Annotated in this window: 46 protein-coding genes and 3 riboswitches (2 of these 49 cut by a window edge); of the genes, 19 read left to right on the top strand and 27 right to left on the bottom strand. The window is 75.5% G+C overall.

The window, feature by feature from the left end; all coding sequences use genetic code 11:
* The 4 genes in view from HCN08_RS09090 to HCN08_RS09075 are tightly spaced (each overlapping or abutting the next) and all read right to left on the bottom strand, a layout consistent with a single transcriptional unit that may run on beyond the window.
* Window positions 1-466, bottom strand: the beginning of a protein-coding gene (locus HCN08_RS09090; protein ID WP_167982420.1) for an ABC transporter ATP-binding protein. 974 nt of this gene lie to the left of the window's left edge; the window shows 466 of its 1440 coding nt (coding positions 1-466); the start codon lies at window positions 464-466; the stop codon falls past the left edge of the window.
* Window positions 463-1332, bottom strand: coding sequence for an ABC transporter permease (locus HCN08_RS09085; protein WP_167982419.1), 870 nt, complete (start codon window positions 1330-1332; stop codon window positions 463-465). The genes HCN08_RS09090 and HCN08_RS09085 overlap by 4 nt, the downstream gene beginning before the upstream one ends.
* Window positions 1329-2381, bottom strand: coding sequence for an ABC transporter permease (locus HCN08_RS09080; protein WP_206318561.1), 1053 nt, complete (start codon window positions 2379-2381; stop codon window positions 1329-1331). Before HCN08_RS09080 ends, HCN08_RS09085 begins: the two co-directional genes overlap by 4 nt.
* On the bottom strand, window positions 2378-3937 hold the full coding sequence (locus HCN08_RS09075) for an ABC transporter substrate-binding protein (RefSeq protein WP_167982418.1): 1560 nt from the start codon (window positions 3935-3937) through the stop codon (window positions 2378-2380). Before HCN08_RS09075 ends, HCN08_RS09080 begins: the two co-directional genes overlap by 4 nt.
* Before the next feature lie 278 nt (window positions 3938-4215).
* Between HCN08_RS09075 and HCN08_RS09070 the strand changes: the two genes are divergently transcribed.
* Window positions 4216-4410, top strand: coding sequence for a hypothetical protein (locus HCN08_RS09070; protein WP_167982417.1), 195 nt, complete (start codon window positions 4216-4218; stop codon window positions 4408-4410).
* Between the two features lie 4 nt (window positions 4411-4414).
* Here HCN08_RS09070 and HCN08_RS09065 read toward each other — a convergent pair whose 3' ends face one another.
* Together HCN08_RS09065 and HCN08_RS09060 are read right to left on the bottom strand one after the other, a co-directional pair.
* Window positions 4415-5005 (bottom strand): TetR/AcrR family transcriptional regulator, encoded by a 591-nt coding sequence (locus HCN08_RS09065; RefSeq protein ID WP_167982416.1) that lies wholly within the window; start codon window positions 5003-5005, stop codon window positions 4415-4417.
* Window positions 4909-6354 carry an MFS transporter gene (locus HCN08_RS09060; protein WP_167982415.1) on the bottom strand — a complete coding sequence of 482 codons (1446 nt, stop codon included), beginning with the start codon at window positions 6352-6354 and terminating at the stop codon, window positions 4909-4911. Before HCN08_RS09060 ends, HCN08_RS09065 begins: the two co-directional genes overlap by 97 nt.
* A 134-nt stretch (window positions 6355-6488) precedes the next feature.
* Between HCN08_RS09060 and HCN08_RS09055 the strand changes: the two genes are divergently transcribed.
* A complete protein-coding gene (locus HCN08_RS09055; protein ID WP_167982414.1) occupies window positions 6489-7418 on the top strand; it encodes a LysR family transcriptional regulator in 930 nt (309 codons plus the stop codon).
* A 45-nt stretch (window positions 7419-7463) separates the two neighbouring features.
* On the opposite strand, the gene HCN08_RS09050 is transcribed toward HCN08_RS09055, so the two are convergent.
* The 4 genes from HCN08_RS09050 to HCN08_RS09035 are packed head-to-tail and all read right to left on the bottom strand — an operon-like array spanning window position 7464 to window position 9413.
* The gene (locus HCN08_RS09050; RefSeq protein WP_206318560.1) at window positions 7464-7886 is read right to left on the bottom strand and encodes a hypothetical protein; all 423 of its coding nucleotides are present in this window, start codon (window positions 7884-7886) and stop codon (window positions 7464-7466) included.
* Window positions 7870-8367 (bottom strand): RNA polymerase sigma factor, encoded by a 498-nt coding sequence (locus tag HCN08_RS09045; protein ID WP_167982413.1) that lies wholly within the window; start codon window positions 8365-8367, stop codon window positions 7870-7872. The genes HCN08_RS09050 and HCN08_RS09045 overlap by 17 nt, the downstream gene beginning before the upstream one ends.
* A complete protein-coding gene (locus tag HCN08_RS09040) occupies window positions 8364-9029 on the bottom strand; it encodes a class F sortase (protein WP_240969923.1) in 666 nt (221 codons plus the stop codon). The genes HCN08_RS09045 and HCN08_RS09040 overlap by 4 nt, the downstream gene beginning before the upstream one ends.
* A 3-nt stretch (window positions 9030-9032) precedes the next feature.
* Window positions 9033-9413, bottom strand: coding sequence for a hypothetical protein (locus tag HCN08_RS09035; RefSeq protein WP_167982412.1), 381 nt, complete (start codon window positions 9411-9413; stop codon window positions 9033-9035).
* 234 nt (window positions 9414-9647) lie between these two features.
* Between HCN08_RS09035 and glgX the strand changes: the two genes are divergently transcribed.
* A complete protein-coding gene (glgX, locus tag HCN08_RS09030) occupies window positions 9648-11801 on the top strand; it encodes a glycogen debranching protein GlgX (RefSeq protein WP_167982411.1) in 2154 nt (717 codons plus the stop codon).
* Window positions 11802-11832: 31 nt separating this feature from the next.
* On the opposite strand, the gene HCN08_RS09025 is transcribed toward glgX, so the two are convergent.
* The 3 genes from HCN08_RS09025 to HCN08_RS09015 all read right to left on the bottom strand — a co-directional run bounded on the left by HCN08_RS09025 (window position 11833) and on the right by HCN08_RS09015 (window position 17663).
* Window positions 11833-14784, bottom strand: coding sequence for a poly(A) polymerase (locus HCN08_RS09025; RefSeq protein WP_167982410.1), 2952 nt, complete (start codon window positions 14782-14784; stop codon window positions 11833-11835).
* Window positions 14784-16595, bottom strand: a complete 1812-nt coding sequence (locus HCN08_RS09020; RefSeq protein WP_167982409.1) for an RNA ligase family protein — start codon at window positions 16593-16595, stop codon at window positions 14784-14786. The genes HCN08_RS09025 and HCN08_RS09020 overlap by 1 nt, the downstream gene beginning before the upstream one ends.
* Window positions 16596-16718: 123 nt before the next feature.
* The gene (locus HCN08_RS09015; protein ID WP_206318559.1) at window positions 16719-17663 is read right to left on the bottom strand and encodes an alpha/beta hydrolase family protein; all 945 of its coding nucleotides are present in this window, start codon (window positions 17661-17663) and stop codon (window positions 16719-16721) included.
* A 170-nt stretch (window positions 17664-17833) separates the two neighbouring features.
* Between HCN08_RS09015 and HCN08_RS09010 the strand changes: the two genes are divergently transcribed.
* From HCN08_RS09010 to HCN08_RS09000, 3 genes are all read left to right on the top strand, one after another.
* The gene (locus tag HCN08_RS09010) at window positions 17834-18526 is read left to right on the top strand and encodes a TetR/AcrR family transcriptional regulator (RefSeq protein ID WP_167982407.1); all 693 of its coding nucleotides are present in this window, start codon (window positions 17834-17836) and stop codon (window positions 18524-18526) included.
* Between the two features lie 140 nt (window positions 18527-18666).
* Window positions 18667-19317: a dihydrofolate reductase family protein gene (locus HCN08_RS09005; protein WP_167982406.1), complete on the top strand. Its 651-nt coding sequence runs from the start codon at window positions 18667-18669 to the stop codon at window positions 19315-19317.
* Between the two features lie 132 nt (window positions 19318-19449).
* A complete protein-coding gene (locus tag HCN08_RS09000) occupies window positions 19450-20400 on the top strand; it encodes a hypothetical protein (protein ID WP_322974334.1) in 951 nt (316 codons plus the stop codon).
* Between the two features lie 210 nt (window positions 20401-20610).
* Here HCN08_RS09000 and HCN08_RS08995 read toward each other — a convergent pair whose 3' ends face one another.
* A complete protein-coding gene (locus HCN08_RS08995) occupies window positions 20611-21435 on the bottom strand; it encodes an alpha/beta fold hydrolase (protein ID WP_167982405.1) in 825 nt (274 codons plus the stop codon).
* A gap of 102 nt (window positions 21436-21537) precedes the next feature.
* Complete coding sequence (locus HCN08_RS08990; protein WP_167982585.1) at window positions 21538-22299, bottom strand: MerR family transcriptional regulator; 762 nt, start codon at window positions 22297-22299, stop codon at window positions 21538-21540.
* Between the two features lie 148 nt (window positions 22300-22447).
* On the opposite strand from HCN08_RS08990, the gene HCN08_RS08985 reads away from it, so the two are divergent.
* Window positions 22448-23272 carry a helix-turn-helix domain-containing protein gene (locus HCN08_RS08985; RefSeq protein WP_167982404.1) on the top strand — a complete coding sequence of 275 codons (825 nt, stop codon included), beginning with the start codon at window positions 22448-22450 and terminating at the stop codon, window positions 23270-23272.
* Window positions 23273-23376: 104 nt separating this feature from the next.
* Entirely contained in the window at window positions 23377-23595 is a 219-nt protein-coding gene (locus tag HCN08_RS08980; protein WP_167982403.1) for a tautomerase family protein, read from the top strand.
* A 50-nt stretch (window positions 23596-23645) separates the two neighbouring features.
* On the opposite strand, the gene HCN08_RS36095 is transcribed toward HCN08_RS08980, so the two are convergent.
* On the bottom strand, window positions 23646-24209 hold the full coding sequence (locus HCN08_RS36095; protein WP_167982402.1) for a helix-turn-helix domain-containing protein: 564 nt from the start codon (window positions 24207-24209) through the stop codon (window positions 23646-23648).
* Window positions 24210-24356: 147 nt separating this feature from the next.
* Here HCN08_RS36095 and HCN08_RS08970 point away from each other — a divergent pair, with 147 nt between their 5' ends.
* Window positions 24357-24806 carry a DUF6196 family protein gene (locus HCN08_RS08970; RefSeq protein ID WP_167982401.1) on the top strand — a complete coding sequence of 150 codons (450 nt, stop codon included), beginning with the start codon at window positions 24357-24359 and terminating at the stop codon, window positions 24804-24806.
* Between the two features lie 27 nt (window positions 24807-24833).
* Entirely contained in the window at window positions 24834-25295 is a 462-nt protein-coding gene (locus tag HCN08_RS08965; protein ID WP_167982400.1) for a GNAT family N-acetyltransferase, read from the top strand.
* Between the two features lie 68 nt (window positions 25296-25363).
* Here HCN08_RS08965 and HCN08_RS08955 read toward each other — a convergent pair whose 3' ends face one another.
* Together HCN08_RS08955 and HCN08_RS08950 are read right to left on the bottom strand one after the other, a co-directional pair.
* The gene (locus HCN08_RS08955; protein ID WP_206318558.1) at window positions 25364-28717 is read right to left on the bottom strand and encodes a glycoside hydrolase family 3 C-terminal domain-containing protein; all 3354 of its coding nucleotides are present in this window, start codon (window positions 28715-28717) and stop codon (window positions 25364-25366) included.
* Between the two features lie 509 nt (window positions 28718-29226).
* Window positions 29227-30957: a ricin-type beta-trefoil lectin domain protein gene (locus tag HCN08_RS08950; RefSeq protein ID WP_167982399.1), complete on the bottom strand. Its 1731-nt coding sequence runs from the start codon at window positions 30955-30957 to the stop codon at window positions 29227-29229.
* 300 nt (window positions 30958-31257) lie between these two features.
* On the opposite strand from HCN08_RS08950, the gene HCN08_RS08945 reads away from it, so the two are divergent.
* Window positions 31258-32268 carry an alcohol dehydrogenase catalytic domain-containing protein gene (locus tag HCN08_RS08945; RefSeq protein ID WP_167982398.1) on the top strand — a complete coding sequence of 337 codons (1011 nt, stop codon included), beginning with the start codon at window positions 31258-31260 and terminating at the stop codon, window positions 32266-32268.
* A gap of 89 nt (window positions 32269-32357) precedes the next feature.
* Here the strand turns inward: HCN08_RS08945 and HCN08_RS08940 are convergent, their stop codons facing one another.
* Window positions 32358-34472 (bottom strand): SpoIIE family protein phosphatase, encoded by a 2115-nt coding sequence (locus HCN08_RS08940; RefSeq protein WP_322974332.1) that lies wholly within the window; start codon window positions 34470-34472, stop codon window positions 32358-32360.
* A gap of 32 nt (window positions 34473-34504) precedes the next feature.
* Window positions 34505-36664, bottom strand: coding sequence for a SpoIIE family protein phosphatase (locus HCN08_RS08935; RefSeq protein ID WP_167982397.1), 2160 nt, complete (start codon window positions 36662-36664; stop codon window positions 34505-34507).
* Between the two features lie 254 nt (window positions 36665-36918).
* Window positions 36919-37035: riboswitch (cobalamin riboswitch) on the top strand.
* Window positions 37036-37180: 145 nt separating this feature from the next.
* On the opposite strand from HCN08_RS08935, the gene HCN08_RS08930 reads away from it, so the two are divergent.
* Both HCN08_RS08930 and HCN08_RS08925 read left to right on the top strand, forming a co-directional pair.
* The gene (locus tag HCN08_RS08930; RefSeq protein ID WP_322974331.1) at window positions 37181-37684 is read left to right on the top strand and encodes a DUF4430 domain-containing protein; all 504 of its coding nucleotides are present in this window, start codon (window positions 37181-37183) and stop codon (window positions 37682-37684) included.
* Between the two features lie 161 nt (window positions 37685-37845).
* Window positions 37846-39291: a hypothetical protein gene (locus HCN08_RS08925; protein ID WP_407648721.1), complete on the top strand. Its 1446-nt coding sequence runs from the start codon at window positions 37846-37848 to the stop codon at window positions 39289-39291.
* A gap of 77 nt (window positions 39292-39368) precedes the next feature.
* Here the strand turns inward: HCN08_RS08925 and HCN08_RS08920 are convergent, their stop codons facing one another.
* Window positions 39369-40835: a short-chain fatty acyl-CoA regulator family protein gene (locus tag HCN08_RS08920; RefSeq protein WP_167982395.1), complete on the bottom strand. Its 1467-nt coding sequence runs from the start codon at window positions 40833-40835 to the stop codon at window positions 39369-39371.
* 225 nt (window positions 40836-41060) lie between these two features.
* On the opposite strand from HCN08_RS08920, the gene HCN08_RS08915 reads away from it, so the two are divergent.
* The 3 genes from HCN08_RS08915 to HCN08_RS08905 are packed head-to-tail and all read left to right on the top strand — an operon-like array spanning window position 41061 to window position 44664.
* Window positions 41061-42581: an MmgE/PrpD family protein gene (locus tag HCN08_RS08915; RefSeq protein WP_167982394.1), complete on the top strand. Its 1521-nt coding sequence runs from the start codon at window positions 41061-41063 to the stop codon at window positions 42579-42581.
* Entirely contained in the window at window positions 42581-43486 is a 906-nt protein-coding gene (gene prpB / locus HCN08_RS08910; protein WP_167982393.1) for a methylisocitrate lyase, read from the top strand. Before HCN08_RS08915 ends, prpB begins: the two co-directional genes overlap by 1 nt.
* 32 nt (window positions 43487-43518) lie before the next feature.
* Window positions 43519-44664, top strand: coding sequence for a bifunctional 2-methylcitrate synthase/citrate synthase (locus HCN08_RS08905; protein WP_167982392.1), 1146 nt, complete (start codon window positions 43519-43521; stop codon window positions 44662-44664).
* A gap of 16 nt (window positions 44665-44680) precedes the next feature.
* Here the strand turns inward: HCN08_RS08905 and HCN08_RS08900 are convergent, their stop codons facing one another.
* Window positions 44681-46429, bottom strand: coding sequence for a homocitrate synthase/isopropylmalate synthase family protein (locus HCN08_RS08900; RefSeq protein ID WP_240969922.1), 1749 nt, complete (start codon window positions 46427-46429; stop codon window positions 44681-44683).
* Between the two features lie 292 nt (window positions 46430-46721).
* A riboswitch (adenosylcobalamin (AdoCbl) riboswitch) is annotated at window positions 46722-46867 on the bottom strand.
* Window positions 46868-46930: 63 nt separating this feature from the next.
* Window positions 46931-47410, bottom strand: a complete 480-nt coding sequence (locus HCN08_RS08895; RefSeq protein ID WP_167982390.1) for an Lrp/AsnC family transcriptional regulator — start codon at window positions 47408-47410, stop codon at window positions 46931-46933.
* Window positions 47411-47596: 186 nt separating this feature from the next.
* Between HCN08_RS08895 and HCN08_RS08890 the strand changes: the two genes are divergently transcribed.
* From HCN08_RS08890 to metE, 3 genes are all read left to right on the top strand, one after another.
* The gene (locus tag HCN08_RS08890) at window positions 47597-50023 is read left to right on the top strand and encodes a transketolase-like TK C-terminal-containing protein (protein ID WP_167982389.1); all 2427 of its coding nucleotides are present in this window, start codon (window positions 47597-47599) and stop codon (window positions 50021-50023) included.
* A gap of 52 nt (window positions 50024-50075) precedes the next feature.
* On the top strand, window positions 50076-51005 hold the full coding sequence (locus HCN08_RS08885; RefSeq protein ID WP_167982388.1) for an ABC transporter substrate-binding protein: 930 nt from the start codon (window positions 50076-50078) through the stop codon (window positions 51003-51005).
* 95 nt (window positions 51006-51100) lie between these two features.
* Window positions 51101-51321, top strand: a riboswitch (cobalamin riboswitch).
* A gap of 160 nt (window positions 51322-51481) precedes the next feature.
* Window positions 51482-53800 carry a 5-methyltetrahydropteroyltriglutamate--homocysteine S-methyltransferase gene (gene metE, locus HCN08_RS08880; protein WP_167982387.1) on the top strand — a complete coding sequence of 773 codons (2319 nt, stop codon included), beginning with the start codon at window positions 51482-51484 and terminating at the stop codon, window positions 53798-53800.
* Between the two features lie 62 nt (window positions 53801-53862).
* Here the strand turns inward: metE and HCN08_RS08875 are convergent, their stop codons facing one another.
* The 4 genes in view from HCN08_RS08875 to HCN08_RS08860 are tightly spaced (at most 47 nt apart) and all read right to left on the bottom strand, a layout consistent with a single transcriptional unit that may run on beyond the window.
* Window positions 53863-54672, bottom strand: coding sequence for an ECF transporter S component (locus HCN08_RS08875; RefSeq protein ID WP_167982581.1), 810 nt, complete (start codon window positions 54670-54672; stop codon window positions 53863-53865).
* Window positions 54673-54719: 47 nt separating this feature from the next.
* The gene (locus HCN08_RS08870) at window positions 54720-56417 is read right to left on the bottom strand and encodes an ABC transporter ATP-binding protein (protein ID WP_167982386.1); all 1698 of its coding nucleotides are present in this window, start codon (window positions 56415-56417) and stop codon (window positions 54720-54722) included.
* Window positions 56414-57649 (bottom strand): CbiQ family ECF transporter T component, encoded by a 1236-nt coding sequence (locus HCN08_RS08865; RefSeq protein WP_167982580.1) that lies wholly within the window; start codon window positions 57647-57649, stop codon window positions 56414-56416. The genes HCN08_RS08870 and HCN08_RS08865 overlap by 4 nt, the downstream gene beginning before the upstream one ends.
* A 2-nt stretch (window positions 57650-57651) precedes the next feature.
* A protein-coding gene (locus tag HCN08_RS08860) for a hypothetical protein (RefSeq protein WP_167982579.1) crosses the window boundary here: on the bottom strand, window positions 57652-57671 show its 3' portion. It continues 1066 nt past the right edge of the window; 20 of the gene's 1086 nt are visible here — the last part of the coding sequence; its start codon lies beyond the right edge, outside the window; it ends in the stop codon at window positions 57652-57654.

Here is a 57671-nt window from a genome sequence, read left to right as displayed (position 1 = left end):
CGACCCGCTGCTGCTGGCCCCCGGAGAGCTGGTGCGGGAAGCGCCGCAGGAAGCCGGGGTCGGCGGGCAGCCCGACCTCGTGCAGGCGCGCCGCGGGATCCCGGCCGTCCCGGGCCAGTTCGTCGAGCTGGGCGGCCACCCGCAGCGTCGGCGTGAGCGTCTGCGCCGGGTTCTGCGGCAGGTAGCCGACGACGGTACGCCGCAGGTGCCGCAGCGCGGTGCCGCCGGCGGCCAGCATGTCGTGCCCGCCGACGGTGACCCGGCCCCCGGTGACGTGCAGGCCCGGGCGGACCGCGCCCAGCAGCGTCAGGGCGAGGGTGGTCTTGCCGCTGCCGGAGGGGCCCAGCAGCGCCACCCGCTCCCCGGCCGCCACGCGCAGGGTGACGCCGTCCAGGACGGCCCTGCCGGCGCCGTCCACGGTCCGCAGCCCGGTCACCTCGACCGCGGCCCCGGCGGTGCCGGTCATGCCGCGGCCCCGCGGGTCAGCCGGTCCAGGCCCAGGTTCACGCAGACCACCAGCAGTGCCAGGGCTCCGGCCGGCGCCGCCACGCCCCAGGGCGCGAGGGTGACCCCGGACAGGTTCTCGCTCACCATGGCGCCCCAGTTGGGGCCCTGCGGCCCGAAGCCCAGGAAGGCGGCGGTCGCGGAGATCTCCATGGCCCCGGCCAGGCGTGCCCCGGCGTCCGCGAGCAGCGGCCGGGCCACCGCGGGCAGGACCTCGCGCAGCAGCACGGAGGCGGTGGACTCGCCGAGCGCCGGGGCCAGTTCGACGTATCCCGCGGTGACGGTCCGGCGGGCCGCGGCATGCGTCAGGCGGGCCACGAAGGGGGCGCCGGTGACCACGACCACCAGGCCGAGGGCGAGGGCCGAGCCGCCCCGCGCGTCGACGGCCACGAGCAGGACGAGCACCGGCGGGAAGACCAGCAGCAGCTTCGTCGCCGCGCCGAGGACCGTGCCGGCCCGGCCGCCCAGATACCCCGACACGGTGCCGGCCGCCGCGCCCAGCAGGCAGGCCGCCGCGGTCGCCGCGGCCGGCAGGAACACCAGCGGCCGGCCCCCGGCGAGCAGCCGCGACAGCACGTCACGGCCCAGCGCGTCGGTGCCCAGCGGGTGCCCCGGCCCCGGCGGGGCGTAGGAGGGCCCGGCGATCGCCGCCGGGTCGTGCGGCGCGAGCGCCGGCCCGGCGACGGCCACCGCGAGCAGCACCGTCACGACGGCCGCCGCGTACACCCGCCTGCGGCGGCCGGCCGCCACTGCCGGCCGGGTGCGGCCCCCCGGTGGCCGGCGGGCGGCGGGGGCCGGCGCGGGTTTTGTTCCGGCGGGCGCGGTCATGACCGCCTCCCGCGGCGCGGGTCGGCGAGCAGGCCGGAGAAGTCGGCCGCGGCGAAGCCGAGCGTGACGAGCGCGACGACCACCAGCGCGGCCCCTTCGGTGAGCGGGGTGTCGTGGTCGTGGACCGAGGCGACCAGCAGCTGCCCGAGGCCCGGGTAGCCGAAGGTCTGCTCGACCACCGCGGTGCCGCCGACGAGCAGCGCGGCCATGGACGCCAGCGCCTGCGCGCAGGGGGCCAGGGCGGACGGCAGCAGGTGGCGCACCAGCACGCGCCGCCGGGGCAGGCCGGCCAGGCGGGCCGCCTCGACGTGGGGGAGCCGGGCGGCGTCGGCGACGGCCGCGCGGATCAGCCGCCCGGCCCAGGCGCCGCCGAACAGCGCCAGGGTCCCGGCCGGGAGGACCAGGACGACCGGCCGGGCCAGCGGGGTGCCGCCGAACGGCGGCAGGGAGACCGCGGGCAGCCAGCCCAGCAGCCCGGCGAAGACCACGCACGCCCCGCTGGCCCATACGAGGACCGGCGTGGACAGGACCGCCACGGACGCGGTGCTCAGCGCGGTGTCGGTACGCGACCCGGGCCGCAGGCCGGTGACCAGGCCGGACGTCACGGCCAGCACCGCCCCGGCGGCGAAGGCCGCCGCCGCGAGGACGAGGCTGTTGAGCAGCGGCTGCGCGAGGACGGCGGCGACCGGCCGGCCCGACTGGAAGCTGGCGCCGAGGTCGCCGTGCACCGCGCCCTCGATCCAGCGCAGGTAGCGGACGGGCGCGGGCTCGTCCAGGCCCAGCCGGTGCCGGGTCGCGGCGAGTTCCGCGGGCGTGGCGTTCTGCCCGAGCAGCGTGGTGGCGGCGTCGCCCGGAACCGCTTGCAGGGCCGCGAACAGCAGCGCCGACTCGACGGCCAGCGAGGCGGCGAGCGCAGCCACCCACGCCAGGGCCCTGCGGGGCAGGCGCCGCCACCCGCGGGCGGCGAGCGCGCGGGCGGTGGCCGCCCGGGCGGCCGGCGCGCCGGCGGCAGGGCCGCCGGCGGGCAGCGGCTGCGCGCGGGCGCTCACACCGTCACCCGGTGGAAGAGGGGCGTGCCCTGGCTCCACGCCACGCCGGCCAGGCCGCTGCGGGAGGCGTCGGTCTGCTCGGCGAAGCCCCACACCAGGTCGCCGCCGTGGTCGTGGAAGTCCTGCTGGATCTCCTGGAAGCGCTGCGCGCGCCGCGCGTCGTCCACCGTGGCGAGCGCGGCGTCCAGCGCCGTGTAGAAGGAGGCGGGCGCCCCGGTGAAGTTGAACGGGGCGTTCTTGGCGTCCATCAGCGCGATGTGCACCGCGGCGGGCCGGTTGATGACGTAGAAGGTCTGGAAGGCGGTGCGCCGCAGGGCCGCGGGGTCGGCGAAGTAGGTGTCCGCCGAGACGGTGCGCAGCCGCACGTCCAGGCCGCACTGCCGGGCCTGCTGGACGAAGACCTGGGCCGACTCGGCCAGGCCCGGCACCAGTTCGGCGACCTGGAGGGTGACGCCGGTGACGCCGGCGCGGGTGAGCAGCGACCTGGCCTGGTCCGGGTCGTGGGCGCGCTGCGGCAGCCCGTCGGCGTATCCGGGCAGGCCGAGGCCGACGAGGTCGTTGCCCACCTGCCCCTGGCCGAGCAGCACATTGCGGACGAGCTGCGTACGGTCGGCCGCGAGCCGCACCGCCTGGCGCACCTCGGGGCGGTCGAAGGGCGGGACGCTCGCGTTCATCGCCAGCAGCAGGGCGTTGGAGGTGGCGGCACCGCCGCGGTGGATCGTCACCCCGGCGGTGTGCGCGTGGGCGCGCGCGGCGGCGGCGCTGATCCCCACGGCGTAGTCCAGTTGCCCGGCCACGACGGCGTTGACGCGTGCCGCGGGGTCGGTGAGGCGGCTGATCTCCAGTCCCGCGAGGCGGACCGGCCCGTCCCAGTAGTCCGCGTTGGCGGTCAGCCGGACGGCCTGCGACGCGCTCGCCGTCCACCGGAAGGGTCCTGAGCCGGTCGGCCTGGCGGCGAAGTCGGTGGTGCCCTCGGGGAAGACGGTGGACAGCGCGCCGAGGAAGGCGCCGACGAAGTCGCCGCGGGCGCGGGTGAGCGGTATGCGCAGGGTGCGGGCGTCCAGCGCGCGGATGCCGGCGGTGTCCACGTAGGCGGCGAGCCCGCCGGCCAGGGCGCTGCTCTTCGGGTCGTAGAGCAGGCGCAGGCTGTACGCGGCGTCCGCGGCGCGTACCGGCCGCCCGTCGTGGAAGGTCGCGCCGGTGCGCAGGGTGACGGTCCACACGGTCGCGTCGGCGTTGGGCTCGGCGGCGCTCGCCAGGCGCATCTCGTAGCTGCCGCCGCGCAGCCGCACCAGCGGGTCGTAGAGGTGGGCCAGGATCAGCGCGCCCGCCCCCGGGCTCGGCATGCGCGGGTCGAAGGTGATGCCCCCGGCCGGGGCCGCGGCCCCCACCCGCAGGTGCGCGTCGGCGGCACCCCCGCTCGCGCCGCACGCGCTGAGGGCGGGCTGGACCAGCAGGCCGGCGGCGACGGCCGCACCGCCGGCCAGGATCCGCCGGCGCCCGGGCCGTTCCCGGTGCGGGGCCGGGGCGGGGGACGGGGGCAGGGGAGAGCTCACGAGGGCTCCTCGGACGTACAGGTTTCTTAGGGCAGGCAAACCTTACCGTAATTACTGACCGCTGGTTAGAATCCCCGCATGCACACCACCGATCCACAGCCACTGCTGATCGACGCCGCCGATGCCGCCGCCGCGGACGCGCGGACGTCGTCGTCCGGGAACTGACCGAGGCCATCGCGGCGGCCGAGCGGACCGGCCGCCCCTTCGCCGCCGTCGTCCGCACCCCGGCCCCGGAGCCGCCCGGGCAGCGGCAGGGCGAGGCGCGGCGGCGGGTCGCCATGATCGAGCAGATGCGCCCGGGCCTGGAACGGCACTGCCGGGGGCTGGTGTTCGTGCTGCCGCCGCAGGCCGGCCAGGCGATCACCAGGCTCCAGCGCTCGGCGGAGCGGGTGTGGGGCTGCCGGGCGACGGCGACACCGGACCAGGGCGAGGCGCTGGCGCTCGCCGCCGCGTGGCTGGCCGGTGAGTCGTGAGGCGCTAGAGGCTCCTGGCCGGGGGAGCCGGCTCCCGGGCCGGCAGCCCGCGCAGCAGGACGTCGAGGAAGAGGTCGAACCGCGGCGGCTGTTCCCCCAGGTCGAGCGGGTTCTCCTGCACGGCCAGCCAGCTGATCACCGAGGTGGCGAAGATGTACCAGCTCTGCTCAGCGAGGTCCGGGTCCACGCCGGAGTGGGTGAAGGCGGCCACCGTCCGGGCGCGCAGCCGGCCGAACGACTCGGGGTTGTGGCGGTGCGGGCGGGCGGTACGGGTGGCGAAGCCCGGCACCGCGAGGAATTCGTCGTGCATCGCCCAGGCCAGGCGGGTCAGCCACGGCCGCCAGCCGCCGACCTGCTCCGGGTCCTCCTGCGGCAGGACGCGGTTCACCATCACCTCGCCGACCAGGTCGAACACGCCCTCCAGGCCGCCCACCCAGCCGTAGAGCGCGCCGTGGGTCACCCCGAGCCGCGCCGCGAGCTCCCGCATCGTCAGCGTGCTCAGGTCCCCTTCGAGGGCGGCGGCGACGATCTGCTCACGGCTGATCCGGGCCGGCCTCCCGGGGCGGGGGCGTCCCTGCGACGCGGGTCGGGCCATGAGCGCACTGTATCCGCCGCCCGGCAGCCGCCGCCCGGCCCCGCAGCCGCGCCCGCCGGCGCCGGCGCGGGCTCCTCGCGGCGGCGGGGCAGCAGCAGCGGGGTCGCCAGCAGCAGCACACCGGCCAGGCCGATCGCGGTACGCAGCCCCAGCAGCGCGCCCAGCCCGCCCCACACCGCCGTCAGCAGCGCGATCGAGGCCTTCGTCGACACGCTCCAGGCGGACAGCGTCCGGGTCACCCGGTCCGCCGCCGTACGCTCCAGGCGGTACGTGGCGCACAGCGGGTTGAACACCCCGCAGCAGAAGATGATCCCGAACTCCACGCCCATCACCAGCGCCAGCCCCCCGCCGCCCGGACCGGTGAACGCCAGGCCCACCGGCCACAGGGCCCGCCCCACCCCGGAGGCGACCAGCACCCGGCGCTGCCCGAACCGGGCGGCCAGCGGCCGGGCGAGCCGGGAGCCGACCAGCCCGCCGACCGCCGGCGCGGCGAAGGCGAGGCCGTACTGCCAGGGCGCGAAACCGAGCCGGCCCAGCATCAGCACCGTCAGCAGCGGCTCGCCGGCCATCAGCAGGCCGTTGTAGAAGGCGGTGTTGAGGAACAGCGGACGCAGCCCGGGGTCGGCGAGGATGTACCGCCAGCCGTCCAGCAGGTCCCCGGCCCGCAGCCGTACCGCCGCCCGCTGCCCGGGGTGCGGCTCGTGCCCGCCGCTCGCCCGCACGCCCAGCGCCGACAGCAGATAGCTGACCGCGTCGGCCACCACCGTCGCCACCGGGCCGAGCAGCCCGATCGCCGCGCCGCCCAGCGGCGGCCCGACGATCGTGGTCGTCCACGCGGTCGACTCGAAACGCGCGTTGGCGACCAGCAGGTCCCCGGCCGGCAGCAGCGACTTGAGATACGCGCCCGAGGCGGCGCGGAAGGTGATGTCGGCCGCCGCGACCACGACCGAGACCAGCAGCAGTTGCACGAAGGTGAGCACCCCCAGCGCGTACGCCGCCGGGATCGTCAGCAGCGCCGCGCACCGCGCCAGGTCCATTCCGACCAGCACCGGCCGCTTGCGGCGGAACTCCACCCACGGCCCGAGCGGCACCGCCACCGCCGCGCCCACCGCCGCCGCCACCGAGGACAGTCCGGCGACCTCGGCCGGTCCCGCGTGCAGCACCCGCACGGCGATCAGCGGGAACGCGCCGAAGGCGAGCCACGTCCCGAGCGCGCTCGTCGCGTACGCTCCCCACAGCCACCCGAAGGGCCGCCCCAGCCGCTGCCCGCGCACCCGCCCGCGCAGCCGCCCGCGCACCCGCTCCCGCAGCCGTCCCCCCGGCCGCCCCCGCACCCGCCCGCTCCGCATGCCCGACGCCCCTCACCGCTCGCCCGCACAACCGATCCGTGACCACCGGCATCCAAGCCAGAGCCGTGACCTGGGGTCAAACAACCGCGGAGCCGCCGGACACAACCGCCGGTTGTACCCCTAGGGTGCCGGGTGTGGACCTCGACACCATCAGGACCTTCGCCGCTGCCGCGGACGCCGGGCGGTTCCAGGACGCCGCGACCGAGCTCGCGGTCACCCAGCAGGCCGTCTCCAAGCGCATCGCCGCGCTGGAGCGCGAACTCGGGGTGCGGCTGTTCACCCGCACCCCGCGCGGCGCCGAACTCACCATCGACGGCCAGGCGTTCCTGCCGCACGCCCGCGAACTGCTACGGGTCGCCGAGCGCGCCGCCGCGTCCGTGCGCCCCGGCCACCGTCCGCTGCGCGTCGACGTGACCTCCTCGCGCAGTGCGCAGTCGGGCCTGATGCGCGGCTTCCACCGCGCGCACCCCGGCATCGACCTCGGCGTGCTGACGCTGTTCGACATCGATGCGGCCGTCGCCGCCATCCGCTCCGGCACCATCGACGCGTCCTTCCGCGCGGTCGGGATGCCCGGCCGGCCCCTGCCCGAGGACATCGAGTCCGTACGGGTCCTCGACGAGCCGCTGCAACTCCTCACCGGCCCCCGCCACGCGCTGGCCGGCGCCCGCTCGGTGACCCTCGCCGGGCTCACCGGGCACCGGATCTGGATGCCCGGCATCGTCCCCGGCACCGAATGGGCCGCCTACTACGACGACCTCACCGCCGAGTTCGGCCTCACGATCGAGGCGACCGGCCCCAACTTCGGCTCCGACGCGCTCCTCGACACCATCGCCGACACCCCGGCCCTGGCCACCTTCATGGGCGAGCCCGCCCGGCTCGTCTGGCCGGCCGGCCACGACCTGCGCCGCATCCCGGTCATCGACCCCGCGCCGGTCTACCCGCACTCCCTGCTCTGGCACCGCGACAACCCGCACCCGGCGCTGCCCACCCTGCGCGCCCACCTCGCCGCCACCACGGCCGGCCACGACCGCCCCGGCACCTGGGTCCCGCCCTGGGCCCGGTAGGTCAGGCGGGGGCCGCCCACCGGCCGGCCTCGGCCACCCGCGCCGTCACGGCCGGGCGGCGCGCCGGCCGCCGCCGCGTACGGCGCCGGTCTGGGCGCCCGGGGCGCGAGGGGAGTCGGCGGTCGGGGTGGCCGGGTCGTCGGTGGGGCGGGGCTCGGGCGAGGGAATGACGTCGCGGGTCGCGCGCGGCGGCGCGGGCGTGGACGTCGCGGCCGGCGGGGCGAGCGGGACCACGGGCGTGTGGCGGGCCGCCTCGGGGGCCGGCCACAGCAGCGCCGCGGCGGCGACCACCGCGGCGGTCGCGCCGGCCGCGCCGCCGGCCCGCAGCAGCCGGCGGCGGGCCGCCCGGCGCCGGATCCGCCGGAAGGCCCCCGGCGGCGGGGTGAGTTCGGCCGGGCCGCCGTCCAGCAGCAGCGCGGCCAGCTCCTCGTCGAAGGGCTCGTCCCAGGGCTCAACGGGTGTGATCAAGGCGTTCTCCCAGTCCGGCACGCAGGTATTCGCGGGCGGCGTGCAGGTCGGCCCTGATCGTGCCTTCCTTGCGCTTGGTCAACACGGCGATCTCCCGGATCGGCAGGTCGGCGTAGTAGTAGAGCAGCACGGCGGTCCGCAGCCGCTCCGGCAGCGACTGCACCAGCAGCCGCACCGGCACCGACGACTCCGCGCCCGCCTGCTGCCGGGCGAGCGCCGCCTCGGTGCCGGCCCGCCGGACCGCCCGCCGCTCGCGGTCCAGTTTGCGCCAGTGGTCGCGCACCAGGTTCGCCGCGGTGACGTAGACGAAGCCGCGCGGCTCCTCCACCGCCGACCAGTGCGCCCACAGGCGGGCGAAAGCCTCGGAGGCGATCTCGTGCGCGGTGCCGTCGTCGTCCACCAGACGGCGGCACCACCCGGCGAGACCGGGGTAGAGGGCGGCGAACAGCTCGGCAGCCGCCCGGTCCTTGGACGGGCTCAACTCTCTCCAGACGAGGGGGCGGTCAGCGACGCGAAGACGACCACGTTGTCGAGGTAGCCGCCGGCGGTGTGCGGCCCGCCGCAGGTGATCAGCCGCAGTTCGGGGCGGGCGGTGTCGCCGTAGACCTCCTGCGTCGGGAAGCGGTCCTTGGCGACGGTACGCACCGCGTAGACGGTGAAGACCGCCGAGGCACCGTCGTGCAGGCCCACCGTCACCCGGGCCCCCGGCCGCAGCAGGGACAGCCGGCGGAAGACCCCGTCGCCGTAACCGCCCACCGTCACATGGCCGAGCAGCACCGAGGGGCCCAGCTGCCCGGGGGTGGGCGAGCCGCGGTACCAGCCGGCGGGGGAGCCGGCCGCGATCGGCGGGACCTCCACCGTGCCGTCCGGCGCCAGGCCGAGCTGCGACACGGGTGTGTCGACCCCGATGTCCGGGATGCGCAGCCGCTCCGGCACCGACCGCGCGAGCGGCGCCGGGCTGCCGGCCGCGGGGGCGGACGGAGGCGCGGACAGGGGCGCGGACGGGGGGCGTACGGCCGCGGTGCTCCCGGCCGGCCCCACCGCGGCGGGCGCCGCCACGGGGGCCGGACCGCAGCCCGCGAGCAGGCACGTCAGGCAGAGCGCGGCGAGGACCGCCGGTGCGGCCGGCCGGGAGATACGCAAGGGTCAGCCCCGGGCCGCGGTCCGGCGGCGCAGGTAGACCGCGCCCGCGCCGATGACCAGCACGCCCGCGCCGGCCGCCGCGACCGTCACGGTGTCACCGGAACCGGCCGAGGGCGCCGGCACCCCGGTGTCGGGCGCGCCCGCGGGCACCGCCCGGACCTGCCCGCCGGTGGACCCGGTGCGGTCGCCGGCGCCGGCGGCCTGGCGGCCCGAGCCGGGCGACGGCACGGGACGGGGCGCCTGGGCGGTGTCGGAACCGCCCGCCGAACCGGCCGAGGGCCGCGCGGTGGGCGTCGCGCCGGCGTCGGCGGACGCCGTGCCGGCCCCGGCGAGGGCCAGCGCCGTGGCGCAGCCGAGGGCGGCGAGAACGGACCGTACACGCATGAAGCTCTCCTGTCGTTCGGCCCGGCGGCTCCCTCGACGGGGCGCCGGGCGGCCTCCCGGGCGGGAGACCGGACGGAGAGACGACGCGGCCACGGACCCTGCTGTAAAGGAATGGCAAAGTCGTGAGCGCACCGCCCGGCGCGGCGCCCGGCCGGCACGCACCGCGGCTGGTCCGCGGCTCGCGGGGTATGTGTCCCCCGGAGCCACGGAGGGTGGACGGGTGAGGGGGCACGGATGCGGAAGTGGACCGGACGCGCGTTTCCGCTCGGCGCGACGTACGACGGCGCGGGCACGAACTTCGCGCTGTTCTCCGAGGCCGCCGAGAAGGTCGAGCTGTGCCTGATCGACCACGGGCGGCGCGAGCGGCGGCTCGAACTCACGGAGGTCGACGGCTTCATCTGGCACGCCTACCTGCCGGGCGTGGGGCCCGGCCAGCGCTACGGCTACCGGGTGCACGGCCCGTACGAGCCCTGGCGCGGCCGGCGCTGCAACCCCGCCAAGCTGCTGCTCGACCCGTACGCCAAGGCCATCGACGGGCAGGCCGACGGCCACGAGTCGCTGTTCGGCTACCCGTTCGGCGACCCGCAGGGCAAGAACACCCAGGACAGCCTGCACCACACGATGCTGTCGGTCGTGACGGACCCGGCCTTCGACTGGGGCGACGACCGGCCTCCGGGCCACTCCTACCACGAGTCGGTGATCTACGAGGCCCACGTCCGCGGCCTGACCCGGCTGCACCCTCGACTGCCGCCCCAGATACGGGGGACGTACGCGGGCCTCGCGCACCCGGCGGTGCTCGACCACCTGACCGGGCTCGGCATCACGACCCTGGAGCTGATGCCGGTCCACCAGTTCGTCCAGGACGGCCACCTGCTGGACCGGGGCCTGCGCAACTACTGGGGCTACAACACCATCGGCTTCTTCGCCCCGCACAACGAATACTCCTCGGCCGGCGGAAAGGGCGGCCAGGTACGGGAGTTCAAGTCGATGGTCAAGGCGCTGCACGCCGCCGGCATCGAGGTGATCCTCGACGTTGTCTACAACCACACCGCCGAAGGCAGCCACCTCGGCCCCACGCTCTCGATGCGCGGCATCGACAACGCCTCCTACTACCGGCTCGTCGACGAGGACCCGGCGTACTACTTCGACACCACCGGCACCGGCAACTCGCTGCTCATGCGCAGCCCGCACGTCCTCCAGCTCATCATGGACAGCCTGCGCTACTGGGTCACCGAGATGCATGTGGACGGCTTCCGCTTTGACCTGGCGGCCACGCTCGCCCGGCAGTTCCACGAGGTCGACCGGCTCTCGGCGTTCTTCGACCTGGTGCAGCAGGACCCGGTGGTCAGCCGCGTCAAGCTGATCGCCGAGCCGTGGGACGTGGGCGAGGGCGGCTACCAGGTCGGCAACTTCCCACCGCTGTGGAGCGAGTGGAACGGCCGCTACCGCGACACCGTGCGCGACTTCTGGCGCGGCGAGCCGGCCACCCTGCCGGACCTGGCCTCCCGGCTTACCGGCTCCTCCGACCTCTACCAGGACGACAGCCGCCGGCCCCGCGCGAGCGTCAACTTCGTGACGTGCCACGACGGTTTCACGCTGCGCGACCTGGTCTCGTACAACGACAAGCACAACGAGGCCAACGGCGAGGACAACCGGGACGGCGAGGCGCACAACCGGTCCTGGAACTGCGGCGCCGAGGGCGACACCGACGACCCGGCGGTGCTGGAGCTGCGGGCCCGCCAGCAGCGCAACTTCCTCACCACGCTGCTGATCTCGCAGGGCGTGCCGATGATCGGCCACGGTGACGAGTTCGGCCGCACCCAGCACGGCAACAACAACGTCTACTGCCAGGACGGCGAACTGTCCTGGACGCACTGGGACCTCGACGCCGGGCAGCGCGAACTCCTCGACTTCACCCGGTCGTTGATCGCCCTGCGGCGCGACCACCCGGTCTTCCGGCGCCGCCGCTTCCTGCGCGGCGACACCGCAGGACCGGGCCCCGGCGACGCGGTGTGGTTCACCCCGGGCGGCCGGGTCATGGCCGACGGCGACTGGCACCGCGCGGACGCCCACGCCGTCGCCCTCTTCCTGGGCGGCGACGCCATCAGCGAACCGGACCCGCGCGGCGGCCGGATCACCGACGACTCCTTCTACGTCATGCTCAACAGCCACTACGAACCGGTCGAGTTCACCCTGCCGGCCCGCCCGTACGGCGACACCTGGCGGATCGCGGTGGACACCGCGGCCGGCGCCGAGGCCCGGGACGAGACGGAGTTCAAGGCCGGCGCGACGCTCACCGTCCCCTCCCGCGCGACGCTCGTCCTCACCACTCCCCGCCGCCCGCGCGGCCGGGTCCGCCGGGCCCTGACCGCCGCCCGCCGCCGCTGAGGCGCGGTATGCGGCGCTGCGGCCTGCGGTGTCAGCGCAGGGTCGGTACGGCGCCGCCCGCCGCCCACGCCACCGTCGTGCCCGGGACGTGCCGGGACCAGGCGGCGGCGAGGCGGGCCAGCCGCGCCTCGCCGGGCGGGGCCGGGCCGAGGCCGACGGCGTAGACGGCCTCGCCCTGCGCGGTGGCGAAGGGGCGCGGCCAGGCGTGGACGCCGGGCGTGCCGTCGTCCTCCAGCGCCGTGACCAGCGCCCGGACCCGGCCGCGGAAGCGGCCGTGCGCCGTCGCGAAGTCCTCGCCCGCGGGCGGCCGTACGGTCGCGACCGCCCATGCCGCATGCCGGCGGTGCAGCGGCGGGGGCGCGAGCAGCGCCGGCCAGGGGTCCGCACCCGTGGCCGCTGCGGTCTCCGCGAGCTCCCAGGCCCGGTAGAGCTCGTGCGTCAGCAGGTCGCGGAAGCCGGCGCCGACCTGCTCGGTGCACGAGCGCACCGGTGCGCTGGGGGTCAGCACCGTCACCGCCCCCTGCGCCGGGGGCACGTCCGCGGCAGCGGCCGGCGCCACCGGCTCGCGCCAGTCCCAGGCCGCCCAGCCGCCGAGGAAGCGGGCGAGCAGCTCGGCGGCCGGCAGCTCCCCGGCCTCCCGTACGGTCCGCGCCGCCAGCACCGCCCAGGCCAGGCCCGGCAGCCCGCCGAACGGCGCCGCGTCCAGGCCGCGGGCCCTCGCCCACGCCTTCACCTGCCGGGCCAGCCGGGCGAACGCCTCCTCCCGGCCGGCGACCGCCGCGCGTACGGCGTCCGCGTCGCTCACGGCGCTCAGCGCGATCGCCGCGGCCCGGCCCAACTCGGCCCGCCGCGCGACGGCTTCGCCCGCGGGCAGGTCACCGGTGGCGACCACCACCACGTCGACGTCCAGCCCCTGCCGGGTGAAGCGCAGGCCCGGCACCCGGGCACCGCGCACCTGCCGCACCTCCGCGCCCTCCGGCAGCCCGGCCGCGACCCGCCCGGCCACCTCGCCGATCCCGGCGGACCCCGGCACCGCCGCCACCAGGTCCAGGTCCGCGCCCGCCAGATGGCCGCCCATCCGCCGGGAGCCCACGACATGCACCGCGCCGCCGCCCAGCGCCGCGGCGACCAACTCGGCGGTGCGCCGGGCGAGTACGCCGTACGACGTCTGCTCGGGCGCGGGCTCGGCGGCTGCGGGGGAGCCGGCTGCGAGGGAGCCGTCTGCGGGGGAGTCCTGGGCGGGGGCGCCGTCCGCGGGGGAGTCCTGGGCGGGGAGATTGTCCGCCTCCTGCGCCCATCGCACCTCGCCCGTGCCGAGCGCGACCGTCGCCCGTACCCGCATCGGCTCGTCGCCGCGGCGCGACAGCAGCGCCAGCTCCCCGACCCGCGCCGCGACCCCCGCCACCCCCGACAGCCCCGCCGCGCACGCCGCGGCCGTACGCTGCGGGTCCCGGCTGCGGCCCAGGGTCAGATGCGGGGTGAAGCCCTCGTCCCGGCCCCGGCAGCCGGGAAAGCGCCGCGCCAGGGCCTGCCGCAGCTCCGCCCAGGGGCCGGCGCCGTCCGCCGCCGGGTCCAGCCACACCGTGGCGTCCTCCCGGTGGCCGAAGGTGTGCACGCCCGCCAGGCGCGCGGTGAACGCCGGGACCTGCGCCGCCGCGGCGGACAGCAGCCCGGCGGCCCGCTCGAAGTCCGACTCGGGCACGAAGCCGAAGAGGAGGTTCACATGCGGCGGCCAGCGGTCCACCTGCGGGTCGTGTGCGCGGCGCAACTCCTGGACCGGCGGCCACAGTTCGCCCGGCAGGATCCACGCCACCGCCGTACGGGCCGTGGGCGGCACGTCGAGCACCGCCGGCGCCGCCCCGTCCGCGGCCCCCTCCCAGGCCAGTTCCGCCTCGACGCCGAAGTGGTCCGAGGGGTGCAGGCCGTCAGGACCGGGGGCGTTGCCGTGCAGGGCCGCCCGGATGACGCGTACGCCCGGCGCGCGCAGCAGCACCCGGTCCAGCCGGGAGGCCCGGCCGGTCAGCGAGGACACCGCGGCCAGCGGGTTCGCGGCCGGGTCGAAGGTGGGGCTGCGGTCGGCCGGCCCGTGCGCGTCGGTCCACGCGTCGCGCATCCCGAGGGCGGCGGCCGGCCCGTCCCCGCCGTCGTTGAAGTCGCCGAGCAGCGCGACCGGCCCGTCCAGGCCCGCCAACCCCTCGGCGATGTCCGCGAGTTCGGCCTCCCGGCGGCCGGCGCCGTCGGCGGAGTGGTCGCTGCTCAGATGCGTGCCGGCCACCACGAGCGGGCCCGCCGCGGTGTCCACCGCCAGCGCGCCGACCGCCTTGTGCGGGCTCAGCGCATGCCGCCCGGCCTCCCGTACCGGCAGCCGGCTGAGCAGCAGCAGCCCGTCGCGGTCGATGTCCCGGCCCGCCGGATCGGCGTCCAGCACGTACCGCTCGCGCACCCACGGCTCGCGCGCCAGCAGGCGCAGCAGCCCGCTCTCGACCTCCTGCAGCGCGATGACGTCGGCGTCGGCCCCGCGCAGCGCGGCGAGCAGCAGCGGGCGGCGCCGGGCGGTGTGGATGAGGGCGCTGTCGTAGCGGTCCCACAGCGTGTTCCAGGTCAGCAGGCGCACGGTGCCGCCCGGGAGCGCCGTGCCCTGCGGCCCGGCGGCGTCCGCCGGGCGCCAGGCGCCGGCCGCCGGGTCCCACGCGTACGGGGTGCGCGCGGTGAAGAACGGCGCCCGCAGCAGCCGCGGCCGGCGCGCCCGGCCGGCCTCGCAGGAGTCGAGGCGGTCCGTGCCCGTCGCGCGGTCCCACACCACCTCGCCGTCCGCCTCGATGAACAGCACCCGGTGCCACGGGACTTCACCGCCCGGCACGAACGCCGGCAGCGCGACCCGCTTGGCGGGCGCCCCGCGCTGGAGCACGCCCAGCACGAAGCGGGCCGGGTCGAACCGCGCGTCCCAGCGCACCCGGTGGTAGATCTCCTCGCTGGTACGCATCACACGCCCTCCCCGCCCACCGCCGCGTACGCCCCGGTGCCCGCTCCGTACCGGCAAGCGTCCGGCGAGGCGGCGCCCGCCACGTCCTCCACCGTCCCGCTCGCGCCGACGTACCACACGCGGTGCGCCTGGCCCGGATACGGCGGGTCGAACCTGCGCAGCTGCCCCGCCAGTACGTCCCGCGGCACCGGATGCTGCCGCGCCGCGTTGCGCCGGGCCAGCTCCTCCTCGCCGGCCAGCACGACCGCGTGGGTGACCAGGGCGTCCCGCCGGCGCGCCACCGCCTGCACCGCCGAACGCTGCCGCCCGGTCAGCGAGGTGGCGTCCCACACCACGGTGCCGCCGCGCGCGAGCGCCGCGTCCAGCCGCGCCAACCCGTCGCGAAGTACGGCGGAGTTGGCGCTCTGGTCCGCCCGGGAGCCGCGGGCCAGCCGCAGTTCGTCCAGCGACACCGTCACGTCCACCCCCGGCAGCCCCGCGGCGAACGTGCTCTTGCCGCTGCCGGACGGCCCGACGAGGTGGACCAGCCGGGGGAAGTCCCCGTCCCGCCACCGCCAGGTCGCCGCGACCGCCTCCTCGACCGAGACCACCCGCCCCCGCGCGCACAGCTCCCGCGCCTGCGCCCAGCACCGGTCGGCGGCGTCCGCGCCGGCCCGCGCGCCCAGCGCCGCGCGCAGGCCGGCGCGCAGGTCCTCCAGCGGCGCCTCGCCCAGCAGCCCGGCGTCCTCGGCGTGCAGCGCGGACCACTCCACCTGCTCGCGCGCCCTGTCCGCCGCCGCGCCGTCCCGCCCGGCGAGCACCGCGCCCGCCACCGCGTGCAGTACGCCCAGGTCCGCCGCCGCGGCCATCCGGACCAGCCCGCCCGCCCGCTCGGCGTCGGGATACGGCTGGTGCAGGAGGGGATGGAGGCCCACCAGGTCGCCGACCCGGCGGGCCTGCCGCATGCCGAGCCGCGCGGCGAGCCGCGGCACCGCCCAGGACCGCCGGCGGCCGTGCAGCGCCGCCGCGAGCACCCCCGCCAGCCGCGCGTCGCCGGTCCGCCCCAGCACGTCCAGCCGCGCCGCCGCGTCGGCGGCCACCGCCTCGGCCTCCGGCGGCACGCGGTCGCCTTCCGCCAGCCCCGCCGCCGCGAGCAGCGCCGCCGCCTGCGCGCCGCCCCCGGACCGTACCGCCCACAGCGGCGCGGCCGGCCCGAGCCCGTTCTCCACGACGGCGGCGTGCATCCAGTGCGTGTCGGTCTGTACGTGCCCGGGCCGCACCCACTTGGCCACCCGCTCCCCGAACTCCCGGGCCCCGAAGCCCTCGACGCTGCGGACGACGTACCCCTCGCGCCGCGCGGTGTCCCACCCGGCCGCCAGCCGGCGCAGCGCCCGCTCGTCGTACACCCCGCGCCACAGCACCCGCGGGACGGGCACGCCCAGCCGGCGCAGGAAGCGCACGGTGGCGTCCCAGTCCAGGCAGCGCCCGGCGGCGTCCCACACGGAGAACCCGTAGAACCAGCTGTCCAGGTCGTCGTACGCGAGGGAGTGGCGGGCCTGCATGTTCTCCCCGCACACCCGCCAGCCGGCCGGGATGTGCGGCCCGATCCGCCCCTGGAGGGCCTTGACCCAGGTCCGCGACGGGTGGTGGGCCGAGTCCGGCGAGCGGGCGTGCAGCCCGTCCGCGTACAGCGTGGTGTTCTCGCCGTCCAGCTTCTCGGTGACCACGACCTCCCGCCCGCGCAGCCCCGCGAGCCCGCCCGCCAGCACGTCGTCCGCCGCCACCCCCGGCGACCAGGGCAGGTGGGGGGTGCGCGGGTAGTGCGTTCGCATGGCGGCACGGCTCTCGTCCGGGACGGGGACGCCCGGCTCTCCTCCGCGGCCCGGCGCGCAGCCACTGTAGGAACCCCGCCGGCGCCCGCACCACCCGATTACGGCCGCCGGGGGAGCGTCTGCTCACTCCTTGCTGCTGAGTTCCCCCAGCGGCTCGGGGCCGTCGGCGAGGGCTTGTACGGCCGCCGGCCAGGCGGTGTCCGCGGGGTCGAGGGCGCTGCGCAGGTACGCCGTGGTCATGCGCTGGAGCAGGGCGACCCGCGCGGGGTTCTCGTCCGTCGTCTCGGTCACCCCCCAGCCGGTCACGCCGCCGAGCGAGTGCTCCGCGCCGTACAGCGTGAGCAGGCTCTTCGGGCCGGGGCTGTAGGCGTACGCGTCGGTGAACCAGTCGGGGCCGCGGGTGGACAGCGCCGACTGGTCCTTGTCGCCGGCGACGAAGAGGGCCGGCGCGGTGAGGCCGGCGAACGACGGCCGCATGAAGGGGAAGTGCTCGGCGGCGAACGGCGTGAGGCTGTCGCCCAGGCCGGTCAGGGCGAGCAGCACCCCGGCCCGTACCCGCGGGTCCGTCAGGTCCTCGCCCGGCTCGCCGGCGTCGTCCAGGACCCGCGCGCCCAGCAGCATGCTCGCCGTCTGGGCGCCCCAGGAGTGCCCGGCGACCGCGACACGGTCCCGGTCCACCCGCCCGCCGAGCCCCGGCAGCGCGGCCTCCAGCGCCTCCAGCCCGTCCAGCACCCGCGTCAGGTCCTCGACGCGCAGCCGCCATATGTGCGGGGTGCGGGGGTCGCCGGCGGGCAGCGCCAGGGTGCGCGAGTCCAGGTGGGTGGGCTGGACGACGACGAAGCCGTGCGCGGCCCAGTGGTCGGCCAGCGGCGCGTAGCCGTCCATCGAGGAGCTGAAACCGTGCGAGAGGACGACGACGGGCAGCCTCTCGCCGCTCGCCGGGGCGGACACCCGGACCTGGAGGTCGGTGCCCCGGCCCGGAGCGGCCAGGACGACGGGCCGTACGGACACCACGGCGGACGGTGCTCCGGCGCTGTCGCGCACGGGCGGTGAGGTGAGGTCGGACATGGGAGGGCCTTTCATCGGGCGCGGCGGACGCGGCGCTTCGACGCCGGTGCCGGCTTCTGTCATCATGAGGTGAAGCGGAACGCTGATCCGCTTCCTGTCGACGACGATACGGAACCGTGTTCCGCTTTGCAAGCGCACCCTCGCGGGCGCGTCACGGAAGGAGCGCCGAGATGGCCGAGACCAACGGCACCGGCCCGGCGACCCCCGAGGGCCCGGCGGCGTCGGACGGCGAGGCGACCGCCGACGGCTCGGCGACCCCGGACGGCCAGGCAGCCCCCGCTGGCCCAGCTGCCCCGGACCCCCCCGCCCGGGCCCGGCGGCGGGACGCGCAGCGCAATCAGCGGAGCCTCCTGGACGCCGCCGCCGCGGTCTTCGTCACCTCCGGCGTGGACGCGCCTGTGCGGGATATCGCCGCCAGGGCCGGCGTCGGCATCGGCACGATCTACCGGCACTTCCCGACCCGCGCCGACCTGGTCGTCGCCGTCTACCGCCACCAGATCGACGCCTGCGCCGAGGCCGGCCCCGTCCTGCTGGCGGCCGGGCCCACCGCGCATGCCGCCCTCGGCCGCTGGGTCGACCTCTTCGCCGACTTCCTGGTCACCAAGCACGGCCTGGCCGCCGCGATGCAGGGCGACGCCCCCGGCTTCGAGGCCCTGCACGCCTCCTTCCTCGAACGCCTCCTGCCGGTGTGCGCCGACCTGCTGGACGCCGCGACCGCCGCCGGCGAGATCCAGGCCGGCGTGGACGCGTACCAGCTCATGCGCGGCGTCGGGAATCTGTGCGCCGGCGCCGAGAGCGACCCCCGCTACGACGCCCGCCGCCTGGTCGCCGTCCTCGTCGCGGGCCTGGCCGTACCGCACTGACGCGGCCGTATCCGCACCGGCGCGGAAAAACTTTCCGCGCCGGTGTCGATCCGGCCGCCTCCCGTTCGACGCATCCGGTGTGCGGCACCCCGCCGCACCGGGCACGACACGGCACGACACGAACGAACGAGGACACGCGCATGGACCAGCTGCTGAGAGTCATGAACTTCAACATCTCCCGGGACGGCATCGGCGCCGGCCCCGACGAGCGGCAGAGCCTGGAGCAGCCGTTCGGGCTGCCCGCCCCCGAGCGGCTGTTCGGCTGGTGCGGCGCCACCGCGAGCTGGCCCATGCGCACCGACCCCGGGGGCACCCGCGGCCTCGACGACTACTTCACCCGCGACTTCGCCCGCAACATCGGCGCCGAGATCATGGGCCGCAACAAGTTCGGCCCGCAGCGCGGGCCGTGGCGCGACCACGACTGGAACGGCTGGTGGGGCGACGAGCCGCCGTTCCACACCCCGGTGTTCGTCATGACCCACCACACCCGCCCGTCGATCACGCTGTCCGACACCACCTTCCACTTCGTCGACGACACCCCGGCCGCGGTCCTCGAACGGGCGAAGGAGGCGGCCCAGGGCAAGGACGTCCGCCTCGGCGGCGGCGTCAGCACCGTCCGGGAGTTCCTCGACGCCGACCTCGTCGACAGCCTGCACGTGGCCGTCGCCCCGGTGGAGCTCGGCGAGGGCATCCGGCTGTGGGACTCGCCCGAGGACCTTGCCGACCGGTTCCACCTGGAGGTCGTGCCGAGCCCCAGCGGCGTCGTGCACCACCTGCTCTGGCGCAAGTAGACGCGGGCGGTGCGCGGCGGCCGGGTCGTCCGCCCGGCCGAGCACCGCGCGCGCCGGGGCGGGCGCCGTACGACGATGGGCGGGTGAAGCACGCCGTCCCCGCGCCCGCCCGGCGCCCCCGCGGCGGTCGCCGTGCCGCCGGGTAGCCGCGGCAGGCGCGGGCGCGCCGCGGACCCCGCGCCCAAGTCCGCGCCGGACCCGCAGGCCGAGTTGCGCGACCTCCACACCACCTGGCCCGGCGACTTCGTCGCCCGCCGCGCCGAGCTGGCCGCCGCCGCCAAGCAGGCCGGCCGGACCGAGGACGCCAAGGGCCTGCGGGCCGCCCGGCGCCCGACGCTCGCGGCCTGGGCGCTCAACGTGCTGGCCGCCGCCCGCCCCGAGGAGAGCCGGCGGTTCCGTGAGCTGGGCGCGTCGCTGCGGGAGGCGCACCGCACGCTGGACGCCGAGCAGCTGCGCAGCCTGTCGGCCCAGCAGTGGAAGGTCGTGGCGGGCCTGGCCCGGGAGGCCGCGGGGCTCGCCGCGCAAGCCGGCCACCCGCTGACCGACAGCGTGCTGCGTGACGTCGAGGGCACGCTGCGGGCGGTGCTGGCCGACCAGGACGCCGCGGACCTGTGGGCCGACGGCCGCCTCGCCTCGACGCTGAGCCCGCCGACCGACCTGCCCGCCGCTGAACCCGGCGCCGGGGGTACGTCCCCGGGCCGGCGCACACGCCCGAGCGGGGCGCCGCCCCCGAAGCGCCGGGCCGGCGGCGGCCGTACGGACGAACTGGCCCAGCAGCGCCGCAAGAAGGCCGAACGCGCCCGAGGGGAGCTGCGGGCCGCCGAGCGGCGGCTGGCGGACGCCCGCGGCGCCCACGAGCAGGCCGAAGCCGCACTCGCCGCGGCGCGGGAGCAGACGCAGCACGCGGACGCGGCCGTCGAAACCGCCGAGGCGGACCTGCGGGCGGCCCGCGAGGCCCGGGCAGCCGCCCGTCGCGACGAGGGCAGCGCCGAAAAGGCCCGCACCGAGGCCGGCGACGCCCTCCACCGCGCTGAGCAGCAACGCGCCGACGCGACCCGCGCGGTGGAACGCACCCGGACCTGACATCACCCGGTCCGGCGGGAGGTCAGCGCGGGCAGTCGAGGAAGTCGCGCCCGGCGGCGAGGTCGCCCGGCGGTCCGCAGTTCGCCACCGGGCGTCACCCCCCCCGTGTGCCGGGAGGTCGGCGCGGGCAGTCGAGGAAGTCGCGCCCGGCGGCGAGGTCGCCCGGCGATCCGCAGCTCGACGCCGAATGTCAACCCGCCCGCCGGGAGGTCAGCGCAGGGTGTCGAGGAAGTCGCGGATCGCGGGCGCGATTGCGGCGGCGAGGTCGTCGGCGGTGTGCAGTTCGCCGTCGATCGCGGTATCGGCCAGCTGCCCGTGCGGGAGGGCGGCCACCGCCTGCTCGGCCAGCGCCGTGGGGTGGCGCGGGTCGGTGCCGGGGAAGACCAGCGTCGGCACGGTGATCGCGGCGAGTTCGCCGACGCCGCGGAAGGACCGGTCCCGGGCGATCGCCGCCGCGGCCACGATGCTCGCCGGGTCCGACCGCGGTATCGCGTCCCGCACCATCGCCCCGACCAGCGGCGGGAACGCCGCGAGGATCGGCTCCCAGCCCGCCTCGATGCCGCCGGCCGCGACGCGCGCGGCGAAGGCGTCCAGGAAGCGGACCTCCGCGGCCTTCGCCTCGTCGTCCTCGATGTCCTCCACCCCGATCAGCACGGCCCCCCGCACCCGCTCCGGATACGCCGCCGCGGCCCGCAGCGCGATCGTGGAGCCCAGCCCCGCCCCGGCGAGCACGGCGTCGGCCAGGCCGAGGTGGTCCAGCAGCCCGACCGCGTCCCGTACGTAACGGTCCCAGGTGTGGCGGGCCGGATCCCTGCACACCGAGCGGCCGTAGCCGCGCAGGTCCGGCACGACGACCGTGCGGCGGTCCGCCAGCCGCCCGGCCAGCGGCAGCATGCTCCGGCCGTCAGGACCGCCCGCGTGCATGAGGACGAGGGCCGGGCCCTCCCCGACGACGGTCGCGTGCAGGGCGCAGCCGTCGCCGGCCCGGAAGCTGGTCTCCCGGTAGCTGGTCTCCTGGTAGCTGATCTCTGTCATGGAGCGACGCTAGAACGCCCGACGGGGTGTCCGGTACGCGCGAGGCCGCCGACCGGTATCGCGATCCGGACACGCCACGCGGCCGTACGGATCGGGCCGGCGTCACCCGGGAGAGCCGGCCGCGACGGGCCCGAACAGCGCGGCGAGCAGGTCCGCGCCGGCCGCCGGCGCCCGTACGTCCAGGTGCAGCGCTGCGCCGTCGAGGTGGAGCCGGAAGTCGAAGAACGGGCAGCACCGCTGCTCGTCGGCGGCGAGCGCGGCGACCCGCGCCGTACGGTCCACGGGCACGGTCAGCCGCAGCCCGTCGCGGATCGCGGCCCGCGCGGCGCCGTCCAGCACCTCCCGCCAGGCGGCGGCGCGTCCGGCCATGGCGTCGCCGGTGAGCGAGCACGCCACCGGGGCGGTGCGCCACCGCTCGGGCCCGGCGGAGAGCGCCACGTCGACCGTACGCTCCCCGGCAGCGGGCCCGGGGGCCGGGAAGCCGCAGTCCGGGCCGCAGCTCCCGGCGCGGTCGGGCAGCGCGTCCAGATGCTCCAGCGCGCCGAGCAACGCGGCGGTGAGCGCCGCCAGGTCCGCCGTCCGCCGCCGGGCGGCATCGAGGCGCCCGGCGATCCGCGGGCGCAGGTCCGCCTTGACCTGCGCGCAGGCCCCGCGCTCCCTCACCGCCAGCAGCTCGGCGATCTCCTCCAGCGGCAGCCCGAGGTGCTTGGCCGCGCCGATGAACCGCAGCCGCTCCACCGCGTCCTCGCCGTACACCCGGTATCCGGCGGGCGTACGGCCGGCGGGCAGCAGCCCCGCGCCTTCGTAGAAGCGCAACGTGGTCGCCGGGACGCCGCTGCGCTCGGCGAGCTGTGAGATCCGCATCGTGGGCACGCGCCGACCGTAGACCTTCCACCCGACTCGAAGGTCAAGCCCCGGGGCGGCCGTCGGTGCCGGCGAGCGCGGTGTGCGGCCCCGTACCGCCGGGCCGCGGCCTGTCACCATATGCTCGACAACGGCTATCATCCGAGACATGCCGACCCCCGACGCCGCCCACGACCCGCGCCGCGCGGCACATGCGTGGATCGCCGCGTGGAACCGCCACGACCTCGACGCGGTTATGGAGCATTACGCCGAGGACGTCGTCTTCCGCGCGGCGACCGTCGTCACCCGCTGGAACCGCGACGACGGGACGCTGCACGGCCGGGCCGCCCTGCGCGCCCACTTCGCCAAGGGCCTCGCCCTCGCGCCGCGGCTGCGCTTCGAGCTGGAGGACGTGCTCCTCGCGCCGGGCGGCTACGCGGTCGTCTACCGGCGCGAGAACGGCAACCGCGTCGTGGTCCGCCTCGCCCGCGGCGCCGCCCTCCCGGCGTCGCTGCGTACGGTGCGGCACGCCACCGCCCTGCTGTCCGTGGAGTCCGTGCTCGCGCACGGCGACCTGCTGGCCGCCCGGCGCGCGGCCGGCCCCGAGGCCGTCCTCGCCGACCGGCTCGCCCGGCTCACCGCCGCGCTGTCCCGCGACCTGCGCGCGGCGGCGGAACGGGGAGCAGAGCCGACCGCGTCGCAGCGCAGGCTCGCCGAGCGCATCCGCCTCGGCGCGGCGGCGGCGGCCTCGCGCAGCCACACCAGCCGGGCCTTCCACCACGCCACCGGGGAGACGCTGTCCGGCTACCGGCGGCGGCTGCGGGTCGCCGCGGCCGTCCGGGCGATCGCGTCCGGCGACGACGTCTTCGCCCGCGTCGCCGCGGAGGCCGGCTTCGCCGACCACGCCCACCTCTCCCGCACCCTGCTGGCGGCGACCGGATCGACCCCGACGCAGCTGCGCCGCCGCTTCCGGGCCGGGGCCGGGCAGGGGTGAGGACCGCCGGGGAGCGAGCACATCCGTTCAAGCGCGGGCCGCCGCGCACCGCGGAGGATGGCGGACGGCCGACGCCACCAGGACCGACCGTCAGGAGCAGCCAGATGCCCGTCATCACCATCGCCATGCGCACAGGGCGCACCCTCGGCCAGAAGCGCGAGCTGGTCGCCAAGGTGACCGAGGCTTTCGTCGGGACCTGCGGCGGGGACGCCGACGGCGTGTGGATCGACATCCTGGAGATCCCCGCCGAACACTGGGGCATCGGCGGCCGGTTGCAGTCCGACCTGCTCGCCGGCGCCGGCCCCGCGACCCCGGACGAGTGACGGCCCCGGCCCGTACCGCCCTGCGAGCGTACGGCCCGTGAACGTACGGCTCAGGTCCGGAGTTTCGCGACGACGACGAGGTAACGGCACTCGGTCTGCGCCGGGTTGACGAACGCGCACGGCGCCGGGGCGCCGAGCTGCAGGCAGTCGCCGCGGTCGAGCTCGTGGACCAGGTCGCCCTCGTGGAAGCGCAGATGCCCCTCCAGCACCCAGATCTGCTGGGAGACGAAGGCGTACGTGCCCTCCTCCATGTCGACCCGCGCGCCCGGGGGCAGGCACACCTCCACCAGCTCGACCGGCCCGCCGGCGGACGGCGAGACCGCGCGCCGCCGGTAGCCGCTGACCGGATCGGTCCACTCGGGCTGCGCCCCGGCGCGCGAGACCCGCGGCCGGTCCTGCTCCGCGCGCGAGATGAGCTCGGAGAGGGTCAGCCCGAGCGCCGAGGACAGCCTCGCGAGCAGCACCGCCGTGGGCTGCACCTCGGCGCGCTCGATCTTGCTGATCATCGCCCGGGAGACCCCGGCGAACTGCGCGAAGGCGCTCACGGACATGTTGCGCTCGGTCCGCGCGGCGCGGACGGTCGCCGCGAGGCGCGCGGTCAGGTCACTTGCCATGGGTGACACCATAGCGACGGTATTGCCTACCATCTGAGCTTTCCCCGCAGAGCCGACCGCCGGAACCCGGACCGCAGAACCGGGCCGCGGAGCCGAACCCCCAAACCCCCGAACCCCCGAACCCCCGAGCCGAAGAGGAGCGCGCCGATGGTCGACATCAGCACGGAGACGCCGGAGCAGACCGAAGCCCGCCTGCGCCGGGTCGTCGCCGCCGCGCAGTACGAGGAGCTGCCGGGACTGTGGACGTTCCACGAGTCACCCCTGGCCGACCCGCCCGCCGTCGATCCCGCCGTCCTGGCGATCGTCCGCGACGAGGACACCTGGAGCGCCCTGCGCCCGGCCACCGCGACCGCCGCGGACACCGAGCTGTTCGGCGTCTGCTCCTTCCACTTCCCGCCCGGCCTCGACAACAGCGGCTTCGTGGGCTGGCTCGCGACGCTCCTCAAGCGGGAACTGGGCAGCGGCGTCTTCGTGGTGTGCGGCAGCAACAGCCGGCGCGGCGGCATCCACGACTACTGGGGCTACCCCGCCGCCCTGCGCGCCGAGGTCGCCGGCCTCATCGGACGGCTTCGCCCAGCGGAAAACCGCTCACTATAGGAGCGGAATCGACACTATGGTGACGCCATGTGGATCTCACCCGCGTCGCCGAACGACCCGGACAGCCTTGAACTCGTGCGCCGGCACCGCGCCCACTCGGCCGAGCACAGCGTGAACCCCGCGGACGACCACGTCCTCGACATCGCCGACCTCACCGGCCCGGACGTCGCCTTCTTCGGCCTGCGCGACGGGACCGGCGAGCTGCTGGCCGTCGCGGCGCTGCGCCACCTGTCGGCGGACCACGCCGAGCTGAAGTCGATGCACACCCGCAGCGAGGCCCGCGGCCGAGGGCTCGGCCGCGCCCTGCTCGACCACCTGATGGACGAGGCGCGCGCACGCGGCTACACGCGCCTCAGCCTGGAGACCGGGACCCAGCCTGGCTTCGCCGCCGCCCGCCGCCTCTACGCCAGTGCCGGCTTCACCCCGTGCCCGCCCTTCGGCGCCTACACGGCGACGGCGAACAACGTCTACTACACCCGCGAACTGTGAAGCCCGCCCCGCCGGGAACCGCCTGACCGGAGCCGGCCGGACATCGGCCGACCGGCTCCGGGCGGAGGTCAGTCGTAGAGGTTCACCTCCGCGATGGACCACCAGCTGCTGGACGTGCCCGTCTGCACGACCTTGACGTAACGCGCGGTCACGGGCGTGAAGTTGACGGTCACCTGGGCCGCGGTGCCGGCTCCGGTGGCGATCGGGGAGCCGAAGTTCGTGCCGTCGGTGGAGGTGTAGACCTGGTAGCCGCGCGCGTAGTCGCTCGCGCTGCCGGCCGAGTCCATCGTGAGCTTGGCGAAGGTCTTCGCCGCGCCCAGGTCGAGCGTGAAGGACTCGCCGCCGGCCATCGGCTTGCCGCTGCTCCAGCGGGTGGCCGTGCTGCCGTCGAGCGCGTTCGCCGGTACGTCACCGCCGCCGGACGAGGACGCGGTCGCCGTCCAGCCGGTCCGGGGGAGGACCGCGCCGGTGCTGCCCGTGCCGCCCGTGCTGCCGTCGGTGAAGACGTTCAGCTCGGCGATGGACCACCAGCTGCTGGAGCTGCCGGTCTGCACGACCTTGACGTAACGGGCCGTCGTGGGCGTGAAGTTGGCGGTCACCTGGGCGGCGGTGCCGGTTCCGGTGGCGACGGGCGAGCCGAAGTTGGTGCCGTCGGTGGAGGTGTAGACCTGGTAGCCGCGGGCGTAGTCGCTCGCGCTGCCCGCCGAGTCCATCACCACCCGGTCGATGCTCTTGGCCGCGCCCATGTCCAGGGTGAACGACTGCCCGTTCGCCATCGGGACGCCGGTGCTCCAGCGGGTGGCGGTGTTGCCGTCGAACATGTTCGCCGGTACGTCCCCGCCGCTGGACGAGGACGCGGTCGCCGTCCAGCCGGTGCGCGGCAGCGCCGTCTGGGTGCCGCCGCCCGTACCGGAGCCGATCGTCGTGGTGCCGGTCAGCCGGATGTCGCGCGAGGACGAGCCGACGTAGACGGTGTTGGTGCCGGCCGCGTTGGTCCAGCCGTTGTTCCAGAACTGGAAGCTGCGCGCGTCCAGGGTGAGCGAAACATGCTGCGTCTGCCCGGGGTTGAGCGTGATCCGGGTGAACCCGCGCAGGTTCTTGGGCGGTTCACCGCTGGACGCGGGCTGCCCCACGTACACCTGCGGCACCTCCGCGCCGGCCCGCGAGCCGCTGTTGGTGACGTCGAAGCCGACCGCCACCGCGCCGTTCGCGTCCGGCTGCCCGACCGTCAGGTTGGCGTAGGCGAAGGTCGTGTACGACAGGCCGAAGCCGAACGGGAACATCGGCGTGAGGTTCTGGCTGTCGTACCAGCGGTAGCCGACCTTGAGCCCCTCGGAATACTGCACCTGGCCGTTCTGCCCCGGCCATTGGGCGGCGGAGGTGGTCGGGCCCTGCGACAGCGCGGTCGGGAAGGTCACCGGGAGCTTGCCGCTGAAGTTCGTGTCGCCGAACAGCAGCGAGGCGATCGCGTTGCCGTCCTCCTGGCCCGGATACCACGCCTCCACCACGCCCTTGACGGCGTTGACCCACGGCATCGTCACGGCCGAGCCGCTGTTGACGACCACCACGGTGTTGGGGTTGGCCGCCGCCACATCGCTGACCAGGGTGTTCTGCGCGGCCGGCAAGCCGATGCCGTTCAGGTCGCTGCCCTCGGACTCGAAGTTGGAGACGAACACCACGGCCAGCTTCGCCGCCCTCGCCGCCGCGACCGCCTGGTCGTGCGGGGACTGGCCGGGCACCGACCAGCCGAGCGTGGCGTTGCTGGCACCGGCGGCGTTGTAGTAGTCCACCTCGATGCTCACCGGCTGCCCGGCGGTCAGCGACACACTGCCGGTGCGGGTGGTGCTGCCCTGGTTGAACCAGTTGTTGACGATCTGCTGCCCGTTGACGTACACCCGGGAGCCGTCGTCACTGGTCAGCGACAGCTGGTACGTGCCGGTCGCCGGCGGGTGCAGGGTCCCGGTCCACTTCGCCGACCAGTTCGTGGCGTTGACGCCCGGCGCCGGCGACGCCCCGCCCCACACGCTGTCGACGTTCGACTCGTTGCGCGTCACCACCGGCGTACCGGTCAGCCCCGTGTTGTTGTAGTACGACGCGGTGAGGCCGGCGCCGGAGCCCGAACTCGGCGTCAGATACGAGGAGTCCACTGGCGGCAGCGCCCCGTCGGCGGCGGTGCTGCCCTGCGCGTAGGTGACGTTCACCCCGCTGCCGGCCCGGTTCTTGATGCCCTGGTAAGGCGTCACCAGATAGGGCGCGTTGACGCCGGCGCTGCCGCCGCCCTGGGCCATCGCGTGGGTCCCGGCGTCGTCACCGATGACGGCGATCGAGTCCGTGCCGCTGCCGACCGGCAGCACCGGGCCGGCGTTCTTCAGCAGCACCGCACCCTCCTGCGCGACCTGCTTCGCGGTCGCGGCATGGGCCGAACTGGTCACCACCGCACCGGTGTTGCCGTTCTGCGCGTGGTCGAAGAGCCCCGCCTTGAACATCGAGGTCAGGATCCGCCGGACGTGGTCGTCGATCGTCGCCTGCGACACCTGGCCGTTGCCCACCGCGGTGGTCAGCGCCGAGCCGTAGTAGTCGCTGCCGGGCATCTCCATGTCGAGGCCGTTGTTCGCCGACGCGACGGTGGAGTGCGTGGCGCCCCAGTCGGAGGTGATGAACCCGGTGAAGCCCATGTCGCCCTTGAGGACGGTGTTCTGCAACTGCCCGTTCTCACACGCGAAAGCGCCGTTGACCGCCGAGTAGGAGCACATCGCCGAGTCGGCGCCGCCCTGCTTCGCCGACGTCTCGAACGCCGGCAGGTAGATCTCCCGCTCGGTGCGGTCCGAGACGATCGCGTTGTCGCTGATGTTGTTGCGGTTGGTCTCCTGGTTGTAGACCGCGTAGTGCTTGACCTGCGCCATCGGCCCCTGGCTCTGGATGCCCTGGATGTCGGCGGCGCCCATCTGCCCGGCCAGGTACGGGTCCTCGCCGAAGGACTCGAACGCCCTTCCCCACTGCGGGTCCCGCACGATGTTGATGGTCGGGGCCAGCACCACGTTGGTGCCCTTGCCCCACTGCTCGGAGCCGAGCACCTGGCCGTAGCTGTTCATCAGCGCGGTGTCCCAGCTCGCCGCGCCCGCGACCGGCGCGGGCAGCTGCGTGACGCCGGTGAAGCCGTCGCCGGCGCCGACCGGGCCGTCCTGGAGGTGCAGCGGCGGGATGCCGAGCCGGGAGTTGCCGTCGACGCAGCCCACATAGCCGCACGACTGCCCGCCGTGCATCATGGCCAGCTTCTCGCTCTGCGTCATCGCGGCCAGCAGCTCGTTCGCGCGGTCCAGCGGCGCCTGCGCCGCGTTCGTCCAGGGCTGGTCGGCCGCCGCGGCCCGGCCGCCGCCCGCTGCGGCACCACTGGCCAGGACGAGGGCGACCGCTGCGACCACGATCTCCCCGGTACGCCGGCGTCCCTGCCGGCGTCGCCGGCGCGACCGGAACCACTGTGCCGGGCGGGGCGGTGCGTTCATGCGTGCGCGCTCCGTTTCTGGTGCCCCGGCGCCGCGAACGGACCACCGGGCCACCGGCAACCCGGCCCGGACCGCAGGAGCCGGCCGCGAGCGGGCTTGAGGGGTGGGGGGAACCCGACGACGGGTACGCCGATCCGACGCGTCCGGACACGACCCGCTCGACGGGACTTGGGGGAGAGCGCTCTCCGACGCAGACGAGACTCGCCCACCCGCGACCGGCGTGTCAAGAACACCGACACCCTTATTTCACGCCCTGAACCGACGCCGCGGGCGCGCACAACGACTCCGGCGGCCACCCGGCACGCCCACGGAAGGCGGCCGGGGACGGAGACGCAGCCGCGCCGGCAGCTGCTGGAGCCATGGCAGTCCCTCGACCGGCACCGCGCGCCGCTCGTGCGCCCGGCGCCGGCCGAGGGCTGCCCCTGTGCTCAGGCCAGGGCGAACTTCTGGGCGGCGGAGCCGTTGCAGTCCCAGATCTGGAGGCGGGTGCCGTTCGCGGTGGCGCCGGACGGGGAGTCGACGCACCGGCCCGTGGTCGGGTTGGACAGCGAGCCGTCGGCGCCTGCCACCCAGTTCTGGTAGCCACCGCCGTTGCAGGTGGCCAACTGGAGCTTGGTGCCGGCCGCGTTGACACCGCCGGCGATGTCCAGGCACCTGCCCAGCGTGCGCAGCGTCTGGCCGCTCCAGGTCCACTTCTGGTCCAGCGAGGTCGCCTGCTGGCAGTCCCACAGCTGGACGGCGGTGCCGTCGCCGCCGGTGTCGTCGCCGGCGACGTCCACGCACTTGCCGCCCGGACCGTAGATCGGGGTGCCGATGGCGAACTGCTGGGCGCCGGAGCCGTTGCAGTCCCAGATCTGCAGCCGGGTGCCGTTCGCGGTCGCGCCCGACGGCGAGTCGATGCACCGGCCGCTGGTCGGATTGCGCAGCGAGCCGTCGCTCTGCCGCACCCACGACTGGTAGCCGCCGCTGTTGCAGGTGGCCAACTGGAGCTTGGTGCCCGCCGCGCTGTTGCCGCCGGCGATGTCCAGGCACTTGCCGAGGGTCTGCAAGGTCTGGCCGCTCCACGTCCAGTGCTGGTCCTTGGCGTAGGACTGGCAGTCCCACAGCTGGACGGCGGTGCCGTCGCCGCCGGTGTCGTCGCCGGCGACGTCCACGCACTTGCCGCCCGGGCCGGTGATGGTCTGCCCGCTCACCGAGCCGCCGCCGCCCCCGCCGGAGCCGGGCGCCTTGTTGTACACGGCGACCGAGTCGACGACCAGCTTGCCGCCGGAGACCGTGGCCGCGTTCGGGCCGCCGCCGAAGGCGTCGGGGAAGCCGCCGCCGATCGCCAGGTCGTAGATGATGAAGAACGGGTGGTCGATCGCGTCGGACCAGGTCGTGGCGTCCACCTGGTTGGCGCTGACGGTGTAGAAGTTGTTCCCGTCGAGGTAGAACCGGACCTGTTCAGGCGAGACCGAGCGGTCGATCTCGGCCGCGTAGTCGTGGAAGCCGGTCTGGCAGCCGGGACACCCGCGCTCGCCCGAGCCGATGCCGGTCGACTCGTTGCACGGCCCGCCCGGGCTCACCCCGCAGTGGATGGTGCTGAAGTCGGAGCTGCGGCCGTTGATGTCCTCCATGATGTCGATCTCGCCCGACTTCGGCCAGGTCACCCCGCTGCGCAGCGGCGCGCCGAGCATCCAGAACGCCGGCCAGTAGCCGGCGCCGTTGGCGGTGCTGACGTTGGGCTGCTGGAGCACGGACTCGATCCGTACGACCCCGCCCGCCGGCGCGCCGAAGGTCGCCGCCTGCGTCTCCACCCGGCCGGAGGTCCAGCCGCCGCGCGGGTCGGAACCGGAGTGCAGTGCCTGGAGCACCAGGTGGCCCTGGCCGTCGTAGGAGACGTTCGAGGTGCTGCTGGTCATGGTCTCGATCTCACCGGTGCCGAAGCTGCTGCCCGGCCCGGTGTCGTACTTCCACAGCCCCTGGTCGATGCCGGTGCCGGCCGCCCCGTTGAAGTCGTCGCTCCAGGTGAGCGTGAAGCCGGCCGGCGCCGGCGGCACGGCCGCCCCGGCGCTCGGCGCCCCCACGACGACGGCGGCCACCGTGACGGCGACCGCGGGGACCAGGACGAGCGCTCTCCGCCACCCGCTGCGGCGCGCTCGCGCGAAATTCAGGCGCATGTATCGGACCTCCGAGGAAAAGGCGTGGTGACACGGAACCGCCGCGCCGCCCCCGGCGGAATGCGCCCACGACGTGTCATGTACACAGCTTCACGGCGGATCCCGCCTTCGACAAGACAGCCGACCCGCCCGGCTTTCCCCGCCGCCTCCGTACGACCTCCGCGTGACCTCCGCACGGCTCCCGCGATCTTGGACACCCGTGCCCGGCGCCCTTACGGTGGGTGTGGTGGCCTGAAACCCGTCCCGTACGGGCGGGCCCGGTACGGCCCGCCCGGCGGGGCCTTCCTCAGGGAGACCCTCATGCGCGCTGCCGAACTACCCGCCCCGAACTCCGAGCTGCGCCTCGTCGAGCGGGACGTCCCCGCTCCGGGTCCGGGCGAGATCCTCGTGAAGATCACCGCCTGCGGCATGTGCAACTCGGAGGTGACGCTGGTCCAGGGCGAATACCCGTTCGCGAAATTCCCGACCGTTCCCGGCCACGAGGTCATCGGAACCGTCGCGGAACTCGGGGAGGGCGTGACCTGGCCGGAAGTGGGCACCCACGTCGGCGCGCAGTTCCTCTACGACTCGGACATGACCTGCGACTACTGCGTGCGCGGCGAGCAGATCCTGTGCCCGGGCAAGCGCATCACCGGGATCGTCACCGACGGCGGGTACGCCGAGTACGCGGTCTTCCGCGAGGGGTTCGTCACCCCGGTGCCCGACGGCCTCGACCCGGTCGCCGGCGCCCCGCTCATGTGCGCGGGCCTGACCGCTTTCAACGGCCTGCGCCAGGCGGGCGTCACCTCGGGCTCCCGGGTCGCCGTGCTCGGCGCCGGTGCGATCGGCGGCATGGCGGTCAAGTTCGCGGTCGCCATGGGAGCGCGGGTCGCCGTGCTCGGCCGGTCCCACCGCAGCGAGGAGCGCGCCAAGGAACTCGGCGCGGAACGCTTCATCGCGACCGGGCAGGACGCCACGGTGCCGGCGCTGAAGTCCTGGGGCCACGGCGCCGATGTCCTGCTCAACACGACGCCGTCCACACGGGCCGCCACCGCGCTGCTGGGCGGCCTCGCCCCCGACGGCACGCTGGCGCTGCTCGGCTACGGCCCCGATCCGCTGGAGCTGCCGAGCCAGCTGATGGTCCTCAACCGGCTCCACGTCATGGCGTCGCCCTCCGGCTCCCCGCACGACGCCCGGGACACCCTGGACTTCGCCGTGCGGCACGACCTGATGCCGGACGTGACGGCGATCGGCCTCGACGAGGCGCCCGCGACCCTGTCCAGCATGGTCGCCGGCGACTGGCACAGCGGCCGGGCCGTCATCGCCTTCTAGGCCCAGGACAGCGCCCAGGACAGCCGGGCCGTCCCGGTCACGAGGACGCCGGGCCGCGAAGGTCACGAGGACGCCGGAGCCCCCGGGGTTTACGAAGACGCCGGGTCGCTCGTCTCCAGCAGCAGGAGCGCGATGTCGTCGCTGTTCTCCTCCTTCGCCGTCCGCTCGGCCCCGGCCACCAGCCGGTCGCACAGGGCGCTCAACGGCTCCGGCGGCGCGTGCGCGAGGGAGTCGGCCAGGGCGCCGAGGGCGTCGCCCAGGTCGACCCCCGGCCGCTCGACCAGCCCGTCGGTGTAGAACGCCAGCAGGCTGCCGGGCGGCAGCTCGACCTCCGTGGTGTGGAAGACGGTGTCGCTCTCCACGCCCAGCAGCAGGCCGGGCGGCAGGTCGAGCACCTGCGCGGTACCGTCCGGCCGGCGCAGGATCGGCGGCGGGTGCCCCGCGCTGGACAGCCGCACGCGCCGGTTGCCGAGGTCGACGCACGCGTAGACGCAACTGGCGAACAGCTCCGTGCTGAGGTCGTCCAGCAGCCGGTTGGTGCGGGAGAGGACCTCCGCGGGCAGCGCCCCGACCTGCGCGTGGGTGTGCACGGCCGTCCGGACCTGGCCCATCAGGGCCGCCGCGTGCACGCTGTGCCCCTGCACGTCCCCGACGACCGCGGCGGCCGTCGTGTCGTCCAGCCGGATCAGGTCGTAGAAGTCGCCGCCCACGTCCAGGCCGCGGGTCGCCGGCCGGTAGCGGGCCGCCGTGGTCAGGCCGGCCAGCCGCGGCAGGCTGCTCGGCAGCAGCCCCTCCTGGAGGCCGCGCGCCGCGCCGGCGTTGAGGTCGTAAAGACGCGCCCGCTCCAGCGCCTGGGCGATCAGCCCGGCCAGCGACAGCAGTTCGGCGCGCTCGTCGGGGAGGAACGCGTGCGGGCGCTCGTACCCCAGGATGCAGCAGCCGATCGTCCGGCCCGATATCGACAGCGGCAGATACGCGAAGGCGCCCATGTCGCCGTAGCAGGCGATGTCCGGATACGTCTCCAGCATCTCCGCGCTGCTGGGGTGGAACGAGGCCGTGCCGCTCTCGATGACCCGTACGCCCTCGGTGTCCGACGTCATCGGGAGGTTGTCGAAGTACGCGGGCATGCGCGGCGGAAAGCCGCGGGAGCTGATGACCGACAGCCGCCCCTCCTCCTCGCGGATCAACGCGAAACCCTGCGCGTCCAGGACCGGCATCGTCTGCTCGGCCAGCGAGTCGGTGACCTCCTGCACCGACTTGGCCTCGGCGAGCCCGGAGGCCAGATGCAGCAGGTGGAACAGCGTTCCGGCCCGGGCGGGGACGTCGGAGGCCGCCAGCGGCGGGCTGCCCCGGTCGGCGGACAACCCACCGGGCTCCACCGTGGCGGTGATCCCCCAGTCGTCGGTGTAGAGGGTGAACGCCAGCGCGTGGCCGTCGGGGCGGTGCGCGGTGAACGCGCTGGGGAGCCGGCTGAAGAGCGCGGCGAGGTGGGCGTTCTCGAAGGAGGGGTCCCGCAGCCAGAGCACCGCCTCGAAGAGACTGCGGTGGAGCAGCTCACCGCGCGGCCGGCCCAGCAGCTCGGACGCGCGGCGGTTGACGTACGTGAGTCGTCCCTCCAGGTCGAGGCCGCACACCCCGCCGGGGAGCCGGTCCAGGAGCCGGCCGGGCGGATCGCCCCGCGGCCCGGACGGCTCCAGCGCGAGCGGGCGCGCCCGGGGGAGCACCGGGTCGCCGGCCTCGAAGGCCCGCCGCAGGCCCCGCGCCGCCCGGCGGCACCCGGCGGCCACCTCCTCCACCTCCCGCAGCGTCAGCTCGGCCGGGCGGGTATCCGGCCACAGCAGGAGCACCGCACCCCAGCACACACCGCCGTCCACCAGCGGCGCCACGTACATGGCGACCGGGTACGGGAACGACAGCGCCGTCCGCGGGAACCGGCGGGCGAGCTCCTGCGGCCCGGGCAGCCACACCGGCTCCCGGGTGTGCACGGCCTCCGCGACCGGAACGTGCGCCGCACGCGGCACCCGGGACCACGGCCAGGCGATCCGCGCCGGCACGCCCCGTACGACGGTCATCCGGATCAGCGGCTCCGTGGGGACGTCCAGATACCCCGCGACCATGTGCGCGCCGACCGCGCGGGCGATCCGCTCGACCTCCTCGTCGAGGACGCCGCCACCGGCGCGCATGGAGTCTTCAGTGTCTGCCACGGATCCGCCCTCCGTCACGGGGACATCCTGCGTCAGCCGCCTCCGGTCCCGGCCCGGGCCCGGGAGTCCTGGGCGGGCAGCGGCTGCTCGGTCCAGATGGTCTTGCCCCGGCTCGCGTAGCGGGCGCCCCAGCGGGAAGAGCACTGGGCGACGATGAACAGGCCCCGGCCGCCCTCGTCCATGCTGTCCGCGCGGGCCAGCCGCGGCTGGGTGTTGCTGGGGTCGCTCACCTCGCAGATCAGCACCTCGTCGCGGATCAGCCGGACCCCTATCGGGTCCCCGGCGTACCGCACGGCATTGGTGACCAGCTCGCTGACGACCAGCTCGGTGGAGAAGGCGAGATCCGCCAGGCCCCAGTCCGCCAGCTGGCCGGTCACCCGCGTGCGCGCGTCGGCCGCCGAGCCGGCGCCGGCGGGGAACTCCCAGGAGGCGATGGCGTCCGGGTCGACGGACCGCGGCCGGGCCAGCAGCACGGCGATGTCGTCGCGGGGCTTGGCCCGGTCGACGGCCGCCAGCAGCGCGTCGCCGATCCGTTCGAGCGAGCGCTCCGCGCGGTACAGCCCGGCCAGCCGCTCCTTGACCTGGCCCGCGGCGGCCTCGGCCGGGCAGGACTCCAGCTCGAACAGCCCGTCGGTGAAGAGCGCCAGGACACCGTCCGGCTCCAGGGGGACGGTGAAGGACTGGAAGGCCGTCCAGCCCGTGCCCAGGGGCGGCCCCGGCGGGATGTCGAGCTGCTCGGCGCTGCCGTCGGGCCGGATGAAGACCGGCGCGGGCTGCCCGGCGCTGGCGAAGGTGCACTCCCCGGTCGCCGGATCGTAGACGGCGAACATGCAGGTGGCGCCGGTGGTGTCGCTGTCGGTCGCGGGTGTCTCGGCGGCCAGCCGCTGCACCAGGTCCTCCATGTGCGCCAGGACCTCGGCCGGCTCCAGTTCGAGGGTGGCGAAATTCTGCACCGCGGTACGCAGCCGGCCCATGGCCGCGGCGGCCGGCAGCCCGTGCCCCACGACGTCCCCGACGACGAACGCCACCCGCAGCGACGGCAGCGCGATCGCGTCGAACCAGTCCCCGCCCACCCCCGCCGCACGGTCGCGGCGCCCTGCGCCTCGGCCGCCGCCCTCGGCCGGGCTGTAGACGCCCACGGTGTGCGCCGCCGTGGAGTCGGTCACCGCGCGCGGGAGCAGCTGCTGCTGCAGGACGAGCGCGGTGCGGTGCTCGTAGGCGTAGCGGCGGGCGTTGTCGATGCCCAGCGCCGCGCGCGACCCGATGTCGCCGATGAGCTGCACCTCGTCGGCGGCGTAGGCCGGCGACTGCGACGTACGCCATCCGGTGACCACGCCGAGCATCAGGCCGCGTGCGAAGAGCGGTGACGCCACGAGCGAGTGGGCGCCCTCCGGGACCAGGAGCCCGATCAGCTCCTCGTCGTCGCCGAGGGCCTGGAAGATCTCCTGCCCCGTCTCCACCAGGGGCCGGCCTCCCAGCAGCTGCCGGACCTGCGGGCTGTCCGGCAGCAGCGGGAACGTCCCGCCGACGCCCGGCATGCGCTCGGGCCAGCCGGCCTTCGCGGCGACCGCCGCGCGGAACAGCGACGCCTGCCCGCGTACGACGGTGGTGAGCGGGTCGCCGGTCAGGACGGACCGGGTGAGGTCCACCGTGACGAGGTCGCTGATCTCGCCGACGACATCGGCCAGCGCCTGCGCCGAGGAGCGGACGTCGAGGGAGAAGCCGATCCGCTCGGCGGCGCTGTGCAGCAGCTCGCGCTGGCCGCGGACGCGCTCCTGCTCGGTCACGTCCTCCACGAGCGTGGCGACACCGGCCGGCTCGCCCCGCGCGTCCAGCAGGCGGAACGCCGACACCGAGACGGTCCGCTCCCGCGGCGGGACCTCCCCGGAGCGCCACCGGTGCAGCCGCGAGACCACCGGCACGCCGGTCCTCAGCACCTCGGTGAGCACCGCCTCGGCCTCGGCCGCGTCCCGCGCCCACACCACGTCGTCGAACCGGTCGCCCGGCCGCGCGGCCGGGACCCCGAACATCCCCGGCGTGATGTTGGTCCGCCGCAGCCGCAGGTCCGCGTCCCGTACGGAGATCCCGATCTCGTGCTGCCCGAACAGCGCCCGCAGGAGCGCGGCCCCTTGCGCCCACTCGCCGCTCAGCGCGGCGGGGCCCGGGTCATCCGGTCCGACGGGTGTGTCCATACCTGCTCCTATGGCCGCGCAAGTGCTCCGGTAGCCGCGCAAACCGGACCCGCCGGCACCGGCGCGGGCCCTCCACCACTTTCTGACACCCTCCGAGCAGCCGCGACCCCCTCGACGGCCCTCCGTAGACCAACGTACGTCGCACCGGGCGGGGCTGCCATTCGGTCCGCCCGCCCGGCCCCGCGGACCGCGGGGGTGGTGGCGGAGGGCGCGGATCCGTACGATGCTCGCGGGCCGGCCGAACCGGGCGGCCCGACAACTTCATGCGTCCACGTGTGGGGGAAGCCGGTGCGAATCCGGCGCTGACCTGCAGCCGTGAGCGGTACGACAGTGCCGCGAGCCGGAATGCCCGCCGTGCGACGTGCACCGCTTCCCACTGTCATGGTCTGCAGCGTGGAGCCTGGAACCCTCCGGGTCCGTCCCGTGCCGCTCCCCGCGAGGGGCCCGGCCGCCGGTCCTTGCGGAGGCCGTTGCGGGGTCCGGCTGCCGGCCCCACCCGAAGGGCAGCCCATCCCCGTGCTCCGTACCTCCTTACGGCGGACCGCCGTCGGTGCCGCCGCGCTCGCGCTCACCGCCGTCGGCGCCGCCGCGACCACCGCCGGCGCCGCGACCCCCACGACCTCCGGCGCCTCCTTCGTGCTGCCCGCGCTGGTCCGGGTGAGCGTGGTCGACGCCACGCACACCGTGCTGGACCGGATCGTGCTGACCGACGGCCACACCGTGACCACGGCCTCGGGCGGCACGCATGTGTGCGACGGGACCAACGGCGGGGCCAACCCGAGCCGGGTCCCGACCCCCACCGCTGCCCTCGACACGGCCACCCGGGCGGCGCACTCCGGCTGGGACGGCACCTGGTACGACTCCTTCAGCGACTACGACGTGACGACGATCGCCGGCGAGGCCGCGGCGCCCGGCACGTACTGGAACATCTCCGTCAACGGCACCTCCATCCCGGTCGGCGGCTGCCAGTTCCGCCTCCACACCGGCGACCAGGTCGCCTTCACGCTGACGGCCTTCTAGGGCCCCGCACCACGGCCCCGCACCACGGCACCACACCCGGAGCCGCCGGCCCGGCCGGCGGCTCCGTCCGAGCGGAAGCCCGACCCACGCGTCCGGGCGCCGACCGCCGCGGCACCGCCGGGCCCACCGGGCGCCCGGCGGCCGGGCTGCGCGGCGCCCTCATCCCCAGGAGGGTCCACCCCGTGTTCCGTCACGCACGCACCGCACGCCGGCGCCTCGTCGCCCTCGCCGTGCCGCTGTCCGCCGGCGCCCTGCTGTTCAGCACCGCGGCGCCGGCCGGCGCCACCTCCACCGCGGCGCAGATCACCGCGTCGAAGAACGCCGGTGTCGGCTATCTGAAGACGCTCCAGGCCGCCGACGGCTCCTACGCCGGGTCGGGCCTGTCCAACGAGTGGGCGTTCAGCGCCTTCGCCGCCGCGGGCACCGCCGCCGTGGACGTCTACCCGGGCGGCGACCCGGCCAAGAACGCCCGCACCGCCTACCGGAACCTGCTGGCCACCGCGGCCTGGCCGTCGACCGCGCCGGTCGTGACCGACTACGAGCGCGGCGCCCTCAACGCCTACGCCGCCGGTATCGACCCGGCCCGCGTCGGCACCGGCCGCAACCTCCTCGCCGACATCGCCTCGTACTGGCAGACCGCCTCACCCGGCTACTTCGGGCCGCCCGCCAACTTCAACGGCACCGTCTTCGCGCTGCTCGCCCTCGCCGGGTCCCGCACCCAGGCCGGCGCCCAGCGCGTCCCGCAGGCGCTGCTCGACGCGTCGGTGTCCGTCGTCCGCGCCAACGAGCACACCGACGGCGGCTGGAACTACTCCCAGGCCGCCGGCAACCCCGGCCAGCTCGCCGCCACCAGCGACATCGACATGACCGGCGCCGCGCTGGCCTCGCTGTGCTCGGCCGGCGTGCCCGCGACCGACCCCGCGGTGGTCGCGGGCAAGAACTTCCTCAAGGGCAAGCTGGTCAACACCACCGGCGCCTTCAACGCGATGTTCGGCGCCAACACCGACTCCAACGGGTGGGCGGTCTCGGGCCTGAACGCGTGCGGCATCAACCCGCAGGGCACCGACTTCACCACCACCGCCCACAAGACACCGGTGGACTTCCTGATCGCCCAGCAGTTCAGCCCCGGCGGCGGCTTCCGCTACCTGCCCACGGACACCTCGCCGTCCGCGTACTCCTCCATCGACGCGATACGCGCGGTCGCCGGCGGCGGCTTCACCGCCGCCCCGCCCACCCCGGTCACCGCCGGCGCCCCCACCTGGGTCGCCACCACCGACTTCAGCAGCGGCGCCACCAGCAAGCTCGCCCTCGTCGTCGACAACGGCTCGGGCACCCTCAAGGTCTGCTCCGTGCCCGTCACGGCGACCGGCACCACCACGACGCTCGGCACCGTCCTGGACGCCGCCGCCACCTCCGCGACCCCGTCCGGCTGCGTCACCTCGGTCACCCCGCCGAGCGGCACCGGCACCGTCACCGCCCTCAACGGCACCGCCGACTCCGGCAGCACGACCTGGAAGTCCTCGACCGACGGCGGCCCGCCGACCACCGCCTCCCGCGCCACCACCGTCCACCTGGGCGACACGCTCTACCTCCACTACACGAGCTGACACCCGTACAGCCGAGGGGCGGCGGCCCCGCCGTCCGCCGCCCCCGCCCCTGGCGTGACCACGGCAAAATACGGCGCTCAGCGGACGCCGGCGCCCCTGACCGGATACGGCACGTAGGTACGGCGGTCGGGGTCGACGGCCAGCAGGCCGCCGGCCGGGGGCCTGGCCCGCTGGGCGCAGTCGCGGCGCTCGCAGATACGACACCCCAGGCCGATCGGCGTCGCGGCCCGCGGGTCGTCGAGCGCGACGCCCTCGGCATACACGAGCCGGTGGGCGTGCCGCAGCTCGCAGCCCAGGGCGACGGCGAACTCCGCCCGCGGGGCGCGGTGCCCGGCGCCGCCCCGGGTGACGGTGCGGGCCACCCAGAAGTAGCGCTTGCCGTCCGGCATTTCGGCGACCTGGGTAAGTATGCGCCCCGGCGCGGAGAACGCCGCGTACACCGTCCACAGCGGGCAGGTGCCGCCCAGCCGGGAGAAGTGGAAGTCGGTCGCGGACTGGCGCTTGGAGACGTTGCCGGCCCGGTCCACCCGCAGGAAGGAGAACGGCACCCCGCGCCGCCCGGCGCGCTGCAGCGTGCTGAGCCGGTGGCAGACGGTCTCGAAGCCGACGCCGAAGCGGGCCTGGAGCAGCTCCACGTCGTAGCGGTACTCCTCGGCGGCGGCGCGGAAGGCCGTATACGGCATCAGCAGCGCGCCGGCGAAGTAGTTCGCCAGCCCGATCCTGGCCAGGTCCGCCGACTGCGGCGAGGTGAGACCGGGCGCGTCGACCAGCGCGTCCAGCAGCGGGCGGTGTTCGAGCAGCGCGACCTGGGTGGCCAGCTGGAACGCCTGCTGCCCGTCGGTGAGCCACGGCGACAGGAAGAGCAGCCCGTGCGCCGCGTCGAAACGCCGGGCGTCGGCCGAGGGCTCGGGGGCCGCCTGGACGACGGTGACGCGGTGCGCCTCGGCCAGCCGCCCGCGCAGCACCTCCACCGCGGCCCGCGCGGACCCGGTCCCCCACGCTCCGGCGGCCCGCTCGGCGGCGTCGTCCAGGGCGCCGAAGTGGTTGTGGTGGGCGTAGAAGAAGTCGCGGACCTCGTCGTGCGGCTCACCCGGCGGCAGCGCGCTGACCGCGGCGGCGGGCGCCTCGGCCGAGGCCAGCGCGGCCACCTGCTCGGCGGCGTCCCGGTAGCGGTGGTGCAGCGCGACCAGCGCCCGGGCCACCTCCGGATGGTCCCGCACGACCTCCGCGGCCTCCTCCGCGCCGACGCCCGCCCCGCCCATTGCGCCCACCCCGCTCGCCTCGTCGCCGAGCGCCGCCCGCAGGTCGGTGGTGAGCCGCTCCTCCTCCGCCTCGGAGAAGAACTCCGCGTCCACGCCCAGCACCTCGGCGATCCGCAGCAGCACCGGCGCGGTGAGGGGACGCTGGCTGTGCTCGATCTGGTTGAGGTAGCTGGTGGAGATCCCCAGCGCCCGCGCCAGCTCCACCTGGTTCATCCCGCGCTCGGCCCGCAGCCTGCGCAGCTTGGCGTGCGCGTAGATCTTGCGCGCGGGGCTCCGCGCCATGGCTGCCTCCCGCCGTCCCCGGGGGGCCACCGCGCCCCGCCGTGCTGTGAAGCTATCATCCGCAAAATTCGCAGGATTCGCAGATTCGCACGCCCTGCCGGTACGGATTCCGCAGCGTGGAGCGGTCGACGCGCGCCCGCCGGACGGGAATGCTCCCTTGCGTAGGCCGGTGAAACCACCCGGGAACGGGCGGCGCGCCGGACGCCGAGCAGCACGAGGAGCCCCGTGATCGACCACCAGGTACGTGTCCACCCCAGCGCCGACCGGCTGCCCCGGCCGGAGCAGCTGGCCTGGAAGCTCGCCGTCGCCGCCACCGGCACCCAGGACGTCGCCGACCTGGACCCGGCGGCCGTCGCCATGGCGGTCAACCGGGTGATCGACAACGCCGCCGTCGCCACGGCCTCGCTGCGCCGCCGCCCGGTCGCCGTCGCCCGCGCCCAGGCCCTGCCGCACACCGCGACCCCCGGCGCCCGCGTCTTCGGCACCCCGCCGGGCACCCGGGTGTCACCCGAGTGGGCCGCGTGGGCGAACGGCACGGCGGTACGCGAACTGGACTTCCACGACACCTTCCTCGCCGCCGACTACTCCCACCCCGGCGACAACATCCCGCCGCTGCTGGCCGTGGCCCAGCACACCGGACGCACCGGCGCCGACCTGCTGCGCGGCATCGTCGCCGCGTACGAGATCCATGTCGCGCTGGTGAAGGGCATCTGCCTGCACGCCCACCGCATCGACCACGTGGCGCACCTGAGCGCCGCGACCGCGTGCGGCCTCGGGGCGATGCTGCGGCTGCCGGTGGAGACCGTCCACCAGGCCGTCGGGCAGGCGGTGCACACCACGACCGCGACCCGGCAGTCCCGCAAGGGCGAGATCTCCAGCTGGAAGGCGTTCGCGCCCGCCTTCGCCGGCAAGGCCGCCGTCGAGGCGGTGGACCGGGCGATGCGCGGCGAGGGCGCGCCCGCCCCGGTCTACGAGGGCGAGGACGGATTCCTGGCCTGGATGCTGGACGGCCCGGACGCCGCCTACACGGTGTCGCTGCCCGGACCGGGCGAGGCCAGGCGGGCCATCCTGGACACGTACACCAAGGAGCACTCGGCCGAGTACCAGGCGCAGGCGGTCATCGACCTCGCCCGCCGGCTGCGGGAGAAGACCGGGCCGCTCGGCGCGGTGCGCGACATCGTCCTGCACACCAGCCACCACACCCACCACGTCATCGGCTCCGGCTCCGGCGACCCGCAGAAGTACGACCCCGCCGCCAGCCGCGAGACGCTGGACCACTCCGTGCCGTACATCCTCGCCGTCGCGCTGGAGGACGGCACCTGGCACCACGAGCGGTCGTACGCGCCCGAGCGCGCCCGGCGGCCGGAGACCGTGCAGCTGTGGCGGAAGATCTCCACGGTGGAGGACCCCGAGTGGACCCGCCGCTACCACGACCCCGACCCGCGGCACCGGGCCTTCGGCGGCCGGGCCGTGGTCACCCTCGACGACGGCACCGTGATCGAGGACGAGCTCGCCGTCGCCGACGCCCATCCCGCCGGGGCCCGCCCCTTCGACCGGGCAGGCTACACCGCCAAATTCCGCACCCTCGCCGAAGGCGTCGTCACCCCGGACGCCCAGGACGCGTTCCTCGACACCGCCGCCCGGCTCGCCGCACTGGGCTGCCCGCAGCTTGCCGGGCTGTTCCCCGCGGTGGACACCGCTGCGGTCGCCGCGTACGACCAGCGGCTGCCGAAGGGACTGCTCTGATGCTGCACACCCGCACCACGCCCGCGCAGCGCCGCCGCGAGCTGCGCCGGCTGCTCGCCTCGGGCCGGCTGCTGCGCATGCCCGGCGCGGTCAACCCGTACTCCGCGCGGCTGATCCAGGAGCACGGCTTCGAGGCCGCCTACCTCTCCGGCGCCGTCCTGGCCGCCGAGCTGTGCCTGCCCGACATCGGCCTGACCTCCTCGACCGAGGTCGCCGCCCGCGCCCAGCAGGTGACACGGGTGACCGACCTGCCCGTCCTGGCCGACGCCGACACCGGCTTCGGCGCGCCCGTCAACGCCGCCCGCACCGTACAGCTCTTCGAGGACGCGGGCCTCGCCGGACTGCACCTGGAGGACCAGGTGAGCGTCAAGCGCTGCGGCCACCTCGACGGCAAGACCCTGGTGCCGCGCGAGGAGATGGTCCAGCGCGTCCGCGCCGCCGCCGACGCCCGCCGCGACACCGGCTTCCTGCTGATGGCCCGCACCGACGCCCGCGGCGTCGAAGGACTCGACGCGGCGATCGACCGGGCCAAGGCGTACGTCGACGCCGGCGCGGACGCCGTCTTCCCCGAAGCGCTCGCCGACGAGCGGGAGTTCGCGGCCTTCCGGGCCGCCCTCGACGTGCCGCTGCTGGCGAACATGACCGAGTTCGGCAAGAGCCCGCTGCTGTCCGCCGCCACCCTGGAAGACCTCGGCTACAACATCGCCCTCTACCCGGTGACGCTGTTCCGGCTCGCCAACGGGGCCGTCGAGGACGGCCTGCGCACACTCGCCGCCGAAGGCACCCAGGCATCGCTGCTGCCGCGCATGCAGACCCGCTCCCGCCTGTACGAAGTCCTCGGCTACGCCGACTACACGGCCTTCGACTCCGCCGTCCTCGACTTCACCCTCCCGCCCGGCGCCTGACACCGCCCGGCCGAACTCCCCCTGGAGGAGCCGTGACCACCACCTCCCCGGCCGCACCGGACATCCACCGCGGCCTGACCGGTGTCGTCGTCGACACCACCGCCATCTCCACCGTCATCCAGGAGACCAACTCCCTGACCTACCGCGGCTATCCGGTGCAGGACCTCGCCGGGCGCCGCTCCTTCGAGGAAGTCGCCCACCTGCTGTGGTACGGCGACCTGCCCGGCCCCGCCGAACTGAGCGCCTTCCAGGCCCGCGAGCGGGCGCTGCGCCCGCTGGACCGCACGACGGCCGAGGTCCTGGCCCGGCTCCCGCGGACCTGCCACCCGATGGACGTCCTGCGCACCGCGGTCAGCTTCTTCGGCGCCGAGGACCCGGCCGAGGACGACGGCAGCCCGGCCGCCAACCGCGCCAAGTCCCTCGCGCTGCTGGCGAAGCTGCCCACCGTGGTCGCCGCCGACCACCGCAGGCGGCACGGCCTCGCGCCGATCCAGCCGGACCCGTCCCTCGGCTACGCCGAGAACTTCTTCCACATGTGCTTCGGCGAGGTCCCCGACGCGGAGGTCGTGCGCTGCTTCGAGATCTCCCTCGTGCTGTACGCCGAGCACAGCTTCAACGCCTCGACGTTCACCGCCCGTGTCGTCACCTCCACCCTCGCCGACCTCTACAGCGCGGTGACCGCCGCGATCGGCGCCCTCAAGGGCCCCCTGCACGGCGGCGCCAACGAGGCCGTGATGCACATGCTCGGCGAGATCGGCGCGCCCGAGCGGGTCGGGCCGTGGCTGGACGAGGCGTTCGCCGCGAAGCGCAAGATCATGGGCTTCGGCCACCGCGTCTACAAGCACGGCGACTCGCGCGTACCGCTCATGCAGGAGGCCACCGACCGGCTCGTGGCCCGCTCCACCGACCCCGCCACCGCGCGGCTGGCCGCCCTGCACACCGCGCTGCGGGACGCCATGGCCACCCGCAAGGGCATCCACCCCAACCTCGACTACCCGGCGGGCCTGGCCTACCACCTCATGGGCTTCGACGTGCCCACCTTCACCCCGCTGTTCGTGATGAGCCGCGTCACCGGCTGGACCGCCCACATCACCGAGCAACTCGGCCACAACGCGCTGATCCGCCCGCTGGCCCACTACGACGGGCCCGGCCAGCGACCGGTGCCCGCCGCCTCCTGAGCGGCGGGCCGGCCGGTCACGAGGCGTCGGCGGCCGACAGGGAGGACGCGGGCCGGCGCTGCCGCCGGGCGCGCAGCGCCTTGTAGGCGAAGGCGTCACGCAGGGCGTGCATGCCGGCGGCGGCGAGGCCGGTATGGACGCCCACGGTGGTCCACTCGCCCTCCGCGTCCCGGGAGGTGACATGCACCCGGGTCAGCGCGGCGCGTCCCGGGCCGCCGTCCAGGACGCGGACGGCCACACCGGTCAGGAACGTCTCGGCCGTCCAGGGCAGCAGCGGCGACAGCGCCCGGCGCAGTGCCGCGTCGAGCGCCTCGACCGGGCCGGGCCCGGCGGCCGTCGCCGCGGCCTCCGCCGCGCTGGGCGGGTTCGGGGCGGTCGCCCAGACCGCGGTGTCCCGCACGTCCGGGATCCGCAGCCGCACCGTCGCCTCGCACACCGCCGCGCCGGGCTCATGGCGCTCCACGACGTGGTAGCCGACGGGCACGAACGGCTCCCCGCGGCTCCCGGCGCCGGCTGCCCGGCCGGCGCCGTCGGTGTCGTCGTCGGCGTCGTTGTCGGCGGCGTCGGCCGAGAACTCCTCGCGCAGCAGCAGCTCCAGGGAGGCGTCGGCGGACTCGAAGGACCAGCCCGCCGCCTCCAGCTCCTTCACCCGGGCCACCGCACGCGCCAGCGCCGCCGGCTCGGGGATGTCCAGGCCGAGTTCGAGGCACTTGAGCTCCACGCTCGCCCGGCCGGCCATCTCGCTGACGATGACGCGCGTGTCGTTGCCCACGCGTGCCGGGTCGACGTGGTTGTAGAGCAGCGGGTCGACCTTGACGGCGCTGGCGTGCAGACCGGCCTTGTGCGCGAAGACCGCCCCGCCGACGTACGGGCGATGCCGGTCCAGCGGCAGATGGGCGCTGTCGGCGAGCGACCGCGCGGTCCGGGTGAGGTCCTGGAGCCGTGCCGGCGGGAGGACCGGCATGCCGAGCTTGACCGACAGGTTCCCCGCCACGGTGAACAGGTCGGCGTTCCCGGCCCGTTCCCCGTAGCCGTTGGCCGTGCACTGCACGTGCGTGGCCCCCGCCTCGACGCCGGCGACGGTGTTGGCGACCGCGCAGCCGGTGTCGTCCTGGCAGTGGACACCGACCCGGAAACCGGTGCGCGCGATCACCTCGGCGACGATCTCCCCGAACCTGCCGGGCAGTTGGCCGCCGTTGGTGTCGCACAGCACCGCCACGTCCGCGCCCGCCCCGACCGCCGCGTCCAGCACCCGCAGCGCGGTGTCCGGATCGGCCGCGTAGCCGTCGAAGAAGTGCTCGGCGTCGAGGAAGACCCGGCGGCCCTCGCCGACCAGGAAGCCGACGGTGTCCCGCACCATCGCGCAGTTCTCCGCCGCGTCCGTCCGCAGGGCGCGCTCGATGTGCCGCCGGTCGGACTTGGCGACCAGCGTGACGACCGGGGCCCGCGAGTCGAGCAGGGCGCGCACCTGCGGGTCGTCCGCGGCCCGGCGGCCGGGCTTGCGGGTGCTGCCGAAGGCCACCAGCACCGCGTGCCGCAGGTCGAGTTCGGCCGCCGCGCGCGCGAAGAAGGCGGTGTCCTTGGGGAGCGCGCCCGGCCAGCCGCCTTCGACGAAGCCGACGCCGAGCGCGTCCAGCGTCCTCGCCACCGCCAGCTTCTCGGCGACGGAGTAGGAGATGCCCTCGCGCTGCGCGCCGTCGCGCAACGTGGTGTCGTAGAGGTGGAACGCGTCGCCGAGCGGCGTTCCGGCAGGCATGGTGCGCATGGGGGACATGGGGGTTCCCTTCCCGTCCGGTGACCGGGTTTTGTGTACGGGATGTCGAGGGCGCTCAGGCGCGCATGACGGCTGTCCGCAGTCGTGGCCGCTTTCCGCGGTCGTGGCCGCACCGGTGGCAGCGGGCAGGACGGGACCGCGGTCCCCGCGCGGCGGGCACCTGCCGGTCGGTCCGGCTTCCGGTGGGCTTCGTCCTGGGCGGCTACCGCCGGACGGGACACTCCCAGGACGCGCGCGGGCGTACGGGACGGGCCGGGCCGTGCCGGAAGGCGTGGGGGATCCCCATGACGCGTCAGCTCCATCCTCGTGGGCCTCGTCGTGACACCCGCGGGCGGCAATCTGACTTCCGGACCACACGTCCGGTCACAGTGGCGGGACCGCGCCGGAATTCCACCGGCTTCCCCGCGTCGCAGGCGCTTACCGTCCCATGTATACCCGGCGGGCGACTGCTCGGATAACCCCTAGGCACCGCCCGGGACCCCTATCCGGCACTCACCCCTCGGCGGCCCTGTGCAGGAGAGGGCCGAGCCGGAAGGCGACGAGCTGCCGCATGACCAGGGCCGTGGTGGTGCGCTCCACGCCCGGGATGCCGAGGATCCGGCCGGCGATCCGGTAGAGGTCGTCGGCGTCGGAGGCCACCACGTGCACCAGCAGGTCGCCCTCGCCGGACAGCCCGTGGACCTGGAGCACCTCGGGGACCGCGGCCAGCGCCTCGGCGATCGCGTCGAGGTGGCGCTGGCGCACCTGCGCGGTCAGGAAGGCGGTCAGGGGATACCCGAGCGCCGCCGGGTCCATGCACCGCTCGAAGGTCCCCAGCACGCCGGTCCGCTCGAACGCCGCCAGCCGCGCGTGCACCGTGTTGCGGCTCAGCCCGGCCTGCTCGGCCAGCGCGACCGTCGTGGCGCGCGGCCGGTCGGCGAGCGCGAGCAGCAACCGGGCGTCCGTGGGGTCGACCTGCTCCGGCTTGGGCACAGTGCGCACCTTCCGAGGGAGGCGGGGCACGCGAGTTGCGCAGATTGCGCAATCTCGGCAGGGGATCTTGTGCACATCCTGACGCGATGGTGTCCTCGGACGCAACAGCCGCTCCCGGGGCCCGCGCCGCTGTCCCTCCCACCCGTACCCACCCGTACCACGACCCTGCCTGAGGAGACCCGGACCATGAACGCACCGGCCCCCGAGCACCCGCCGCGCCCCGCACCCGGCGCCCCTGCCCCGTCCGCCCCTGCCCCGTCCGCCCCTGCCCCGTCCGCCCCCGCCCCGTCCGCCGCCGGGCCGTTCGCCGCCCGGCCCGACCTCGACGCCTTACGGGCCGTCGAGGACCGGGTGCTGTGGCTGTCCACCGCGATCGTCCACCACGCCAACCGGGTCCGCCCCAACCCGACCGGCCTGAAGGTCGGCGGCCACCAGGCGTCCTCCGCGTCCATGGTCTCGATCATGACGGCGCTGTGGCTGCGGCACCTGCGCCCGCAGGACCGGGTCTCGGTCAAGCCGCACGCCTCACCCGTCCTGCACGCCCTCAACTACCTGCTCGGCGCACTCGACGCCGCCCACCTGACGACGCTGCGGGCCTTCGGCGGGCTGCAGAGCTACCCCAGCCGCGCCAAGGACCCCGACCCGGTCGACTACTCGACCGGATCGGTCGGCATCGGCGCGACCGCCACGATCTGGGGCGCCCTCGCCCGTCGCTACGCCGACGGCCCCCGCCCGGACGGAGGCTTCGCCGGCCGCCAGTACGCCCTGGTCGGCGACGCCGAACTCGACGAGGGCGCGGTGTGGGAGGCGGCCCTGGACCCCCAGGTCGCGCACCTGGGCGAGCTGGTGTGGATCGTCGACCTCAACCGCCAGTCGCTGGACCGCGTCGTCCCGCACACCGCCGCCGACCGGGTGCAGGGCATGTTCGCCGCGGCCGGCTGGCAGGTGCTGACGCTCAAGTACGGCTCCCTGCTGGAGGAGCTGTTCACCCGGCCGGGCGGCGACGCGCTGCGCACCCGCCTCGACGCCATGCCCAACGCCGAATACCAGCGGCTGCTGCGCTGCACCGCGGACGGGATACGCGGCCGGCTCCCCGGCACCGGGCCGGACGCCGCACGTATCGCCGCGCTCGTCGCCGGGGTGGACGACACCCTGCTGACCGAGGCGGTCCGCAACCTGGCCGGGCACGACCTGGCGGCGCTGGACGCGGCCCTGGCCGCCGTCGAGGACCACCGCCCCACGGTGATCTTCGCGTACACCGTCAAAGGCCACCGGCTGCCGACGCAGGGCCATCCGCAGAACCACTCCACCCTGCTCACCGACGCGCAGGTCCGCGAGCTCGCCGCGCGGGTGGGCGCCGACCCCGACCGCCCGTGGGAGGGCTTCGACCCCCGGTCGGCGCCGGGCGTGCTGTGCGCCGCCGCCGCGGACCGGCTGCGCCGCCCACCCGTGCAGCTCACCCCGCCCCCGCCGCTGCCCGCCGACCTCGGCCGCACCCCCACCGGCACCGCGACCACGCAGGCAGCCCTCGGCCGCACCCTGCTGGACCTCACCCGCGCCGCACCCGCAGCCGCCGCCCGGGTGGTGACCGTCAGCCCGGACGTCAGCTCCTCCACCAACCTGGGCGGCTGGGTCAACAAGGTCGGCGTGTGGTCGCCGGCCGAGCGCGTCGACTGGTTCGCCGACGACGCCGAGACGCTGCTGCACTGGCGCGAGCACCCCACCGGCCGGCACATCGAGCTGGGCATCGCGGAGACCAACCTCGTCGGCCTGCTCGGCGAGCTCGGCGCGACCTGGAGCCGCTGGGGCCACCCGCTGCTGCCGATCGGCGTGCTCTACGACCCCTTCGTCCACCGCGCCCTGGAACCCTGGACGTTCGGCATCTACGCCGGCGGCCAGTCCGTCCTGGTCGGCACCCCCTCCGGCGTCACCCTCGCACCCGAGGGCGGCGCCCACCAGTCCGTCACGACGCCCTCGCTCGGCCTGGAGCAGCCCGGCTGCACCTCCTGGGAGCCGGCCTTCGCCATCGACGTCGAATGGACGCTGCTGGCGGCGCTCGCCGGCCTCGGCAAGCCGGACGGCGGCTCGGCCTACCTGCGGCTGTCCACCCGCCCGGTCGACCAGACCCTGGCCCGGGTGCCGGCCGACCCCGCCGCGCGCGAGCGCCGTCGCCGCCAGGCCGTCGCCGGCGCGTACCCGCTGCTGCGCCGCGAGAAGCCGCAGGTCACGCTGGCCGCCATGGGCGCCGTGGTGCCCGAGGCGCTGGCGGCGGCCGACCGGCTGGAGGGCATCGGGATCGCGGCCGACGTGCTGTGCGTGACCAGTCCAGGACTCCTCTTCCGCGCCGTGCGGTCGCGCGCCGGGCACGGCGACGCCCCGAACTGGATCCTCGACGACGCCCTCCCGGCGTCCCGCGCCAACCCGCTGGTCACCGTCCTCGACGGCCATCCGCACACCCTGGCCTTCCTCGGCACCGTCCACGGCGTGCCGCTCCGCACGCTGGGCGTCACCGCCTTCGGCCAGTCCGGCGCGCTCGACGACGTCTACCGCCACCACGGGATCGATGCCGGCAGCATCGTCCGCGCCGCGCTCGACGTGACGCAGCGGGCCTGAGGCAGCGGGCCTGAGGCACCGGCGGCCGGGTGGCACGGCGTAGGGTCCCGGCATGCGCATCGTCTCCCTGCTGCCCGCGGCGACCGACATCGTGGCCGAACTCGGGCTGGCCGGCAGCCTGGTCGGGCGCACCCACGAGTGCGACTGGCCGCCGCAGGAGGTGGCCGGCGTCCCGGTCGTGACCGGCGCCGACATTGACCAGGACCGGCTCAGCAGCCGGGAGATCTCCGACGCCGTCGGCGGCGCCGCCCACTCCGGGTCGTCGCTCTACACCCTCGACACCGGGGCGCTGGCCGCCCTGCGGCCGGACGTCGTGCTCACCCAGGATCTCTGCGCGGTGTGCGCCGTCTCCTACGAGCGGGTCAGCCGCACCGTGCGGCTGCTGGACGCCGGCACCCGGGTGCTCAGCCTGGAACCGCGCACGCTGGACGACGTGCTGGACTGCCTGGTCACCGTCGGCGACCTGCTCGGCGTACCGGAGGCGGCGCGCGAGCGCAGGGCCGCGCTGCGGGAGCGGCTGGACGCCGTACGCGGCGCGGTCGCCGGCCGGGAACGGCCCCGGGTGGCGGCGATCGAATGGCTCGACCCGCTGTGGCCGGCCGGCCACTGGGTGCCCGAGCAGATCACGGCGGCCGGCGGGGAGCCGCTCCTGGCCGCGCCGGGCGAGCACACCGCGCCGGTGCAGTGGGCGGCGGTCCGCGCGTCCGCGCCCGACGTCCTGCTGGTCCTGCCGTGCGGCTTCCCGCCCGAGCGGACCCGGCGGGAAGCCGACCTGCTCACCGCGCTGCCGGGCTGGGCGGACCTGCCGGCGGTACGTTCCGGGCGGGTGTGGGTGCTGGACGGCCCGGCCTACTTCAACCGGCCGGGCCCCCGGGTCGTGCGGGGCACGGAGGTGCTGGCGCACGTCCTGCACGGCCATCGGCCGCCGGAACCGGTCACCGCGGCGGAGGCCGGCCCGCTGGCCGGGCACCCGCAGCGCTGAGGCGGAAGGCCGGCCACGGCCGCCCGTCGACCCGGATGGCGCAGGGCCACGCTCCGGGATGTGGACAACGGCAGCCGCCCGCTGCCCGGGGCTCTAAGCTGGGAGGTGCAGCTGGTTCGCCCTGCCCGCCAGGCAGGCGCGTCGTAAGAGGGAACCCGGTGGGAATCCGGGACTGCCCCGCAGCGGTGAGTGGGAACGACCGCCGTCATACGCACTGGGTCCGGGCCGCGGACCTGGGAAGCGACGGCCAGTAGGAAACTGCCCCCACGGCAGAGCGCCCACGAGTCCGAAGACCTGCCCGTTGCCCGTACGCGACCACTCGCGCACGGACGTTCCGGTGACCTCGTGGGCGGGTCGGCGTGCATCGGCGGACGGACGTTCCCCTCGCGGGCGTCCCCGGTCCGCACGGTTCGTCACCTTCACGCCCCCGGCCCGTCCCCGGGACCTCAGGGATCCATCTCGTGAAGGAGATCTCCGTGACAACCAAGCCCGCAGCCGCGGCAGCACGGGCCACCGTGTACGGGTACCCCCGCCAGGGCCCGAACCGGGAACTGAAGAAGGCCATCGAGGGCTACTGGAAGGGCCGTGTCGGCGCCGACGGGCTCCGCACGGCGGCAGCCGCCCTGCGCCGGGACAACTGGCGGCAACTCGCCGACGCCGGCATCCACGAAGTGCCGACCGGCGACTTCTCGTACTACGACCACGTCCTGGACACCAGCGTCATGGTCGGCGCCGTCCCCGAGCGCCACCGCCAGGCCGTCGTCGGCGACGCCCTGGCCGGCTACTTCGCCATGGCCCGCGGCACGCAGGACGTCGCGCCGCTGGAGATGACCAAGTGGTTCGACACCAACTACCACTACCTCGTCCCCGAGCTCGGCCCCGGCACCGCCTTCACCGCCGACTCCACCAAGCAGGTCGCCGAGGTGCGCGAAGCCCTCGCGCTCGGCCACACCCCGCGCCCGGTGCTCGTCGGCCCCGTCACGTACCTCCTGCTGGCCAAGGGCGCCCCCGGCGCGCCCGCGGACTTCGAGCCGCTGAGCCTGCTGGACCGGCTGCTGCCGGTCTACGCCGACGTGCTCGCCGACCTGCGGGCGGCCGGCGCCGCGTGGGTGCAGCTCGACGAGCCCGCCCTGGTCCAGGACCGCACCCGCGGCGAACTCGACGCGGCCGACCGCGCCTACCGCTTCCTCGGCGCCCTGACCGACCGGCCCAAGCTGCTGGTCGCCTCCTACTTCGACCGGCTCGGCGAAGCCCTCCCGGTGCTGGCCAAGGCGCCGGTCGAGGGACTGGCACTGGACTTCACCGGCGCCGCGGCGGCCAACCTCGACGACCTGGCGGCCGTGGGCGGGCTGCCGGGCAAGCGGCTGGTCGCCGGCGTCGTCGACGGCCGCAACATCTGGATCAACGACCTGGAGAAGTCGCTGGCCACCCTGGGCACCCTGCTGGGCCTGGCCGGACAGGTCGACGTCGCCGCCTCCTGCTCGCTGCTGCACGTCCCGCTGGACACCGCCGCCGAGACGGACCTCGACCCGCAGGTACTGCGCTGGCTGGCCTTCGCCCGGCAGAAGACCGCCGAGATCGCCACCCTGGCCCGCGGGCTCAGCGAAGGCACCGAGGCCATCGCCGACCGGATCGCCGCCAACCGCGCCGACCTGGCCGACCGCGCCGCCTCGCCCGTCACCCGCGACCCCGCGGTCCGCGACCGGGCCGCCGCCGTCACCGCCGCCGACGCCCGCCGCTCCCTGCCCTACGCCGAACGGGCCGCCGCCCAGCGCGCGCACCTGGAGCTGCCGCTGCTGCCCACCACCACGATCGGCTCCTTCCCGCAGACCACCGAGCTGCGCACCGCGCGCGCCGACCTGCGGGCCGGCCGGATCGACCGGGCCGGATACGAGGAGCGCATCAAGGCCGAGATCGGCGAGGTCATCGCCTTCCAGGAGAAGACCGGCCTGGACGTCCTCGTCCACGGCGAGCCCGAGCGCAACGACATGGTCCAGTACTTCGCCGAGCAGCTCACCGGCTACTTCGCCACGCAGCACGGCTGGGTGCAGTCCTACGGCACCCGGTACGTACGCCCGCCGATCCTCGCCGGCGACATCTCCCGCCCCGCGCCGATGACCGTGCGCTGGACGTCCTACGCCCAGTCGCTCACCGACCGGCCGGTCAAGGGCATGCTGACCGGCCCGGTGACGATGCTGGCCTGGTCCTTCGTGCGCGACGACCAGCCGCTCGGCGAGACCGCCCGGCAGGTCGCCCTCGCCCTGCGCGACGAGGTCGCCGACCTGGAGGCCGCCGGCACGTCCGTCATCCAGGTCGACGAGCCGGCGCTGCGCGAGACGCTGCCGCTGCGCGCCGCCGACCGCCCGGCGTACCTGGCGTGGGCCACCGAGGCGTTCCGGCTCACCACCGCCGGGGTGCGGCCCGGCACCCAGATCCACACCCACATGTGCTATGCCGAGTTCGGCGACATCGTCCAGGCCATCGACGACCTCGACGCCGACGTCATCAGCCTGGAGGCGGCCCGCTCCCGTATGCAGGTGGCACGCGAGCTCGCCGCGCACGGCTACCCGCGCGAGGCGGGACCGGGCGTCTACGACATCCACTCGCCGCGCGTCCCCGACGCCGAGGAAGCAGCACAGCTGCTGCGCGCCGGTCTCGCCGCGATCCCCGCCGAGCGGCTGTGGGTCAACCCCGACTGCGGGCTGAAGACCCGCGGCTGGCCCGAGACCCGCGCCTCGCTGGAGAACCTGGTCACCGCCGCCCGTACGGTGCGCGCGGAACTGCCGGGCTCCTGAACCGGCCGCCGGGGGAGGCCCGCAGCCCGCGCCTCCCCCGGCGCTCCGCCCCGCGGCAGTTCTCAGGGCGTACCGGACGCGGAGGGCGGCTCCGGCCTGGCCGCGGGTGCCGTGAACCGCACCGGACCGGTGAAGTTGGCGCGGCGTGCCGCGCGGCGGAAGGTGGTGAGGGCGGCCGGGCCGGCGAGCAGGATCGCCACGAAGTTCGTGACGGCGCGGCCGGTGTCCCAGCCCAGCGAGGTGGCCACGTCGAACGCCAGATAGCGGTGCCACTGCTCGGTGAAGGGCAGGCCCGGCAGATACGCGATGGAGCTGCCCGGGTCGGTCGAGAAGGGCCAGAAGGACAGGTTGAGCAGGAAGCCGAAGAGGTAGCCGGAGACCGACCCGTACCCGGCGAGCAGCAGGATCTCGGCCTTCCCGCGGGCCCGGGGGAGCAGCCCGGCGAGCATGCCGACGAACGCGCAGCCGAACATCTGGTACGGCATCCACGGCCCCACGCCGCCGGTGAGCAGCGCCGAGGCGAACAGGGACGTGCAGCCGAGGGTGAAGCCGAATCCCGGCCCGAAGACCCGGCCGGCCAGGACCAGGACGAAGAAGACGGTCTCGATGCCCGCGGTCCCGGCGCCCAGCGGGCGCAGGGCGGCGTTGACCGCGGACAGGACGCCGAGCATGGCCAGCGCCTTGGCGTCGATGCCGCCGTCCGCGATCTGCGCGAACACCACGGCGAGGACGAGCAGCAGCAGGACCCCGAAGATGAGCGGCGGGGCGTAGGCGGAGCCGAAGTGGCCGGGGGCCACGACGAACGGCCAGAAGAAGGCGACCAGTCCGATGAACGCCGCCAGGGCCACCGTGGTGACGGCCACGGCGTGCATCCGCACCGCGGTGGCCCGCCGCGGCCCGCGCCCGGGAACCGCGGCGCTCATCGTGCGCTCCCGGCGGCGGCGAGGGCGTCGGCGACCTGCGCCACGGTCAGGTACGGCAGCGGTGCCAGGATCTTGGCGGTCTGCGGCGCGAAGGACGGTGAGGCGACGATGACGCCGGCGGTCGGCCCGTCCGCCACCACGTCCCCCTCGGCCATGACGACCACCCGGTCGGCGCCGGCGGCGACGAACTCGACGTCGTGGGTCGAGATCACCACGCTGCGGCCCTCGGCGGCCAGGTCGTCGATGATCCGGATGAGCTGCTGCTTGGCCTGGTAGTCCAGCCCGCGGGTCGGCTCGTCGAGGAGCACGACGGAGGGCGCCGACGTGAGCTGGATGGCCAGCACGAGGGAGAGCTTCTGGCCCTCGGACAGGTCGCGGGGGTGGACCCCGTCCGGGATGCCGGGGGCGAAGCGGTCGAGCAGCCCGCGCGGGTCCAGGCCCGGGCGGCCGTCCGACTCCCGCCGGGCCTGCGCCAGTTCGGCGCCCACGGTCTCCAGGTAGAGCAGGTCGGTGGGGGTCTGCGGGACCAGCCCGATACGGCGTCGCCCGACGTCGGCCTCGGCGCGGTGCCCGCGCAGCAGCCGCCCCGGCCGGCCGCGCAGCGGCGCCGGTGCCCGCTCGGCGGGCGCCGCGCCGGGGGCGGCGCCGTCGTCGGTGAACCGCACGGTCCCGGCCTGGCGGGGCCCGGCGCCGTGCAGCGCCCACAGCAGCGAGGACTTGCCGGAGCCGTTGCGGCCCATCAGCGCGGTCACCTCGCCGGCCCGCAGATCGAGCGAGACCTCGCGGACGGCGACGACGTCCCCGTAGCGGACGACGACACCGCGGGCCGACAGCAGCGGGCCCGCCGCCGCGCCCCCGGCCCGGGCCGGCGGCGCCGGCCGGCCCTCCAGCCGCTTGCGCAAGGGCACGGCCGCCCGCCGGGCGTCCCGTACCGACAGCGGCAGCGGGTCCCAGCCGGCCAGCCGCCCGAGGTCGACGACCGGCGGTGCGACCGACGCGGTACGGAAGGCGTCGGCGGGCAGCGCGTCGGTGACGGTGCCGTCACCGGTGAGGTGGACGACGCGGTCGGCGTACTGCACCACGCGTTCCAGGCGGTGCTCGGCCAGCACGACGGTCACCCCGAGGTCGTGGACCAGCCGGGTCACGGCGGCCAGCACCTCCTCGGCGGCCGTCGGGTCGAGAGCCGAGGTCGGCTCGTCGAGGACGAGGACGCGGGGGTGGGCGGTGAGGACCGAACCGATGGCGACGCGCTGCTGCTGGCCGCCGGACAGCTCGCTGAGCGCGCGGTGCCGCAAATCGGCCAGGCCCAGCAGGTCCAAGGTCTCCTCGACGCGCTTGCGCATGACATCGGGCGGAATCGCCAACTGCTCCATGGCGTAGGCAAGTTCCTCCTCGACGGTGTCGGTGACGAAGCCGGCCAGCGGGTCCTGGCCCACCACGCCCACCACGTCGGCGAGTTCGCGCGGCGGGTGCAGGGCGGTGTCCCGGCCGTCGACGGTGACGCGGCCGGCCAGGGTGCCGCCGGTGAAGTGCGGCACCAGGCCGTTGATCGTGCCGAGCAGGGTGGACTTGCCGGCTCCGGTGCGACCGACGACGAGGCACAACTCGCCCTCCTCGACGGTCAGGTCCACATCCCGCAGGACCGGCCGGTCCGTCCCGTCGTAGCAGACGCTGACCTGGTCGAAGCGGATCACAGCAGGGCCTCGCTCGGGGTGTCGGTGGTCGTGCCCGCCTGCGGGCCGCCGGCGGCTGCCGGGCCCCCGGTGCGGGCCGGCGGCGGCGCGGTGAACGCGGCCGTTCCCGCCAGCAGGACCGCGACCGCGGGCAGCCAGGGCAGCGACGGCCAACGCAGCGGGTACAGGCTCGGGTTGAGGTCGGCGGCGCTGTAGCCGACGGTCAGGAACAGCACCGCGGCAGTCGCGCAGCCGCACAGCGCCACGGCCCACTCGGGCGCCCGCCAGGGGTCGGGGCGGTAACTGGTGCGGCGCACCCGGCGGCCCCCGACCGCCAGGCCCGCGCAGCACAGCAGCGCGCCGCCGAGCATGGCGGGCAGGCCCAGGGCGCGCGGCGTCGTACCGTCGAGGAGGCCGTACACGCCGGTGCACAGGCCGAGCATCCCGGCCAGCATCAGGGCCGCGGTGGTGCGGCGGGCGCCGCGGGTGGCGGTGCCGGAGCGGCCGTAGCCGCGCGAGTCCATGGCGGCGGCCAGGTACAGCGAGCGTTCGAGGGCGTCCTCCAGGACCGGGATGAGGATGCTGCGCAGGGCCCGCATCCCGCGGGCGCGGTCGGCGCGCAGGCGCCGCGCCCTGGCCACCCGCTGCACGCTCTCGACGAGTTGGGGCGCGACGCTCATCGACACCGTGACGGCGACGCCGAGTTCGTACAGCGCGCCCGGCAGCACCCGCAGCGCCCGCTTGGGGTTGGCGAGGGTGTTGGCGGCGCCGATGCAGCACAGGAGGCAGGCCAGCCGCAGTCCGTCGATCGCGGCGGACAAGGTGGCCTCCAGGGAGACCGGGCCGCCCAGCTGGATCCCCGCGTACCAGTGCGGGGTGGGGATGTGGGGCAGCGAGAACATGATGTGGTCGGCGGGCGTGATGCCGGTGGCGAACACGCAGCGGAAGACGACGCGGATCGCGATCACGCCCAGGGCGAGCCACAGGTAGTAGGTGAAGCCCTTCGCCCAGGGGGCGTCGGTGCGGCGCTCGGTGACCACCAGCGCGAGGACGGCGAGGACGAGGCCGAGCAGCAGCGGGTTGGTGGTGCGGCTGACCGCGGTGGCCAGGCTCAGCGCCCAGATCCACCAGGCGACGGGGTGCAGGGTGCGCGGCAGCCGCCGCCCCTGCCCGGTGCGGGCGGGGGCGGCGGTCTCGGGCTTCCGCGGCCCGGCGGGTCGTCGCCCGCCGGGCGCGGACGGCGCGGCGGGCACCGTCACTGCGCGTCCCGGCGCC

Source organism: Actinacidiphila epipremni (assembly GCF_012034175.1).
In the GTDB taxonomy this organism is placed as follows: Bacteria; Actinomycetota; Actinomycetes; order Streptomycetales; family Streptomycetaceae; genus Actinacidiphila; species Actinacidiphila epipremni.
This window is presented reverse-complemented; position numbering and strand designations above follow the sequence as displayed.

Excerpts from the sequence above, each read along its gene's own strand:
- HCN08_RS09085 (WP_167982419.1), bottom strand. The coding sequence starts at position 1,332 with ATGACCGCGCCCGCCGGAACAAAACCCGCGCCGGCCCCCGCCGCCCGC.
- HCN08_RS09070 (WP_167982417.1), top strand. The coding sequence starts at position 4,216 with ATGATCGAGCAGATGCGCCCGGGCCTGGAACGGCACTGCCGGGGGCTG.
- HCN08_RS09065 (WP_167982416.1), bottom strand. The coding sequence starts at position 5,005 with ATGGCCCGACCCGCGTCGCAGGGACGCCCCCGCCCCGGGAGGCCGGCC.
- HCN08_RS09060 (WP_167982415.1), bottom strand. The coding sequence starts at position 6,354 with ATGCGGAGCGGGCGGGTGCGGGGGCGGCCGGGGGGACGGCTGCGGGAG.
- HCN08_RS09035 (WP_167982412.1), bottom strand. The coding sequence starts at position 9,413 with ATGCGTGTACGGTCCGTTCTCGCCGCCCTCGGCTGCGCCACGGCGCTG.
- glgX (WP_167982411.1), top strand. The coding sequence starts at position 9,648 with ATGCGGAAGTGGACCGGACGCGCGTTTCCGCTCGGCGCGACGTACGAC.
- HCN08_RS09025 (WP_167982410.1), bottom strand. The coding sequence starts at position 14,784 with ATGCGTACCAGCGAGGAGATCTACCACCGGGTGCGCTGGGACGCGCGG.
- HCN08_RS09020 (WP_167982409.1), bottom strand. The coding sequence starts at position 16,595 with ATGCGAACGCACTACCCGCGCACCCCCCACCTGCCCTGGTCGCCGGGG.
- HCN08_RS09015 (WP_206318559.1), bottom strand. The coding sequence starts at position 17,663 with ATGTCCGACCTCACCTCACCGCCCGTGCGCGACAGCGCCGGAGCACCG.
- HCN08_RS09010 (WP_167982407.1), top strand. The coding sequence starts at position 17,834 with ATGGCCGAGACCAACGGCACCGGCCCGGCGACCCCCGAGGGCCCGGCG.
- HCN08_RS09005 (WP_167982406.1), top strand. The coding sequence starts at position 18,667 with ATGGACCAGCTGCTGAGAGTCATGAACTTCAACATCTCCCGGGACGGC.
- HCN08_RS08995 (WP_167982405.1), bottom strand. The coding sequence starts at position 21,435 with ATGACAGAGATCAGCTACCAGGAGACCAGCTACCGGGAGACCAGCTTC.
- HCN08_RS08990 (WP_167982585.1), bottom strand. The coding sequence starts at position 22,299 with ATGCGGATCTCACAGCTCGCCGAGCGCAGCGGCGTCCCGGCGACCACG.
- HCN08_RS08985 (WP_167982404.1), top strand. The coding sequence starts at position 22,448 with ATGCCGACCCCCGACGCCGCCCACGACCCGCGCCGCGCGGCACATGCG.
- HCN08_RS08980 (WP_167982403.1), top strand. The coding sequence starts at position 23,377 with ATGCCCGTCATCACCATCGCCATGCGCACAGGGCGCACCCTCGGCCAG.
- HCN08_RS36095 (WP_167982402.1), bottom strand. The coding sequence starts at position 24,209 with ATGGCAAGTGACCTGACCGCGCGCCTCGCGGCGACCGTCCGCGCCGCG.
- HCN08_RS08970 (WP_167982401.1), top strand. The coding sequence starts at position 24,357 with ATGGTCGACATCAGCACGGAGACGCCGGAGCAGACCGAAGCCCGCCTG.
- HCN08_RS08965 (WP_167982400.1), top strand. The coding sequence starts at position 24,834 with ATGTGGATCTCACCCGCGTCGCCGAACGACCCGGACAGCCTTGAACTC.
- HCN08_RS08950 (WP_167982399.1), bottom strand. The coding sequence starts at position 30,957 with ATGCGCCTGAATTTCGCGCGAGCGCGCCGCAGCGGGTGGCGGAGAGCG.
- HCN08_RS08945 (WP_167982398.1), top strand. The coding sequence starts at position 31,258 with ATGCGCGCTGCCGAACTACCCGCCCCGAACTCCGAGCTGCGCCTCGTC.
- HCN08_RS08935 (WP_167982397.1), bottom strand. The coding sequence starts at position 36,664 with ATGGACACACCCGTCGGACCGGATGACCCGGGCCCCGCCGCGCTGAGC.
- HCN08_RS08920 (WP_167982395.1), bottom strand. The coding sequence starts at position 40,835 with ATGGCGCGGAGCCCCGCGCGCAAGATCTACGCGCACGCCAAGCTGCGC.
- prpB (WP_167982393.1), top strand. The coding sequence starts at position 42,581 with ATGCTGCACACCCGCACCACGCCCGCGCAGCGCCGCCGCGAGCTGCGC.
- HCN08_RS08900 (WP_240969922.1), bottom strand. The coding sequence starts at position 46,429 with ATGCGCACCATGCCTGCCGGAACGCCGCTCGGCGACGCGTTCCACCTC.
- HCN08_RS08890 (WP_167982389.1), top strand. The coding sequence starts at position 47,597 with ATGAACGCACCGGCCCCCGAGCACCCGCCGCGCCCCGCACCCGGCGCC.
- HCN08_RS08885 (WP_167982388.1), top strand. The coding sequence starts at position 50,076 with ATGCGCATCGTCTCCCTGCTGCCCGCGGCGACCGACATCGTGGCCGAA.
- HCN08_RS08875 (WP_167982581.1), bottom strand. The coding sequence starts at position 54,672 with ATGCACGCCGTGGCCGTCACCACGGTGGCCCTGGCGGCGTTCATCGGA.